The sequence below is a fragment of the Duganella sp. Root198D2 genome (genome assembly GCF_001428585.1).
In the GTDB taxonomy this organism is placed as follows: Bacteria; Pseudomonadota; Gammaproteobacteria; order Burkholderiales; family Burkholderiaceae_D; genus Rugamonas.
Genome location: NZ_LMIC01000001.1, coordinates 507,211 through 563,598, shown reverse-complemented (window position 1 = coordinate 563,598; position 56,388 = coordinate 507,211). Strand labels below are relative to the sequence as shown.

Genomic DNA, 56,388 nt, shown 5'->3' with positions numbered 1-56,388 from the left:
GCCGCCTCCCTGTCTTCGAGCGCGGAATACAGGTAGGAGCGGTCGAGCAAGCTGTTGGCGATGATCGTCTCGTCATCCAGTTGATGGCCGATGCGCTCTTCTTCGGCCACTGCCTGCAGCGACAGCGCGCGGTCGGAGCTGCGGGTGACTTTGCTCAGGATGGAGTAGTACGCCGCCTGGTCGCGCTGCGGCCACTGGCCGACCTGCGGTTTCAGTTTTTGCAATTCGGCCAGGGTGCCGTAGGTGGCGAGGTAGGAAAATTCCCGCAATTGCCCCAGGCGCAGCGACGCGTCCTGGCCCCGGGCGGGCAACTGGATCAGCGCGGCAGCCAGGAGAGGCATGCCCAGCATGCGCGGAATATTGCAAAACATACAGCTTTCGATTTGATAGGAAGTAAATATATTTTACTGCCCGGCAAACAGATCGTGGGAATTCAAGATCGCAAAAGCGATTTCCGGGTGCCGATCCAGGCATTTCCGTATCGCAGCCGGTACAGCTTGGCGCGTCTTGCGGCACAAACCGGGCCGCTCGCCCAACTCGATCTGGAAGCCGCGCACCGTCCGCACTTCGTTCGGGCCGGGGGCAATGCGCACCGAGACGCCGAGCTGCTCTTGCAGCCGCTGGCCAACGCGCATCAGCTCAGCATAGGTGGCAATGGCTTCAATGCGCTCGATCAGGCGCTTCTCTTCCTCCTTGGTCAGGCGCAGGATGCGCGTGTCCGCCTGCGGGTCCGCCAGCAGCGAATCGCGGTCGCAGTCGCAGGCGCCCGGCGGGCATTCCTTGCGGATGGGGAAAGGCGGCGTCGTCATCGTCCCAGTATCCGTTGCTTGCATCGTGCTGTCAAACGCGGCCGGGACGGCGTTTGACCAGGACGCCTGTGCGCGCCGTACAAGTTTCGTACAGTGCAGAATTGCTAAAACACAGTTAGAGAAACGCGTGACGATCAAACCGGAAAGCTTGCAATTCCTTGCTTCCCCTGGCGCGCTAGGCCAGCAGATTGCGGCCTTCGACTGGTCGTCCACGCCGCTCGGCCCGCTTGAAGCCTGGCCGCAAAGCGCCCTTCCACCGACACCACGGATACGCGCCTGAATGCGCGCCGCCTGGCCGCGCTCTCGACCCTGTCGGCCAGCGCCCTGCGCGAACAGGACCTGGCAGGCGAGGCCTGCGACCTGGCGCTGTGGCGAGCTGGTGGCGGGGCAATTGTCGGCCGCCGTGCAAAATGCCGGCGCCGCGGCGGAGCAGCGCCAGCGCGCCGAAGCACTGGCGGAACTGGACCGCGTCAAGACCGCCTTTTTCAGCAATGTGAGCCACGAATTCCGCACGCCGCTGACGCTGATGCCGGGCCCTATCGAAGAAGCGCTGAACGACGGTGCCAGCCGCCTGCCTGCCGCGCACCACGCGCGTTTGCAGCTGGCCCAGCGCAATGCCCTGCGCCTGCAAAAGCTGGTCAACACCCTGCTCGATTTTTCGCGCGTGCAGGCCGGCCGCGTGCACGCCGGCTATGCCCGGGTCGACCTGGCCGCCCTCACCCGCGACCTGGCCAGCGGTTTCCGCTCGGTGATCGAGAGCGCAGACATGCTGCCGCAGCTGTTCGACACATTTGGTGGCCTTGTCCGGCTACGGCCCACCGGCCGACCAGGCGCGTTCGCGCGCGGCCGGTTTCCCGGTCCATCTTATCAAGCCGATTACACCGGCCCAGCTCTACTCCGTGCTGCGCGACTAAATGCGCGATAACGTTGCAAAGCTGCCACGATAGTTGCTCCTAGGTAAATTAAATTGCACGCAACCGTGCTACACTCGTTTCCCCTATGCGCCCCCCTCTACCGACCAGCATTCCTGCGCCTGGCTGCCCTTGTATGGCTGGCCTGCGCCTGCAGCCATGCCCTGGCCGATGAGCGGCGCGTGCTGGTGCTGTATTCGCTCGGCGCCGATTCCTCCTCGGCCTGGCAAAGGCTGGTGCACAAGGGCCTGTACCAAGAACTGGAACGCAGCAACCAGGGTGGCACGCCGGCCATTTTCGAAGAGCGCTTCGACGCCAACCGCGTCGGCGAAGATAAATCGCAGGAGGGTATGGCGCCCTACCTCGCCACCAAGTACGCCGACGTCAAGTTCGACGCCATCGTGACGGAGAACTTCGTGGCGGCGCGCTTCCTGGCGAGCCATCCGGAACTGTTTGCCGGCGTGCCGCGCCATTACGTCAACCACGGGCGCGAGCGATGGCAGCCGCGCGATGGCCTGGCTTATGAGGTGACGTCCGATTTCGAGCGGGCCATCGGCGTGATTCCGCTGGTGGCGCCGGAAGTACGGCATATCGCCATCGTCGGCGACAAGACTGCGCGCTGCCGGCTCTGGCTCGACCGCATCCGCAGCATCACGCCGCGCTTCCCCAGGATCCGCTTTGAAATCTGGGACGATGGCGACGTCAATGAGCTGCGCCTGCGCGCCGCGCGGCTGGACCGCAGCAGCGCGATCTTCATGCTGGCAGCGCTGCGCGGCGAAGGCAGTGCGCGCATCCAGCCGCGCGAACTGGCGTTGCAGATTTCGGCAGCGAGCAAGGCGCCGCTGTTCACGCATTCCGAATCGCTGGTGATGCCGGGCGTGGTGGGCGGCTATGTGGTGAGCGGCGAGGCGGTGGGACGCATGATGGCGCGCCTGCTGCTTGGACAGCCGGCCATGACCAGCCAGGTGGAAGGCTACTATTTCGACTACCCGACGGCGCGCCGGGCCGGCTTGCGCAATATCCCGCCAGAGGCGGTGATACTGAATCGCCCGCACAATGTGTGGGAGCTGTACCGCTGGCAGATCCTCACGGCCGGCGCGCTGATTGTCCTGCAAGGCATGCTGATTACGGCGCTGGTGCTGTCGCTGCGCTCGCGGCGGCGGGCGATGTCCGAGCTGGCGTGCGAGCGCAGCAGCCTGGAGGACCGCATCCTGCAGCGCACGCTGGAACTGCTGCAGGCCAATCGCAAGCTGGAGGCGCTGGCCACGACCGATCCGCTGACCGGCATCGCCAACCGGCGCAAGATGACCGAGCAGATCGCGCAGGAGCTGGAGCGCGCGCGGCGCTTCCACCACCCGCTGGCGCTGTTGATGGTCGATATCGACCACTTCAAGCGCATCAACGATAGCTACGGCCACGAAGTGGGCGACCAGGCGATCATCCAGACCGCGACCTTGCTGACGGCCAGCCTGCGGGCGGTGGATATGGTGGCGCGCTTCGGCGGCGAGGAATTCGTATTGCTGATGCCGGAAACGCATATCGCCGTTGCCACGCATGCGGCGGAACGCCTGCGCGAACAGGCCGCCGGCCTGCGCCTGTGCACCGAGTCGGGGGTGGAGGTGCAGCTGACCATCAGTATCGGCGTAGCGGCGGCCGATCCGCATGGCGCGCCCGATACGCCTTCCTCGCTGCTGGTGCGCTCCGACAAGGCGCTGTACCGGGCCAAGAAGGAAGGGCGCAACCGCGTCGTGCAGTTCTGAGTTCTGAGTTCTGAGCTGCGAGTTCTGATTACTCGGCGTCCGGCTGGGCGGACGGATGCGCGGCCTTGAACGCCGGCAGGCCGGCGCAATTGGCGGCAATGCGCGCCACGCTGGGGTATGGCGCCAGGTCGATATCAAAGCGCTGCGCGTTGTACACCTGCGGCACCAGGCAGCAGTCGGCGATGGTCGGCGTATCGCCGTAGCAGAATCGCCCCATGTCGCCGTCGCGCTCCAGGTGGGCTTCCAGCGCTTTCATGCCCTCGCCCATCCAGTGGTAGTACCAATCCATCTTCTGTTCTTCGCCCAGGCCCATCGGGCCCTTGAGGTGCTTGAGCACGCGCAGGTTCATCAGCGGATGGGTGTCGCAAGCCACGGTCTGCGCCAGGGCGCGCACGCGGGCGCGGCCCACGGCATCTTGCGGCAGCAGCGGCACCATCGGGTGCACCTCTTCCAGGTACTCCATGATGGCCAGCGATTGCGTCACCACGATGCCGTTGTCTTCCAGCGCCGGCACCAGGCCGGCCGGGTTCACCTCCCGGTAAGCCGGCGCGAGCTGCTCGCCGCCGTCGCGCAGCAAATGCACCGGCACTGCTTCATACGCCAGGCCTTTCAGGTTCAGCGCGATGCGCACGCGGTAGGCGGCCGAGCTGCGGAAGTAGGTGTAGAGCTTCATTCACGTTCCCCGTAATTGCGCACGGTCTGGTCGATGGCGCCGAAGATGGTCTTGCCCTGCGCATCATGCATCTCGATGCGCACGGTATCGCCAAATTGCAGGAAGCCGGTTTGCGCCTTGCCGCTTTCGATGGTCTCGTACATGCGCACTTCGGCCAGGCAGCAATAGCCCACGCCGCCGTTGGCGATGCTCGAGCCGTGCAGGTTGCCCTGCTTGTTCGATACGGTACCGGAGCCGATGATGGTGCCGGCGCACAGTTCGCGCGTCCTGGCGGCGTGCGCCACCAGCTGGGCGAAGTTGAATGTCATGTCCTCGCCGGCGTTCGGCTTGCCGAAGGGCTGGCGGTTGATCTGCACCAGCAGCGGCAGGTGCAGCTTGTTGTCCTGCCAGGACTTGCCCAGTTCTTCCGGCGTAACCGCTACCGGCGAGAACGCGCTGGCCGGCTTGGAGTTGAAGAAGCCGAAGCCCTTGGCCAGTTCGTTTGGAATCAGGTTGCGCAGCGAGACGTCGTTGACCAGCATGACCAGGCGAATGGCCTTGGCCGCCTCTTCATCGCCGGCGCCCATCTTCACGTCGCCGGTGATCACCGCCACTTCCGCTTCCAGGTCGATGCCCCAGGCTTCGTCCAGCGCAAACACCGGGTCGCGCGGACCGACGAAGCTGTCGGAGCCGCCCTGGTACATCAGCGGATCGCTGTAGAACGACGCCGGCACTTCGGCATTGCGCGCCTTGCGCACCAGTTCCACGTGGTTGATGTAGGCGGAACCGTCGGCCCACTGGTAGGCGCGCGGCAGCGGCGAGTGGCACAGGCTTTCGTCGAAAGGCTGGGCACCGGAGGCGCTGCCCTGGTTCAGCAAGGCGTAGATCTGCTTGAGCTGCGGCGCGGCGACGTCCCAGTTGTCCAGCGCATCCTGCATGGTGGCGGCGATGTTCGGTACCGGCTGGCAGAATTTCAGGTCGCGGCTGACGACCACCAGGCGGCCGTCGCGGCTGCCGTCTTTCAGGGAGGCGAGTTTCATGTATTTCCTTCGCTTTTAATCTTTATTCTTGTGGCGCGTGCATCCAGGCTGCGTGCTTGGGCGCCTTTTTCGTTTTAGACCATTCTTCCAGCATTTCCCATTTCACTTCGTCCAGCTTCCGCATCATTTCAGGAGTGCCGGTGTTGGCCGCCAGTTCCAGGCGGTGGCCGTTCGGGTCGAAGAAGTAGATCGACTTGAAGATGGTGTGATTGACAGGGCCCAGCACTTCAACGCCGCCGGCAACCAGGCGCTCCTTGGCGGCCAGCAGCTCGTCCATCGAAGCCACTTCCAGCGCCAGATGCTGCACCCAGGCCGGGGTATTTTCGTCGCGGCCCATGTCCTTCTGGGTCGGCAGCTCGAAAAAGGCCAGGATGTTGCCCTGGCCGGCATCCAGGAACACGTGCATGTACGGGTCGGGGGCCTTGGTCGACGGCACTTCATCCTCCGCAATGGCCAGCACGAAATTCATGTTCAGGTGCTTGACGTACCACTCGACGGTTTCCTTGGCGTCCTTGCAGCGGTAGGCAACGTGGTGGATTTGCTTGATTTTCATGGCAGGGCTCCTTTGTATCCCGCCATTAAACGCTTGTTTCAGCTATCATACAAACGATATTTTCACGTCAATTTATTAGTTTTCCTGATGAGTCCAACCGTTCGCCAGATGCGCGCCCTGGTCGCTGTCGCCCGCACCGGCAGCTTCACGGCGGCCGCCGACCTGCTGCATGTCACCCAGTCCGCCCTGTCGGGGCAGATCAAGGAGCTGGAACAGCTGCTGGGCGTGAAAGTGGTTGAGCGCAATACGCGGCGCGTGCAGTTGTCGGAGGTGGGACGCGAGCTGTATCCGCTGTTCGACAAGATGCTGCAGGACCTCGATGGCGCGATGGCCGACATCGCCAGCCGCAAGGCTCTGAAGAAAGGCATCGTGCGCGTTGCTGCGCCGCAGATGATGGCTTGCACCCTGCTGCCGCAGGTGATCGGCGCTTTCCGTTCGAGCTATCCGGACGTGCAGGTGCAGCTGGTCGACTGCCCGGTCGACAATGTGGCGTCCCGCGTGGTGAGCGGCGAGGTGGATGTCGGCATCGGGCCGGAGCGCGACCTGACGGCCGAAGTGGATGCAGCCTTGCTGTTCGAAATGCCGTTCGTGGTGGTGTTCCCGCCGGCGCATCCGCTGGCTGCCCGGCGCACGGTGGCCTGGGCGGAGGTCAACCAGCATCCCTTCATTGCCCTGCAGGGCCAATTCACGCAACGGCTGCTGCGCGACATGACCACGCTGGCGCCCTACAACGAGGTGACCTTCATGACCACCGCGCTGGCCATGGTGGCGGAAGGTCTCGGCATCACCGCCTGCCTGCCCTATGCGGAACCGATGGTACGCCGCTATGGGCTGGAGATGCGCCCCCTGGTGGAACCGGAACTCAAACGCAAGTTCTTCATCTACACCAAGAACTCCCGCACGCCTTCGCCCGCGGCGGAACGCTTCATCAGCGTGCTTGGCGAGTATTCCCTATAATTCGCCGTATGTCGCACAATACGATTGAAGCCAACCAGGCAATGGACAAGTTCGACGGCCGCCATGAGGTGTGGCTGTTCGGTTATGGCTCGCTGATTTACAAGGCGGACTTCCCCTTCATCGAACGCCGGCCGGCGCACATCTTCGGCTGGTCGCGGCGCTTCTGGCAGGGCTCGCATGACCATCGCGGAACGCCCGATGCGCCGGGCCGCGTTGCCACGCTGGTTCCGTCCGAAGGCGCCGTGTGCCACGGCATGGCCTACCTCGTCACGCCGGAAGAATTCGCGCACCTCGACCATCGCGAGAAAAACGGTTACCTGCGGGTGGCGATCGACATTCACTTCGAGGCCGGCAGCGTGGAAGAAGGCCTGATCTATATAGCTGCCGCCGACAACGCCGCCTGGCTGGGCGAGGCGACGGTTGAAGAAATCGCCCGCCATATCGCGTCCGCCTCCGGTCCAAGCGGCCCCAACATCGAATACCTGCTGCGCCTGGCCGCCGCCCTGCGCGCAATGGGCCACCATGATGAGCACGTGCACGCGATAGAAAGCCACCTCGCGCTGCTGTCCTCTGCGCGCCCTCGGTAACTACTACTGAAAGCTACTGAAATTTTTCCCATTAGAGCGCTACCAAGGCCGAAAAGCTCAAATTTCAGTAGTTTCAGTAGTTCTTTCAGTAGCTTTCAGTAGTAGTCCGCGACAGCTGCGCACAGGCCACCCTGTGCGGGTGCCGAAACGCGAACTCGACTTAGAACAGGTCCATCTGACCAGCTTTGGCTGCGGCACGGGCGCGGGCGCCGGAGGCAGGGATGTAGTCGGGGCGCTTGAACTGGGTGCAATCGAGGGAGCGGAATTTGCTGTGGCGGCCGTGGAAGCCGAAGCGGGTGATGCCTTTTTCGATGCGCTGTTGGATCAGGTCAGCCCACACCCCTTCCCCGCGCATGCGTGAGCCGAAATCGGCTTGGTAGTCTTTGCCGCCGCGCATGTCGCGGACGCGGTTCATCACGCGCTCGGCGCGGTCGGGGAAATGCGCTTCCAGCCATTCCTTGAACAGCGGGCTGACTTCCCACGGCAGGCGCAGCACGACGTAGGTTGCCATCACGGCGCCGGCATCGCGCGCGGCGGACATGATTTTTTCGATATCGGGCTCGGTGACGAAGGGGATGATCGGCGCGATGCTGACGCCGACCGGAATGCCGGCCCTGGCCAGCGATTCAATCGTGCGAAGGCGGCGCGCTGGGGCAGCGGCGCGCGGCTCCAGGGTGCGCGAGATCTTGCTGTCGAGCGTAGTAATCGTGATCGATGCGGCGGCCAGGTTACGCTCAGCCATTGGCGCGAGGATATCGATGTCGCGCTCGATCAGCGAGGATTTGGTAATCAGGCCAACCGGATGATTGCACTCGGCCAGCACTTGCAGCACGCGCCGCGTGAGCTGGTATTCGCGCTCGCACGGCTGGTAGGCATCGGTATTCACGCCCAGCGCGAGCGACTCCACTTCGTAGCCCGGCTTGGACAACTCCGCGCGCAGCAATTCCGGCGCATTCACCTTGGCAAACAGCTTGGTCTCGAAATCCAGGCCCGGCGACAGGCCGAGGTAACTGTGCGACGGGCGGGCAAAACAATAGATGCAGCCATGCTCGCAGCCGCGATAAGGGTTCAGCGAAACACTGAACGGAATATCGGGCGACTGGTTGCGCGTGAGGATGGTCTTGGCCGTTTCGGCAGTGACGATGGTGCGCGGCGGACGCAATTCGGCCTCGGCATCGTCCGGATCCGGCGCCCAGCCGTCATCGAACGCTTCGCGCTCTTGCAGCTCGTACCTGCCTTGCATGTTTGATACCGCGCCGCGCCCTTTTTTCGCCTTCAGCGATTGCGGCGGCAGTATCACCTGCCCTTCCAGTTCATGGTCCTGCATGGCGCGCCCCTATACATTACTGTATGTTTGTACAGTATTCTAAACTGCCCGTGCCGCGGCTGCAAGCCAAGCTGGTATCATGCGCACTCCTCCGGGATATCCCCCGACATTCAAAGAGCAATAACATGAGCAAATCGAACAATCTGCCCTCCTTTGGGAGCAGGATTTCCCTCGCCTTTGGCGCCTTTTTCAAAACGCTGGGCGATGCCCAATTCGCCGCACGCGTGCGTGACGACGGCATTGGCCCTGCCGCGCAACCGGCCCCCGTCCCGGCCCCCGTCCCGGCCCCAGCCGCAGCCCCGGCACCGGCCGCCGCGCTCCTGCGCGAAGCCACCCCCGATGCAGCACTGCAGCTCCTGTCGCTGTTCCAGCGCGAAGCACGCCTGATCGACTTCACGCAAGAAGACCTGTCCGGCTATTCGGACGCCGACATTGGCGCTGCTGCGCGCCTGGTGCATGAAGGCTGCGGCAAGGTGCTGCGCGAGCACTTCAGCATCGACGCCGTCCGCAGCGAAGCGGAAGGCAGCCGCGTAACGCTGCCGGAAGGCTTCGACGCCTCCTCCGTGCGCCTGACCGGCAACGTGGTCGGCAAGGCGCCGTTTACCGGCACCCTGAGCCACCGCGGCTGGCGCGCTTCCAGCGTGCGCCTGCCTAAACTGGCGGAAGCGCATGACGCCAACGTGTTGGCACCGGCCGAGGTGGAACTGTGAGCGAGCCGCGTTTTGCCATCGGCATCGACCTTGGCACCACCCACAGCGCGCTGTCCTACGTAGAACTGGCCGGCAGCGATGGCGAAAAAACCCGGCACGGCGTGCTGGGCGTGCCCCAGCTCACCGCGCCCGGCACGGTGGAAGAACTGCCGCTGCTGCCAAGCTTCCTCTACCTGCCGCACCCGGACGAACTGGCTGCCGGGGAACTGGCCCTGCCTTGGGCCACTGCCGATGGACAGGCCGCGGTGACGGGCGAAATGGCGCGCAGCCGCGGCGCCACCACGCCGATCCGCCTGGTATCGAGCGCCAAGAGCTGGCTGTGCCACCCTGGGGTGGACCGCCGCGCCGCCATCCTGCCGCATGACGCGCCGGAAGAGGTGTCGCGCGTGTCGCCGCTGGAAGCATCGACGCGCTACCTGAAGCACCTGCGCGCAGCATGGGACAACGCCCATCCGGACGCACCTTTCACGCAGCAGGCAGTCACGGTCACGATCCCGGCATCGTTCGATCCTGCCGCACGCGAACTCACCGCCGAAGCGGCGCGTGCAGCCGGCTACGACAACGTGACGCTGCTGGAGGAACCACAAGCGGCCCTGTACAGCTGGATCCAGAACAGCGATGGCCGCTGGCGCAAGGACGTCAAGCCGGGCGACATTATCCTGGTAGTGGACGTGGGCGGCGGCACCAGCGACTTTTCGCTGATCGCCATCCTCGAGCGCGACGGCAAGCTGGAGCCGCACCGCGTGGCCGTGGGCGACCATATCCTGCTGGGCGGCGACAATATGGACCTGGCGCTGGCGCACCTGGTGGCGCGCAAGCTGGCCGCCAACGGCAGCCAGCTCGACGCCTGGCAAATGCGCGCGCTCACTTACGGCTGCCGCGCGGCCAAGGAAAACCTGCTGGCCAATGCCCAGGCGGAAACCTGGCCGATCGTGGTGCCAAGCCGCGGTTCGAAGCTGATCGGCGGCTCGATCCGCACCGAGCTGACGCGCGCCGAAGTCACAACCTTCATCACCGATGGCTTCTTCCCGAAAGTGGAAGCGGCCGCGCGCCCGGCCGTGCGCGCGCGCGCCGGCCTGACCCAGCTTGGCCTGCCTTACGCGCAGGATGCGGCAATCACCAGGCACCTGGCAGCGTTCCTGGCGCGCCAGGCTGGCGCTACGGCGCAACTGGAGGGCTTTGCCGTCAACCCGGCGCATACCTTCCTGCACCCGAGCGCGGTGCTGTTCAACGGCGGCGTATTCAAGTCCGAACTGCTGGCCAAGCGCGTGATGGAAACCATCAACGACTGGCTGTACATGGAAGGGGCGCAACCGGCACGCATGCTCGGCGGCGCCGACCTGGACCTGGCAGTGGCACGCGGCGCGGCTTATTACAGCTATGTGCGGCGCGGCGCCGGCGTGCGTATTCGCGGCGGCACGGCCCGCTCCTACTACGTTGCGGTGGAATCGTCGATGCCCGCCATCCCTGGCATGGAGCCGCCGATCCAGGCGCTGTGCGTGGCGCCGTTCGGCATGGAAGAAGGCAGCGAGCTGGAATTGCCAGGCCAGGAGTTCGGCCTGGTGGTGGGCGAGCCGGTGCACTTCCGCTTCTTCGGTTCTTCCGTGCGCCGCCAAGACCAGATCGGCGCCGTGCTCGATTTCTGGGCGCCGGAGGAACTGGTCGAGCTCAACGAAATCCAGGCTACGCTGTCGCCGGAAGGCCGTTCCGTTGGCGAAGCGGTGCAGGTGCGCCTGCATGCCTGCGCCAGCGAATCCGGCACGCTGGAACTGCAGGCAGTGGCGCAGGACGGTCAGCGCTGGAAGGTCGAATTCGACGTGCGCGGCGGTGGCGAGGGCCAATGACGCAGTACCTGGTCAGCATCGACCTGGGCACCACCAATTCGGTGCTCGCTTTTGCCGCGCCGGGCGGCGACGTGCAGCTGTTCGAAGTGGAGCAGCTCACCGCGCCCGGCGAAATTGGCGGCGCCGTGCTGCTGCCCTCGTCCCGCTACCACCCTGGCGCCGGCGAGTTTGCCGATGGCGAGCTGCAGCTGCCCTGGCCGGAACCGGCGGTCGCGGATGCGCCGCCTGGCGCGGTCATTGGCCGCCTGGCCCGCAAGCTGGGCGGGCAGGTGCCGGGCCGCCTGGTGGCCAGCGCCAAGAGCTGGCTGTCGCACGCCGGCGTCGACCGCATGGCGCCGATCCTGCCGTGGGGCGCTGCGCAAGACGTGGCGCGCGTGTCGCCGGTTGCCGCCAGCGCGAGCTATCTTGCGCATTTGCGCGCGGCCTGGGATGCGCGCTTTCCCGGCGCGCCGCTGGAGCAGCAGCAAGTGGTACTGACCATTCCCGCCTCCTTCGACGAGGGCGCGCGGGCGCTCACGCTGGAAGCTGCGCGCATGGCCCGCCTGCCGGCTTTGCGCCTGCTGGAAGAGCCGCAAGCGGCCTTGTATGACTGGCTGTACCGCCACCGCGCTTCGCTGGCGCAGGAACTGGCCGAAGCGCGGCTGGTGCTGGTGGCCGACGTCGGCGGCGGCACCACCGACTTCACGCTGGTCAAGGTGGAGATGGCCGGCGGCGGGCCGCAGCTGACGCGCATCGGCGTCGGCAACCACCTGATCCTCGGCGGCGACAATATGGACCTGGCGCTGGCGCACCTGGTCGAACAGCGCCTCTGCGCCGACAGCGGCAGCAGCGCAGGCACGGCCGCGCCGCAGCGCTTGTCGGCGGGCCGCCTCGCCCAGCTTACCGAACGCTGCCGCGCGGCCAAGGAAGCCCTGCTGGCGGCCGACGCGCCCGAGCAGGTCAGCGTGACCTTGCTTGGCTCCGGCTCGAAACTGATCGGCGCCAGCCGCTCCGTCGCGCTGCGACGGGAAGACGCGGAGCGCATCGTGCTGGACGGCTTCTTTCCGCGCAACGAAGCGCAGCAGCCGGCGCAGGCCAGGCGCGGCGGCATCGTCGAATTCGGCCTGCCCTACGCCGGCGATCCGGCCGTCACGCGCCACCTGGCCGGCTTCCTGCGCCAGCACGCAGCTGCTGCGCGCGAGGCATTGGGGCTGCCGGACGACGGCAAGCTGCCCGTTCCCGATACGCTGCTGCTGAACGGCGGCGTGTTCCGCGCAGCCAGGCTGGCCGAGCGGCTGAGCAGCACGCTGGCGGCATGGCGCGGCCAGCCAGTACGCGTGCTGCGCAACGAAGACCCGGATGTCGCCGTGGCACGCGGCGGCGTAGCTTACGCGCTGGGCCGGCAAGGCCTGGCGCCCACCATCGCCGGCGGCTCACCGCGCAGTTACTGGCTGCTGCTCGATAATGCACGCGCTGCGGGCGTCACGCGCCGCGCTGTTTGCCTGCTGCCGCGCGGCAGCGCAAGCGGCAGCGAAGTACGCCTGGATGCGCGCAGCTTCGCCTTGCGGCTGGGGCGCCCGGTGCGCTTCCACATCGCCACTACCCTGGCCGACGCCGTGCCGCCGCAGGCGGGCGCCGTGGCCGACCTGGCCCCCGACGAGCTGGCCGCGCTGCCGGCCATCGCCACCGTCCTGCGCGACAGCCGGGATGCCGGCGCACGCAAGGAAATCACGGTGCAGCTGGCGGCCTCGCTGACCGAAGTGGGCACGCTGGAAGTGCATTGCGAAGGCAACGGCCAACGCTGGCAGCTCGAATTCCAGCTGCGCGAACATGGCGCGGACGATGCCGGCGGCGAAGGCGCGGATGGCGCAGATGGCCTGGATGGCGCCGCCGCGGCCGCGCTGCCGGCAGGCCTGAGCGAGGCGCTGGAGAAAGTCGAGCGCATCTTCGGCAGCCGCGCGCTGCAAGTCGATGCCCGGGAAGTGCGGCAGCTGCGCGGCCAGCTCGAACACCTGCTTGGCAGCCGCGAACGCTGGGCGACGCCCGTGCTGCGCCGCTTGTTCGACGCCTTGCTGGAACGCGCCAAAGGACGCCGCCGCTCGGCAGAACACGAGCGCGCCTGGATGAACCTGGCCGGCTACTGCCTGCGCCCGGGCTACGGCCACCCGCTGGACGAGTGGCGCATCGAACAGCTCTGGGCAATTTTCGAAGCCGGGGTGCAGTACCACCGGGACAACCAGGTTTGCGCCGAGTGGTGGACGCTGTGGCGCCGCGTCTGCGGCGGCCTGCCGCCGGCAGCGCAATTGCGCCTGCTGGACGACTTCGCCTTCAACCTGCAGGCCGATGCCGCCGAACGCGGGCGCCGTCCCGCTACCCTGGTCAACGGCAGCGAAGAGGACATGCTGCGCCTGGGCGCTTCGCTGGAGCGCATCCCGTCGGCCTACAAGGCCGAAATCGGCAACTGGATGGTGGGCGAACTGCCGAAAGCAAAGAACCTTGCCAGCCAAACCCGCTATCTGTGGGCGCTGGGCCGGGTCGGCGCCCGGCGCCCGTTCCACGGCAGCGCGCACGATGCCGCGCCGCGCGAAACGGTGGAGCAATGGCTGCAGGCCGTGATGCAGCTGGACTGGCGCAAGGTGGAACCGGCAGGCTTCGCGGCGGCGCACCTGGCGCGCATGACGGGCGACCGTTCGCGCGATATCAATCACGCCTTGCGTGCCGAGGTGGTGCAGCGGCTGCTGGCGGCGGGCGCCCCGCCCGGCTGGCCGGCCATGGTGCGCGAAGTGCTCCAGCTGGACCAGGCCAGCGAGCAGCGCATGCTGGGCGAAGCGCTGCCGCCAGGCCTGAAGCTTCTCAGCTAGCGCTGGCGCCGCGCGCGGCCTGCGCCTGCTGCTGCGCGACGAAGCCGTCGAAAGCGGCGATGACGCGCTGGTAGCGCTGCGCGTCGCCCTCCAGCTGCGCCAGCGCGTAGCAGGTCGCCTCCAGCGTCGACAGCTGGTCCGGCGCATGCGCCTTGCGGATCAGGTAATGCGACGGCGGCGTGGCGCGCAGCGGCAGGCGCGGCAAGGCCTGCAGGGCCGGGTTCAGGTACAGCATCTTGCGGCTCTTGCGCCAGGTGGCGTCCAGCACCAGCAGCTGGATGCGGGCCGGCGCCAAGGCCGCGCTGAACGGCGGCGGCGCGGCGATGCCGAGCGAGCGTTCGTCCGGCGTGTCAGGGTACAGCAGTACCGGCTGGCGGCCACCGGCGCCCAGCATGGCGCATAGCGCCGCCTCATCATACTGTTCGCCCACTTCGATCCGGCTGCCTGGCAGGCAAAGGTGCAGCAGGCGCGCGCTGCCCTTGGCGTTGTCCACTTCCATCGGGTGCTGCAGGATCAGGACTTCGACCGTGCTCGCCACCGGCGCCGCCCAATGGCAGATGCAGGTGGCGGCGGGGCGCAGGCAGGTGGCGCATTGGGGTCGCCGCGGCATGGTGTTCATGCCGCGGATCATACACTAGGCCTGCGGCGCGGCGCCGAGCAGCTCGTCCAGCTGCGCGACCTGCGCCGGATCCTTGACCACGGCGCGCAGCCATTCGTGCAGCGCCAGTTCGCCCCAGTTGGCGGCCTTCTCCGCCAGGTAGGCAACAGGGCTGTGCGGCTCCGTGCGGCGGAAGAACTCGGCCACCAGGCGCAGCTGCACCAGGGCGTGCTCGCGCGTCTGCGGCATGGCGGGCTGGCCCGGCGCGCCGGGTCGCGGCGCGCACGCCTTCGCTGCGGCCGCGCCGCCAATGGCGGTGGGCTCCACCGCCCGGCCTGGCGGCGCGGTGCGCTCGGCATCTTCGAGCGCACGCTGCACTGCGTCCCGCGCTAGCCCGAACGCCGGGCCATCCGCACCGAGGCGGGCATCGACCGCCGCCTGCAGCCGCTGTAACCCGGCCAGGCAATGCCGCGCATCCTGCAGGCCGGCTTCGGCATCGTCATCGGCCGCGCAGCCCTGCACCAGCGCCGGCGTGCGCGCCAGCAGCCAGGCCAGGCTGCCGCTGCGCAGCTCGTGCCCGCCGCCGTCGGGCAAGGGATGCAGCTGCTCCCAGAAGCGTTCGCACAAGCCGGCCAGCAGCAGGAAGCCATCGCCCAGGCCGCGCATGCGGTGGGTGTGCGCCCGTGCCTCCGCCAGCCACACGGCCAGGCGCAGGTCCTTGCTGCGCAAGCGCAGCAGCTCGGCACAGCGATTGGCCACCAGCGGCCAGTCGGCGCTATGCAAGGGAACGGCCCACTCGCCCTGCTCCAGCGTCGGGTCGTCTTGCCGCCGAGCGGCCGCAATCGCATCCATGCAGGCGTCGAACGAAACGTCCTCGCCGCACGGCTGGCCGACGCTGACCGGCACCAGCAAGTCCTCAGTGGTGAACATACGCCCTCCTATCTGGTGGTAATCCTAAACTGGCCCTGGCGCGTCACGCCCACCTTCACTTTCGCCACGGGCAGGCCCTCGGCCATGCGCGCCAGGAGCACATCGGCGACGCCCGGCAGCAGGCTGCCATGCAGGATGCTGTCGATATTGCGCGCGCCCGAATCGGTCTCGGTGCAGCGCGCCAGCACCGCCTGCACCAGCGCATCGTCCCAGCAGAATTCAGCATGGTGGTTCTCGCTGATGCGCTGGCCGACCCGGCCCAGCTTCAGCGCAATGACCTGCGCCAGCGCTTCGTCTGAAATCGGGTAGTACGGCAGCACTTGCAGCCGCCCGAGCAAGGCCGGCTTGAAATGCCGCGCCAAGTGCGGCCGCAGCAGCGCGTCCAGTTCCTGCGGCGTCGGCAGCGGCGCTGCGCCGCGGTTCAGGCAGGCCTGCATGATGGCGCCCGAACCCAGGTTGGCGGTAAGGACGATCACCGTGTTGCTGAAGTCGACCATCTGCCCCTCGGCGTCTTCCAGCACGCCGCGATCGAAGACCTGGTAGAACAGTTCCAGCACATCCGGGTGGGCCTTGTCGGCTTCGTCCAGCAGCACCACGCAATAAGGATTGCGCCGCACCGCCTCGGTCAGCACGCCGCCCTCGCCATAGCCAACGTAGCCGGGCGGCGAACCTTTCAGGCCCGCCACGCTGTGCGGCTCCTGGTATTCGCTCATATTGATGGTCACCAGCTTGCGCTCACCGCCATACAGCAGGTCCGCCAGCGCCAGTGCGGTTTCCGTCTTGCCCACGCCGGACGGTCCGGTCAGAAGAAAGATGCCTTTCGGCTGGCGCGGATCATCGAGCCCGGCACGCGCAGTGCGCATGCGCTGCACGATGCTTTCGACGGCGTGCGGCTGCCCCAGCACCCGCGACTCCAGCGCAGGCTTGAGCTGCTGCACTGTGCGTATCTCGTCGCGCAGCATGCGCCCGACCGGAATCCCGGTCCACGCTGCAACCACGCCTGCCACGACGTGGCGATCGACTTCCAGCGGCACCAAAGGCGTCTCGCGCTGCAGCGCCTGCAGTTGCTGCTGCATCTCGGCCGCTGCGCCAGCGTCGTCCTGCTGCCGCAGCGCGAGCACGCGGGCGCACAGGTCGCGCTCGCGCTCGTGTCGCGCCGCCAGCTCCGCATGCCAGGCTTGCAGGCTGCCCCGCTCGTCGCGCAGCGCCGGCAGCGCCGAAGGTCGCGCATCGGCGGCGCCGGCGCCGCAGGACGCGTCCCGTTCCAGCGCCGCGATGCGCGCCGACAGGCGCTCGATCTGGCAGGCTGCATCCTCCAGCAGGGCCGGCAAAGCGCACTGCCCCAGTGCCACGCGGGCGCAAGCCGTATCGAGCACGCCAACCGCCTTGTCGGGCAGCTGGCGGCTGTTGATGTAGCGATGCGCAAGGCGCACCGCGGCCGTCACCGCGTCGTCCCGCACCCGCACGCCGAAGTGCTGCTCCATCAGCGGCACCATCGCGCGCAGCATGCCTGCCGCAGTATCCTCGTCCGGCTCCTCGACCTTGACGACCTGGAAGCGGCGCGCCAGGGCGGCATCTTTCTCGAAAAAGCGCTTGTACTCGCTCCAGGTAGTTGCCGCGATCGTGCGCAACTCGCCGCGCGCCAGGGCTGGTTTCAGGAGGTTGGCGGCGTCGCCCTGCCCTGCCGCACCGCCGGCGCCAATCATCGTATGCGCTTCGTCGATGAAAAGGACAATAGGGTGCGGGCTGCGGCGAACCTCGTCGATCACATTTTTCAGGCGGGCTTCGAACTCTCCGCGCACGCTGGCGCCGGCCTGCAGCAGCGCCAGGTCAAGTGCGTGCAGGGCCACACTGCGCAAGGGCGGCGGCACCTGGCCCGCCGCAATGCGCAAGGCCAGGCCTTCCACCACCGCAGTCTTGCCCACGCCAGCGGCACCGGTCAGTATCGGATTATTCTGGCGCCGGCGCAGCAGGATGTCCATCAACTGGCGCACCTCCGCCGCGCGCCCAATAACCGGGTCGAGCTTGCCCTCGCGCGCCAGCTGGCACAGGTTGACCGTATATTGCGCCAGCGCCGGAGCCGGCGCCGATGCGGCCAGCTGCGCCGCCCCGTCCTGCGTCGCAGCCGGCAGCGCGCATTCCACCGAGCCGGCGACGTACTTTTCCATGCGGTGCTTCAGGCCATCGACCGGGAAGCGCGCGAACAGGCCCGAAATTCGGGCCGCCTGCTGCGACAGCTCCGATTCGGTCAACAAGGCAAGCAGCAGATGGCAGCTGCGCACCTGGTCAGGCTGCGGCAGGGCCAGCGAGGAAATCAGCCAGGCATGCTCGAGCAATAATTGCAGGCGCCGCGCGAATACCGGAACACGGGTCGCGGCAATGCGCACGCCGGCCAGCTCGCGCCGCAAGTCCGCTTCGAGTGCGCTCATGCTGACGTCGCTGCGCCGCGCTATCGCCTGCAGGTCGCATTCCGGCTGTTCCAGCAGCGCAAGCAGCAGGTGCTCCACATCCACTTCGCCGTGCCCCATGCCGATAGCGATATTTGCGGCGCGGGTGGCACCGGTGCGGCAGGTGTCGTTCAGTTTTCCAATCAGGGTTTTCAGTTGAATGCTCATGCAATGGCTCCGCGCTTGATGGAATAATGCAGCGATGACGGCTGCAAGGCGGCGCTGAAGCTGACGGCTTCGTTTGCGCCATGCACCCGCAGCATGCCGGCAATGACGATATCGATGCGGTTGACAGTACCGTTGCGCTCGGCCAGCGTCACCTGCACATTGCATAGCCGCGGTTCATGCCTTTCGACGGCCTGGCGAATGCTGCTGCAGATGCGCAGCCTGTCTTCGCTGCTGCTATGCGACAGGCCTGCGAAATCGGCCAGCCCGAAATTCAGGATCGACCCTGCACATTCCGGGTACGCCTGCAGCAGCTGCCTTGGCAGCGCCGTGCGCGTGTTCAGCAGCGCTTCGAGGTCGCGCGCCACGCTTTCCTTCACCTGCTCCGGCGACAGGAAACGCGCGCCGGGCTGTGCCCCCAGCAAACGGTCCAGCAATCCCGGCCGGTAGCCGCCCATGCCGCACCTCCGAAAAAAACGGCTGCAGCACTTGCGCGCCGCAGCCGCAACTCCCTCCAAGAATCATGCGACGCGGTTGCTGGCCAGGTCCCAGCCGCCGGACGTATTGCCGCCCATGCCGCCCGAAATGCGCTGCTGCGTGTACTTCCAGCGCACTTTCGAGAACTTGAAGCCCACTTCTTCGGTCAGGATCTCGCCTTCCCCGACCGAAGGGGAAACCGCGCCAATCAGCACGTTATCGAGTTCGATTTCGAAGTACTTGACCCGCTCCCCTTGCGCATCGGCGCGCATGAACTCCAGCTTGGCCTTGGGGATGGTACGGCCGGCGGAGCAGGTTTGCAGCAGGATCGGCGAAGCCAGGTCGGCCAGCTTGGTGATCACCACGTCGCGATGCTCGCAGCGCTCGGCCGTATGGCCGCCGCCGGTGGATGAGGTGGCGGAACGCGGCTGCTCCACCGCCCAACTGACCGATTTGCATTCGATCCAGTCCTTATGGCGCTCATCGGTCGACTCGCCCTTGATGCCTTCGATTTGCAGGTACACGTCAATGGCCATCGCAATACTCCTTCTCAGTGGTTGGTGGTTTGCGGCAGCTCCGCCACGAGGCGAAGGGAAACGGTCAGCTCGTCGAGCTGGAAATGGGGGCGCAGGAAGCTGACGGCGCGAAATACGCCGGGCCGCCCCGGCACTTCGCTGACCTGCACCGAGGCTTCGCGCAGCGGGAACTGGGCCTTCTGTTCCTGGCTGGCGTTATCGTCCAGCAGCACGTACTTCATCAGCCAGCGATTGAGGAAGTCTTCCACGCTGGACGCGGCGGCGAAGCTGCCGATCTTGTCGCGCATCATGGCCTTCATGTAGTGCGCAATGCGCGACACGGCGAAGATGTACTGCAATTGCGACGACAGCACGGCATTGGCGTTGGCTGCGCCGGAGCTGTAGCGCACGGCCTTCTGCGCCGACTGCGCGCCGAAAAATGCTGCATAGGCGGTGTTCTTGCAGTGGACCAGGGAAATGAAGCCGAGCTCACTGAGTTCCTTTTCGCGGCGGTCGGTGATGGCCACCTCGGTCGGGCATTTCAGCGCCACCTCGCCTTCGCCGGTCTTGAAGGTATGCGTCGGCAGGTCGTCCACCAGGCCGCCGCCCTCCACTCCGCGAATGGCGGCACACCAGCCGAATTCCTCGTGCGCCTTGGTCAGGCGCGCCCCGAACGCGTAAGCGGCATTGCACCACAGGTACTTGTGGTGGTCGCGACCATCCACGTCTTCCACGAAATTGAAGCCCTCCACCGTGGTGCCGTCGAGCGGGTTGAACGGCAGGCGGCCCAGGAAGCGCGGCAGCGTCAAGCCTACGTAGCGCGCGTCTTCCGATTCCCGGAAGGCCTTCCACTTGGCGTATTCCACGGTATCGAACACCTTGGCCAGGTCGCGCGGCTTGCCAAGGTCGCCGTAGCTCTCCAGCCCGAACAGTTCGGGCGAGGCGGCGCTGATGAAGGGCGCGTGCGCAGCAGCAGCGAGGTGCGACATCTGCTCGATGAAATAGATGTCCTCGGGCTGGCGCGAGATCTCGAAGTCCCCAAGCAGCGCCGCATACGGTGAACCGCCGAATGTGCCGAATTCCTCCTCGTAGACTTTCTTGAAGATGGTGCTCTGGTCGAAATCCAGCGCGCTCTGGAAGTCGCGAACCAGCTCGCGCTTGGTGGCGTTGAGCAGGCGGATCTTCAGCGCCGGCCCGGTGGCCGTGCTGCGCACCAGGTAATGCAGCCCGGTCCAGCTTTGCTCGAGCTTCTGGAATTGGGGCGCATGCATGATGGCGCTGAGCTGGTCCGAGATCATGCGGTCCAGCTCCGCCAGGCGGGCGTCGATGGTGGCCGACAGGCTATGCGACATATGCACGGTGCCGGTCATCACTTGCCGCGCCAGTTCGCCGATGATGTCGCGCGCCCGTTCATGCTCGCTGCTGGATTTGGCCACCTTGCTTTCCTCGACAATGCGGTCCAGCAGGTCGGCGTCTTCAATCGCGGCCGCCGTTGCAGGCTTCAATTGCGCGCTCATTCAATCCTCCTTGGGCACAATGGCCGCCAGGTTTTCCGTGTTTTGCAGCACCTCGGTCAGCAGGTCTTCCAGCCGGTCGTTGCCTGCCAGCTTGTTGCGCAGGTCGGCCAGCTTGCTGCGCGCTTGCAGCAGCTTCTCCAGCGGGCCGACCTGGCGCACGATGGCCTCCGGCCTGAAGTCCTGCATCGATCCGAAGCGCAGCTCTACCGGAAATTCCCCGTCCCCGCCCAGCCGGTCCGGCACCTGGAAACTCAGCACGGGGTTCACTCCGGCCAGCACTTCGTCGAAGTTGCTGCTGTCGATGTTGACGAAGTTGCGCTCCTTCAGGCGCTTCTGCGGGGAGTCGGGATTGCCGCCAAAGTCGCCCAGCACGCCCACTACAAAGGGCAGCTCCTTGTTTTCCGTGTCGCCGCCGACTTCCACGTCATAGGTCATCTGCACCCGGGGCGGACGGACCTTGGTCAGGCGCTTCTGCACGCTGTCGCGATTGGCCATGGCTGGCTCCTTATTTGAGGGCGCCGAAAGGATCGGCAGCGGTGGATGGGTTAGGCGACGTGCGCGATGCTGGCAGCTTGATCGGCGGCGCAGTCTTTTTCAGCTGGCGCGAGCCGGCTACCGGAACAAGCACCTCCTCGCCGAGCGTGTTGCGCAGCGTGCGCGCCAGTTCCTGCGCTTCGCTGCGCACCGATCCACCAAGGCCGCTTTGCTGGTTCAGATCCGCCAGGCTGCGCGTCGCCAGGCGCAGGCCGCTGACGGCGATGATGCTGAGGGCCTGCTTGTCGGCCGGATCGCGCTGCAGCGCCTCCTGCGCCTGCACAATGGCCTCACTGTAATTGCCACGTTCAAAACGCATCTGCGCCAGTTGCAGCCAGGGCGCCTTTGCGGAAGGGTAGCTTGCGGCAGCGGCCTTCAGCGCCGCCTGCGACTTCTCGTTCTGGCCCGCTGCTGCGGCGCGGTCGGCTTCCGCCAGCATCTTCTCCAGCGTCTGGCGGCCGGCCCGTTCGCTGCCTTGCAGCGGCACCTCTACGGCGCATCCGGCCAGCGTGGCCGCGCCAATCAGTCCTGCGGTCAATAGTTTGCGCATCGCTCTCTCCTTCCGCAAAGTGAAGGCCATTATTGAATCGATGCGCGAGCTCGCCATTGCGTTGTCTCAAAGGCCGCCGACATCGCCGCGCCGCAGTTTGCGCCCGCGCAAACGCCTGCTGCACGGCGCCGGTTTTAATGGATACTTCAACCAAGGAGGCCGGCATGACTTTACCTGCGAAGATCCTTTGGAGCGAAGGCCTGTTCCTGCGTCCGCAACACTTCCAGCAGCAGGACCGCTATCACGAGGCGCGCATGCACGCGACCGTGCTGGCGGCCCAGCCAATGCTGTGGGGCGTGCAATCTGTCGAGTGGGATACGGCAGCGCTGGCAAACGGCAAACTGCGCGTACTCGCCTTGCGCGCAATTTTTCGCGAAGGCGAGTTGTTCGACGCGCCCGCCAGCGACCCGCTGCCGACGGCCATCGACCTCACCACTTTGCCGGCGGAGGTACAGGAAATCTGCTATCACGCCGCGCTGCCGTCGCAGGAATCGGACCGCTTCCAGCAGGCGCAGCGCGAGACGGAAGACTTGTTCAGCGACGCCTTGCCGGCCGGTCTGACCTACCTGCGCAAGCAAGTACGCCTGGTATCGGAACTGGAACCGCGCGGCGCTTATGACAGCTTTCCCCTGCTGCGGCTGCGCCGCGTCGTGTCGGGCAGCTTCGAGATCGAGCCCTCGTTCATGCCGCCTTCCCTTTCCATCAGCGCTACGCCACGCCTCAAGCTCCTGCTGGACCAGCTGATGGATGCGCTGCAGGCCAAGATCAACGCTTTGCAAGGCCATATGCGCGAGCCAAGCCGCAACGTCATCGAATTCCGCGGCGGCGACGTCTCCTCATTCTGGCTGCTGCACACGGTCTCCACTTCGGCAGCGACCTTGCTGCACCTGCTGCGCCATCCCGCGCTTCATCCGGAGCGCCTGTACCAGGCCATGCTCGGCCTGGCGGGTGGCCTGATGACGTATTCGCGCCTGGCCCACCTCGGCAACCTGCCCTGCTACGACCACGCGGCCCCCGGCCCGGCCTTCCTGCAGCTCGATGGCTTGATCCGCGAACTCCTCGATACCGTGATTTCGGCGCGCTATTTCGCCGTCTCCCTGCGCGAAGAAAAACCCGGCTATCACATTGGCAAGCTCGATTCAGGCAAGATCGGCGCCGGCGCCAACCTTTACCTTGCCATCGCTGCGGCCATACCGGTGCTGGAATTGGTCGAAGCAGTGCCCTTGCGCGTCAAGGCCGGCGCACCGGACGACGTCGAGCAATGCGTGCTGTCGGCCATGCCAGGCGTGAAGCTGGTGCACGCCCCGCAGGTGCCTTCCGCCATCCCGGTGCGCCCGGACACCTGCTACTTCACGCTTGAGAACCGTGGCGTACTTTATGAGCAGATGCTCAAGGCGCAATCCATTTCCATTTATGTTCCAGCAGGGCTCAAGGAATTGAGGCTGGAATTGCTGGTGGTGGCCGCATGAACCATTTCATCGAGCGGCGCGCCGCGCCGCCGCAACAACGCGTCCCGGCACTGGTGGACTTGATGCACGAAGGCTTCCACATGCTTTCCCTGCTGCGCCATGGCGGTGCGCCTCCAGGTGAAGCGCAATTCGCCGGCGCCATCCGCAGCTTCCTGGAAGATTTGGGCAGCCAGGCGCGCGACCTGCACATCGCAGCCGATGATATCGAGAGCGCCAAGTACGCCTTCTGCGCCGCCCTGGACGAAACCATACTCGCATCCACTTTTCCCTTGCGCGATGCCTGGGAGCGACGTCCATTGCAATTGCTCCTGTTTGGCGACCAGCTGGCGGGCGAACACTTCTTCGACAAGCTTGAGCAGCTACGCCTGAAGGGCAGCGCCAGGCTGCAGGCGCTGCAGGTATTCCATATGTGCCTGCTGCTCGGCTTCAAGGGACGCTATGCATTGGATGATGCCGACCGTCTTTCCTGCCTCACTGCGCGCCTGGGCGAGGAGATAGCCCACCTGCGCGGCAAAGACCACGGCTTTGCCCCGCGCTCAGCGCGGCCTGACAATATCTCGCACAAGCTGCAAAGCAACGCGCCACTGTGGATCAGCGGCGGCGTGTTCGCGCTGACGGCGCTGGCCTCGTTCGGCGCCATGCGCTATTCGCTCGCCAGTTCGACCAGCGCCACGCTGGCAGCCTACCAGGACGTGGTCAAGCAGCCCCCGCGTCCAGCCACCTTGACAATGACGCTGCCCTAGTCCGCGACCCGGAATTCGATGCGCCGGTTGCGGGCGCGCCCCTCGGCGCTGGCGTTATCTGCCAACGGCTGGTCCGGGCCCGCACCCGCCACCGCAATGCTGGCGGCGGCAATGCCTTTGGCCGCAAGATAGCTGCGCACTGCGCCGGCGCGAGCCAGGCTGAGCGCCAGGTTGGCTTCGCGCGTGCCGGTGTTGTCGGTATGGCCGATTACTTCCACCTTGCGCCCGCCAATCTGTCCCAGCGCTGCCGCCATTTCATCCAGGATCAGCATCCCCGAAGGACGCAGCACCGCCTGCCCGCTTTCGAACTCGATGATGCGACGCGCCAGCACGGTGTCGAGCACCTTTTGCGCCGGGGCGTTGACGCGCAAGCCGTTGCTGATGGTGTAAGTGGGATTGAGGCTGTTTGCCAGTTCGCTGGCCACCTGCTGCCGCAGCGCCTCGTTCGCAACATCGCCGCGGATCCCCACCCGGTTGCCTTCGACCGTCAACTGGCCCTGGGTCACCTGCATCAGCGGCTCCGCCAGCAGCTTTTGCATATGCGCGCTCCAGTTGGGCGGCGCCACCACGCTGCCGATCGCCATCTGGTCTACCACGCGGGCGGCGCCATACAAGGCGCGCGCCCGTTGCAGGATGGCGGCCTTGGTCGCTTCGTCCGGCACCGTGCCGGCCACGACGACCGGTGCAGTCTGCGCGGCAGGCGGCATCCAGGCCAGGTAGAAAACCAGGGCCAGCTTATGCATGGCAGCCTCCTTTGTCAGCAGAAAGTCTCATGGAACAGTTGAACGGCCGTCGGCAGGCCAAGCTGCCCCTGCTCCAGGCAAGCCGCCAGGCGCTGCAACGGTGCGTCGCCATGCACTGCGCCTTCCGCCCAGGCGCAGTCGCCAAGGGCCACCATGCCTTCCCGGGCAGCATCGGGGTCGATTACAGAGAACAGGCTGGCCGGGTTCGCGCCGTCCAGTCCCAGTACCAGCGAAGGCTGTCCGGCGAGCGTCGCATGGAACATGGCAATCTCCAGGTCCTGGCATGCCAGCAGCGGCGCCGCGAGCGACATCCAGAAAGCCGCAACCGGCGCCCTCAGGACCGCTTCGCGCGGCAATGGCAAGGCCAGGCAGCGCGAGGTGACCGGAACGCGTTCGCGCAGCGGCGACAATAGCAGTCCCAGTGCCAGCAGCAGGTGCCGCGCCGATGTGCTCCCGCACGGCCCGGCCAGCGAGCCTTGCAGGCTGGCCAGGCAGGAGCCGGCCATGTAGTCCGCCAGGGCCGCCGCCGCCAGCCCGGCGCCGCTTAGAGGCACCGGGCGCAGTCCATCGACCGGCCGCACAGCGGCAGTTGCCGCGCCTGCCGCGCTAGCCAGGCCTTCCCAGGCCGGCGCCAGCGCCAGCGGACTCAATGGAAGGAACTCACGCGCTTGCGCGACGTGGTGCACGGCCATGCAGGTGAACGGGAAGCGGCGAGCCGACTGATCCCGGCTCGCCAGCAGGTGCCCGCAGACCACCTGGCGCGAACGCGTGCCGATAAACGCGAAGTCCAGCGGCGGGCAAGCGTCGTAATGCTGGCGCCAGCGCGGATTGGCGGCAAGGCGCTGCATGACGGCCGCCAGCCATTGGTCCATCAATTCCACCAACACCTGGTCGCCTGGCGAGCGCACGAAATCACCGCATCCCGGCAGCTTGCCGAAATAGGCGATGCGCTGCGACGGGGCGTTCATGGCGCGCTCCCTTTGCCGGCCACGGTCTCAGGTAAGCGCATGCCGCGAAAACCGCCGTCGCCCTGGGCGCTCCCCGGCGCGCTGGTGATGCGCAGGTCCACCGACACCGCGACAGCGCCACTGCTCCAGCGCAGTTCATGCACGCCCTCCTCTTTGCGCGTACGGGAGGCGGAATCGATCATCTTGCGCAGCCCCGCTGCCCCGCTCTCGCCGAACAGCTCCACGACCTTGCCTTCCGGCGTGACGCCACTGATTCGCACGCCGCTGCTGCCCTGCGGTCCCGGGTAGACCATGTTCACCCATTGCGGCGCGCTGTTGCGAAAGCGCAGCAGCTGGCCGTCGATCTCAATCGAGTACTCCGCCAGGCCGCTGGCGGCATGCGGCAGGAGCTGGAATAAGGTCTGCGTAGCCGATGCCACGCCGCCCGCCGCCAATGGCGCCATCCAGGCCGGAAAGCGCTGCAAGGTCTGCGGCGAGAGGCCGATGCCGATATCGGCCCAGGTCCTGGGCGCCAGCACATCGCCGCGCCGCACTACCAGCGCCCCCAGGGAGTTGCCGACAAACTTCGCAATCGCTCCCTCCGGCCCGAATACCTGGCCAATCTCCGCCTGGCTTGCTTCCGCGCTGCCAGCCGGCGCAAACGGGAACTTGCCAGCGAGCGTGCGGTTGAAAGGCTGGTAGACTTGCGCCTGCCAGGTCTTGTTGATCTCGGCCTCCGCCGGCGCCAGCAGCCCGGCAAAGACCTGGATCAACGGTCGTACCAGAAGCGGCCGGATAGCCTGCTTTTGCGCATCGTCCAGCCCCGCCATCATCTGTTCGTCGACGTGGCGCAGAGCCTCGGACAGCTCGGAACCCTGGCCTTCGAGAGTTTGCTGCATCAGTTGCCGGGCACCTGGACCGGGGTCGCCCTGGTTGCCGATGCCGTTCAGGCGCGCGCGCAGCCGCGAAAGGTGCTCGAGGTAAGTCCGCATCAGCGATCCATCCTTGTCGCGCGCTGCCAGCAATCCAGCCACCGGAGCGAACTCGCGCCCCAGCGCCCCGGCTTGCGGCAGCGCAGCCGCCACGGCTCCCGCCGCCGGCGCGCGCTCGAACAGCCGCGCCTTGAACCAGTGCGCCAATCCCTGCTCCGCCTGTTGCACGCCGGCCGCCGCAAGCCCCGGGCTGTCCCAGCTGGTTTGCGCCGCCACCGTGTTCCACACTTTCAGCAGCGGGGAAATGGCCGGGTCGCCCAGGCGGTTCATGGCCTCGACCGTGTGCGGAAAGTCGGGCATGCGCGCAATCACGACGCCCTGCAGGAATGCTTGCCACTCCTTTGCATATTCGGACTTATAGCTTTCGGTCAGCGCCTTCTGCACCTGCTCGGGACTGCCCTCCAGCGTCAGGTCGGTGCGCTCCGCTGTTTTCAGCACCCAATCGCTCGACTGCAGCGCGCTGTTGGCCGCCTCGCGGATCGCAGGCCGGACATAACCCTCCCACGCTTCGCGTGTAAACGCGCCAGATACGGCGTGGCTGCCCTGCACCAGCTCCCGATCCTGTGCGCCGACTATGCGTGCCACCGTCATCGCGGGATAGCGGGTACTGGCGCGCGCCTTGATTTCGGCATAGACGCGCTCGCGGGCGGTCATGCCGCGCACTACTTGCCGCAACTGGCCGCGCGCCGTATCGACCATCGCCAGCCGGGCTTCAATGCGCGGCCAGGCCGGATCGTTCAACTGCGACAGGTAAAATGCCAGCAAGCCTTCCGCGCTGCGCAACAACTGTTCGCGCGGCATGGCGCCACGATTGGTCTCCAGCCAGCTGCGCCAATGGCGCGTAAGCTGGTCGCCCAGGTGGCCAGTTTCCGCATGCGACTTATCCGCCAGCATCAGGTAGGTTTTCAGCGCATTATAGGAATCCTCGACGTTGCCCGCCTCGCGCTGGCCCAGGGCGAACAATTGCGTTTCCAGGCTGGCCGCAACAGGCTTGAGCAGGATCTCACCCATACCTTTGAAATACTCGCTGCGCAGCTTGCGGCCCAGCGCATCGCCCTGGTACAGCCCCATACCCAGCAGCCAGGGCGATTCGCGCTCCAGCGTATCCAGTTGCTCGATGCGGTCCTGCAGCAGCTGCAGCGCTTCCAGGCGCGATTGCAGGTCCGGGCTCTGCGCCTGCATCTTGACGGCCTTGTCCAGGTCGGCCGCCGCATTGGCGACCAGTTGCGCATTGCCCGAATACGACCAGGTCCAGGCGCCCAGGGCTGCACCGAGAAGCAGGATCGCAGCTGTAAAGCCGCCATTGCGCAGCAGCCGCTGCTTGCGTGTCGCATATTGGGAAACCAGATCCTTGTCGGCGAAGATCACTTCACGGAAAAGCCGTGGCAGGAAATATCCCGCCCCGCTCCCAGTGCGCGGCGCAGCATCTGCCGGCAGCGCCAGGCCGAAGCGCTGGGCCACCCGCAGCGACTGCGCGCACAGCGGCTGTCCTTCCTGCAGGGCACTGGTGAAGTAATAGCCGCGGAACAAAGGGCGGAACTGGAAGGGGTTGTCCTCGAACAGCGTGGCCAGGAAAGCCATCAACGGCGCACGCAGGGCTGCGAACTCCAGCGGGAAGGTATGCACGCCAGCGGGCACCAGTTCGCGCCGCCGCTGGGTCATGCTGGCGATTCCCATCTCGCGCAACCCTTGGCACAACTCATCGAAGCTCTGTTCGAAGAACGCCAGCATGTCGCCGCAGCCGACCTTCTGCTTGAACGGCATGGTGGCGCCCCAGGGCCGTTCGCGTTCCGGCGCGTCCGCATCCGCGAAAAAATCGGCAAAGCCGGCTACCAGGTCGGCTTTGGTGAACATGACATACACTGGCGCGAAGACTTCCAGCTTTTCGATCAGGTCCTGCACCCGCTGGCGCAGGCTGCGCGCAAGCTGCAGTACCGGCTCGGTCTCGTCGCCGCGCAACTCGGCGATGCTGACCGCGATGACGATGCCGTTGATCGGCGCCCGTGGCCGGTGCTTCTTCAGCAATTCCAGGAAACCATGCCACTCCTCCCGGTCAACCGCTTGCACCGCGTAGCGGCCGGCAGTATCGAGCAGGATGCCTTGCGCAGTAAAGAACCAGTCGCAGTGGCGCGTGCCGCCAACGCCCTGGATGGCTTTCTGGTCGGCGAACGGGAACTGCAAGCCGGACTGCGTGATCGCGCTGCTTTTTCCCGCGGCCGGATTACCGATCACCATATACCAGGGCAATTCGTACAAGGCGCGCGCGCCGCTTGCGTGACCGAGGCGCGAGTTCCTGATCGTGCCGAGCGCCTCCAGCAATGCGCTGCGAACCGCTTCGAGGTCGGCCTCGGCACGCGCCTCCGCCGGCGGCGCCGGCTCTGTTTCACGCCGCCGTGCAAGATAACGGCGGACGCCGCAAACCGTCAGCGCCAGCACCGCCAATGCCGCGACGCCGGCCAGCGCCCACACCAGGGCCAGCTGCAGAAGTCCGGCGCCGACGAAGAGTAGCCCCGCCACCACAGCAAAGGCCAGTATGTTCAGGGTGCGCCGGTCGGTGAGCAAGTACCAGGTTCGTTGCAGCATGATGGGCCGGAAAAGGGGGGCAGGTTGGCCGATGTTGCCATCAAGCGCTGCTCTCCTTCTTGAGCCTCCTCAAGCCCTGGTGCCGCGTGTGCGCAATTCGGTGTGGCCAAAGTCCATCATGGTCCAGCGCCCGCCCCATATCATGCCCGCCGCTTCCGCGGCCTCGCCGTACAACCGGTAGCCGCGCATCGCCCAGGGATCGCGTTCGCTGATGACCAGCTTTCCCTCGCGGATAAAGGCGCAATCGGCGGCCAGCCCGAACTGGTGGAAGCTTTGGAATGCCCGGGCGTTGCTGACATGGCTGCCGGCCGCGGCCAGCCTGTCCTGCCGTTCGGGGCTGCGGTAGCCTTCAAGCAGGACCATCTCGTAGCCATGGCGATCGCGCATCACGCCGAACACCAGTAGAAGGCGCCGCGCGAAATCCTGGTCCAGGCGCTGCCAGTCGCGGTCAGCCTGCGACAGCATGGGGCGCTGCAGCTCCACTTCCGCAGTGGCGAAAGCCAGCGGCGGCAACGGTGGTGGCGGCACCAGTTGCTCGCCTTGCAGCAATGCCGTGATCTGCCGGTCGGCCGGGCGGGCGCTGTCGTCGAAAGCCGGCACCATCTGGCGTGGCCGCAGCAAGCGCACCAGCAGCGGCGGAGCCAGGGCCAACAGCGCAGTTCCGGCGCCGATCAACAGCATGCGACGCTGGCGTGGGCTGGGACGGCGTTTTGGAGGGAACAGGACCAGCCAGCCGGCAGTGCTGGCCGCTACGAAAATGCCCGCGACGATAAATGGCAACATGGTGCGATCCATCAATACGAAAGCGCATGCAGCGCGCGACACTTCAATCCTATGCCGTCCCGCAATTGGACGGCTCGAGCGAGATCAAGCTTTGGGAGGACTCATGCGGCCCGACTTGTTTGCAGGCCCCGCGCTGCGGGATGATCGCCATCGCATCCTGGCGCGGCTGGCGAACGGCGGCAGCGTGCCGGCCCCGGTACGCCGGTGGATCCGGTGGGATGCACCGCAGCGCGCGCACCTTGCCGCAGTGGCGACGCTGCTGGCAACGTGCGCTGCGGCCTGGGCTTGGCTGCAGGGCCATGGAACGGCACCTGAACGGCAGCCGGAATTGCCGGCATACCGAGCGCCGCCCGCGGCTTTCACGCCGCCCGCACCCTCAACGGCGGCCGCGCAGCAGGCCGCGACCATCGTGAACGCGGCAATGCCGCATCGCGAGCTTGCAGCCGCGCCGCCGGCAGGGGCAAAGCCGGCAGGATCAATAACGGTACACCCGCGCCCTGCGAAGGCAGCTGGCGCACCGCACAAGCTGCAGGCCCCTGCTGCGGCGCCCGAAAGCGATGAAGATGTCGACTTGCTGGCGGCAATGCTCAAGCACGCAAAGCCGCAGAAGCCTTCGCCTGGCTTGCCAAAGGATTGATGAACGCGGCCATGGCCTGCAAAGTGGCCCCTGGCTGCTCGATATGGGGACTGTGGCCGCAGCCTGGCAGCAGCAACTGGCGGGCACCGGGCGTTCCCCGCTCGATGGCATCCAGTTGCGCGCCGGAGCCGTAATGGTCGTCGCTGCCCTGCATTGCCAGCAAAGGACATGCGATCGCCGGCAGCAGGTATTCGATATTCCACTGCCTGAACCAGGGCGCCAGCCAGGTATCGGCCCAGGAAGCAAACACCTGCTCCGCCTTGTCGCCGTGATAGCGAGCCAAGGCGCGCATCTTGCCGGCAGTGTGGGCAGCCAGCACGGTCCGGATGCCCTCGATCGTCATGTCTTCGACAAACACGTGTGCAGCAGCGCTGATTACGCCGCACAAGCCAGGTGGCCGACCCGCCGCATAGATCAGCGCAATGCTGCCGCCATCCGAGTGGCCCACCACGATATGCTCGCGGCCAGGCGCCAGGCGCTCCATCACTGCCGGCAGTTCGGCCAGCGCAAACTGGTGCAGGTAGTGCACGCCGCGCGGCGCAAGCTGCGCTGAGGACCGGCCATAACCCTGCCGCTCATACACCAGGCCTGCGCAACCGGTGGCAGCGCAAAGCCGTTCCGGAAACTCCTTCCACATCCGGATGCACCCAAGACCCTCATGCAGGAACACCAGTAACGGCTGGCACGGATCGCCTTCGATCAGCTCATAGTGCAGTTGCGCGCTACCCAGTTCCAGCATCGGCATACATGGCTCCTAGTGCAAGGCAAACTCTACGCGGGCAGCCGCGCCGGCCTTGGGCGCAACCAGGAAGATGCGCTCCGGCGCCACCTTGCCCTGTCCCACCAGCCAGTCCTTGGCTGCTTGCGCGCGCCGGTTGCCGAGGGTGATGAAATCGTCCTGGTCAGGGTTGATATTGGCCAGCATCAGCTTTTCCATTTCCTCCGCAGGCAGCGATTTGGCGAAACCCAGCGCATTGCGCGGCTTAATGAATTTTTCTTCTTTGTAGGCACGCTCCAGCAAGGCCGCGCGCTCCTCGCCGGTCACCACAACCCCGCCTTCCGGCAGCGCGCCGCCGCGTGCCTGCAGCTCGCGCGTCTTGAGCTGGCGCAGTTTGCGCTCCAGCGCCACGTGTTTGAGCGCCTCCAGTTCCGCAGCATCATCGAAGCGGCCGGTAATATCGAGCTTCAAGGCGGGGCGCTCGGTCAGCGCCTTGGCCAGCGATTTCAGCTTGCCTTCAGATGCCGGCAGCAATGCCGCACGGCCCTGGTCGAACTCCAGCATCGACAATTCCTCGCCGCCGCCAAACAGGGAACCGATCAGGGCAAATGGCGAAGTGACAGTCTTCATGATGGCGTTGCCGATCACCTTGAGGATGATGCCGCCCAGCGAGAATTGCGGGTCGTCCAGCGAGCCGCCAATCGGTACGTTAATGTCGATCACGCCATTGCGGTCGCTAAGCAGTGCCACCGCCAGGTTCACCGGCAGCTTGGTGGCGTCCGGATTGGTGCTCTCCTTGCCGAAGGTGAGCTGGTCAAGCACCAGGCGGTTTTCCGCCTTCAGCTGGCGGTTTTCCAGCGCATACGAAACTTCGAAAGTCATCTTGCCTTTTTCGATGCCGTAGCCGACGTATTTATCGGCATAAGCCGAGAGCTGCGACAGCTCCATGCCGCGCACTTCGGCGCGCAGGTCTAGCGAAAGCTCGTGCTTCAGCGGATGCACCCGGCCGGCGATCAGCAATGGCGCCCCGCTGACGTTGCCGCGCAAGTCGACATTCGCACTGTGCGCCGGATCCGACGACAGGCCACTCACAGTGCCGCCCAGTTCCTTCAGGTTGGCCGTGTAGTTCGGCTTGATGAAGTTGTCGGTAAAGCGCACGCGCCCGCCGGAAAGCTGCACCTTGCCGATACGGATCGGCGGCAGCGATTCCGCAGGCTTCGCAGGAGCCGCCTTTGGCGCCGGGGCTGGTGTCGCGGCGGCAGGCGGCGCTGCTGCCTGCGCCACATCATTCGCCTTTGCCTTGGCATCCTTGACTGCCTGCGCACGGGCGCCAGCCTCGGTCAGGCTCTTGCCCTCCTCGCCTTCCTTGCGCGTCACGTCCTGCACGTTCAGGCGACCGTTCGGGTCAATGATCACGCGCGCGAAGAAGTCGTCCAGCGCAACGCGTTCAATGTTCAGGGTGAACGGCTTGAAGTTCACATCCATGCCGCCAAATGCCAGCGACTTCCAGCTCAGGAAATCATTCGAACTGGACTTGTCGACCGTAGAAAGACGATTCACGCTGACATCGCCTTTGAAGCCGCCAGCCACCGCACCGTCCTTGCCCGTTTCAAGGCGCAGCCGCGCCTTGCTGGAAACGGCCGCCTGCAACAGGCGCAGGTTCACGTAATCGGTGACGTAAGGCTGCAAAGGCAGCAGGTCGAAATTCTTCAGCTCCAGCGCCAGTTCCGCATTCAGCGGCGAAGGCGCCAACTGGCCCTTGAGTTCCAGTTCGCCTTTATTGACGGCGGTTTTCAGCGCCACCTCGGCAGACGCACCAGGCACATTCGAGTAGCCTTCGACGGTCAGCGCCAGCGGCGACAGCTTGAAGACAGTCGGCTCTGCACGCAGGTCTTCACGCAGCTTTGCGTTCCACTCGCTGATTTCCAGCTTGCCCACCTTGACCTGCATCGGCTCTTCGCCAGCCGCTTTGGCCGCCGTCTTGTCGCCGCCAGCCTTTTCCGCCAGCTTGCCCTGGTGGACGTCGATTTCCGCACTCCCGGACGTGACGGATGCAATATCCAGCGTGTGCTTGCCGCCATCGAAGGCGATGTCCTGCACCACCAGCCCGAATTTCGCCAGGTCGGCGCGCAGGTTGCCTTGCGGCGTTTCATCGGCGTAGCGCAAGGCCGCGCCGTTGACAGCCAATTCCTTCAGCAGCACGACCGGACCAGCGCCGGCCGGCTTGGCCGCAGGCGCCGCTGCCGGCGCAGCATCCGGGGCTGCGGCTGGAACCAGCTGGGCCAGGTTCAGCACTCCCTCCTTGCTGCGTTTGACATCCAGTTCCAGCCCATCGATATCCACCCTGGCGACCTCGAAACGCTGCGCCAGCAGGTCCAGTTTGCCCAGCTTGACCTTCAGCGCAGCCAGCTTGGCCACCTGCGTGCCATCAAGCTGCTGCAACTGCGCACCCGACAGCATAGCCGCCCCGCCCAGCACCAGCGATGCCGGTTTTTCCTTCGGCTGCACCACGGTCAGGTTAAGCTGCGCCTCCAGGTGAGCCGACGGCAGCTTGAAGCCCGGTTTGAACGGCAGGTAGCCGAGGTAGTTGGTCAGGTCGACCTTATCGAGTTTCAGTTCAAGCGCATAGTCCTTCGGCTCCGCGAACGGACGCGCCTTACCCTTCAAGAGCAGCGGTGCACCGTTGATATTGGCGCTGAACAGCGGCTCGACGAAAATCGTCACGTCGGCCGGCAAGGAAGAGACAAATGGCAGGCCCAGTTTCAGGTCCTGCACCTTGTGTGTCACGCCGGCCGGCTTGTCCTCAAAAGACAGGCTGCCCTCTTCAAGCTGGATGTTATTGACCGAGAAGCGCGCAGGTTCCGGCGACGGCGGCTGACTAGCGATCAGTTTCAGGATATCGTCGATGTTGTAGCGGTTATCGGCATTGCGCGCCAGGTGCACATACGGCTTGCTCAGGCGGACTTCCTGCACGACTGGCGCCATCTTGCTGACGGACTGCCACGACAGGTCCGCACCCAGGCGATCAAAGCTGGCAAAGACCGTGCTGCCGTCCGGCTCCATCATTTTCAGGCCGCGCACCGAAGCGGCCAGCGTGAAGGGGTTGAACGAGACTTCCTCAATGCTGAGCTGGCGATGCAGTTTTTCCGAGGCCTGGCTGGCCGCCTGCGACTTGACGATTGCCGGTACGGCGAGAAAGCCGATGCCGGTATAGGCAAGCAACAGCCCGGCCAAAGTGCCCGGGACAAGGTATTTCAATGGTGGGATCTTCATAACCCGCTATTGTAATCGCACACGCCCTGCGGGAAAATGCGGGACAACCATGCCTTTTGTGCATCATTGAAGCTCACCGCAGGCCCGTAAGTTCCGTCAGTATAGGCCTTCTCCAGTGTCTTGAGCTTGCATTGGAAGGTGTCGCCCCGGATTGATTCGCCCGCCACCATGCGCGGGCTGCTGTGGATCGGGAACGCCTGCGTGCATGCGCCAGGCCTGACGCCATCGAGGATGCCGCCCCACGCATCGGGGCCGGAAGCGAGCACACTGCCGGCGCTGTCCACGCAGCGGTCGGCAAACTCCACCGGCGCGCTGCCGGCGGTGAGGTATTTGTCCAGCACCTCCACTGCCTTCATCACCTGCCCCGGCAAATCGGTATCCGGCTGTGCAAACCAGATAACCTGGCGCTTTGCCTCCACCGCGTTGGCCGCCAGCAGCCGTGCACGGACCGAGAAAGCCTGCCGTGCATTGTGCATGTCCAGTTCCGCCTCGCGATACGGGCGCAGGTCAATGACAGGAATGCCAAGCCGCTTGCCGGTGAATACATGGCCTGACTCGAATGCCGCACGTATTGCCCCTTGGTCGCCCTTGCGCCGCAATGCCGGCGTACCGGCCGGCTCGCGGCAAGTCGCGCTGCGATGCATATTGGCCGAGTCGAAAGGATCGTCGTCCGGCTTGTACGGCACGAAATCGCGCTGCTCCTTCCAGCTGCCGGCGCAGGCGTTCAGCCGCAGGAATTCATCGGCATCCAGCTTCCCGGCGGCCAGCGCCGCAAGGCCATATTGAACACCCACATTATCGAGCGGGATTGGTGCGAAGCCTTCGGCATCCGTGCCATAGAATTCTTCCAGGTCGTTCCAATGCGTCCACTTCACCTTGGCGAAGGCTTGCGGCGCATAGCCATAGAAGGCAATCGCCTTGTCGAATTTACTGTCGCGGAATTGCGGATTCAGCACCGTCGGCATCGCAAAGCGCCAGCCATTGATGCACTCGGTGGTGCCGGGCTTGCCGGTAAAGGGGTTTTTCGCGGTGTCGCTGGCATTCATGCCCTGCACCAGGGACTGGCGGCTCCAGATCGCCCAGGGCGAGTTCGGGTCGCGCGCCACCTCCTCGCGGAAGTACTGGCCAAGCAAAGGACAATCGGAAATCGGAATCGATTGCGTCACCATGTCCGGATACGACTGCACCGGAATTCCCGCATCGATCAGGCCGGGACGATTTTGCGCAAACATATACTGCTGCACCGCCCCGCCCGAACCGCCGATGCCGATGGTATACACCGGCTTGCCGTAGGTTGCGCTGAAGTAGGCTTTGGTCTGCGCCGCCGTTTCCTCGGCCAGCCGCATATTGTAATGAACCCCGCTCTCGTTGCCGGACGAATTGGCAATCGCATAGCCCTGCGCCAGCAGCTTCGGCATCAACTGCTTCTCCGAGCCGTTCAGCGCACCGTTGAGCCACAGGGCCGTCCCCTGCTGGTGGCCGATGCCGACGCCACCGCGCATCCAGTAGACCAGCTTGCGATTCCAGGGCGCGCGCTCCAGCATCGCAATCGTGTAGATGAAGCGGTTGATGGTGCCGGCCTCCACCCGCACCACAAAAGGAAGCGACGCCCCGTTTACGTCAACCATCTTCATGTCGGACGGCGGCGTCTTGTACCCATTCTCGATATCGAACGGTTTGAAGCCAGCACCGGTGAAGTAGAAATACTGGATGCGCGGCTTGATCGCGCACTGGCTGCTATAGCCAAGCACCTTGCCCGCGTCGTCGCGCACCGGGTGCCCGATGCCCTGCTGGTTGTCGACCAGCGGCTGGCCAAGGCCGGATTCCAGCGTGCGGCAAATGAAAGGCTGTTGCTGGTGCTGTTGCTCATGGTGCTGCGGGGTGCTGCAACCTGCCAGGGTGATAGCCGCTAAAGCGGCCAGAATCCAAGCTTTCATGGCGCCTCCTCCTTGGCAGCCAGTGTAACGCGGCTATTGCAATTGTGCCTATCGCTTGCCCGCCAATTCCTGCGGCCGATACCACAGCTCGCTGCGCCCCAATGGCGTTTGCGGCGGCAAGTCGGGGTTAGGAATGCGGAACAGGCGGCGCCGCGCCAGGCCGGAGCGCTTGATCAGCGACCCCTTGTGCGCCATGAACAGCGCTTGCAGCGAGCCGTCCTGCACCATCGCCTCCAGTCCCGCCTCGAGCCGGGTCGCCAGCGCCTCCCCTTCCGCATCGCGCCGCGTAAAGAAGTAGCGCGCCAGAGGGTAGTAAAGCGCGATTCCCGGTTCCACCTCAAAGCCGAAGCGCTTGTGCCATCCATCGTATTCGCTCAAAGCCTCATCGACAGAGCGCGACAGGGCATCAAAGCGTTTGACTTCCAGCATCGAGAACAAACCGTCGTAATTATTCCCCTCCACCACCTTGAATCCGCCGGCCTGCAAGATGCCCACATCGACCCAGCCCTTGCCCTGGCCAATGCTAAAGCGGCGCAACTGCTCGAGGGATTCGACCTCCGCAAAACGGGGCAAGTCTTCGTGGCGTACCAAGAGCAAGCGATAGCCTATCAGGCCGCGGTCAACCGGAATGCGCACCGGACGAAACTGCAGCTCCAATTGCGCCGATGTGGCGCGCACGAAAAGATTGATGGAGCCAGCACCGGCTGCTTCGGCGCTTACCCGCGCCGGCGACATGTATTGGCTGGCCTGGCGCAACTCGTACGGACCAAACCTGGCGCGGGTCTTTTCGAGCGCCGTGCGCAGCACCTCCCAATCGTACAGGTAGCGGCTGTCATGCTCGGACTCCGGTCGTGGATAGACAATCTGCTGTGATGCCTTTGCGGGACTTGCTACAGCCGGCTGCATTATCAACAGGGCCAGGAATAGCAGGCTGAAAAACATGGTGCGATCCTTAACGTGGCGCACTTAAGCTGCGCGCAATCGCGTCCCGCAATGCAAACAAATGCCGGTTGCCGTCGAACTCCGCGCGCGGCCCGTTACCGGTATGGACAATCACGACCCGCGCAACCGGATCGACAAAAATGTTCTGGCCGTTTACACCCCAGAACATGGCCCGGCCCCCGGCAGCCTGCGGTATCCAGATATGCAAACCATAATATGGCGGATGCGAAGGTTGTGGCCTGTCGGTCCGCAGCTCGGTCATCTTCGCAATCCAGTCGGCGGGAACCACCTCTTTTCCATTGACACGGCCCTGGTTCATCACGAGATATCCGAGCCGCGCAAAATCGTGCAGGGTTGCTGCGAACTGGCCTTGCACGCCCTCTTCGTCGTGGTAGTTCTTGATCCAGTACCCTTTGGCTTCCGCCCCCATCGGAATCCACAGCTTCTCTTGAAGGTAGCTCGTGAGGTTCTTCCCACCCACGCGCTGGGCCAGGGCGGCGCCCAGCAGAGCGGTTTGTGCGCCGTTGTATTTGAACACTGTCCCTGGCGCCGCGGCGCGCTCCTTTTTCCTGCCCAAATATTCGCGTATATCCTGCCGCGGGTAGATCAGCGGATTGACCGCCCGGTTATCCGAATCAGCGCCCGGCTCAAAGGAATTAAACAGCGCCGCCCCGGAAGACATGCGTAGCAAGTCTTCCACCGTGTCGTCGGCGAAGGCGCCCTCCTTGAAATCGGGCAGCACCGCCGAAATGTGTTCATCCAGCGCCAGCTTGCCCTCCTTGACCGCGATGCCCATCAGCAAGGCGAATATGGTCTTCGACATCGAGGCAGACAACAGGCTGTCGCCTGGCTTGCGGCCCTGCAGGTAGCGCTCGAAGACGATCTGGTCTTCTTTGAGCACGAGGAAACCAGTGGTACAGAATTTCGCCAGGTACTGCTCGAGCGTGTAAGTGTTGGGATCGTCGCGCAGCTTGTAACTCACCTCGCCCAGCGCCAGGCCTTGCTTCAGCGGGAATGGTACCGGCGCGGCATTTGCGGTGTTGTGTGGATTGCCGTTCTGCGGATTGAGAAAGCCCTCGGAACAGTCATTTCTTGCCCACGCCTGTGAACTCAAGGCAAGGCCGGTTACCAGGACCAGCGTGCCAAGGGAGGTGCCTCTAGTCTTTTTCATGCCGATGAGCTTAACCCGAAACGAAGAAACTTGACTAGAATAAAATTCTAGAACAGTATTCTAGCCATGACCCAAGTCGACCGAAAATCTGCCATCCTGTCCGCCTCCCTCGCCGTGTTCTGCGAAAAAGGGATCGAGGCCGCGTCGATAGAAGACATCCGCCAGCGCAGCCAGGCTTCGGTGGGGAGCATCTATCACCACTTCGGCAACAAGGAAGGCATCGCAGCTGCCCTGTTTACACAAGGACTGGATAATTATTGGCAGCAGATCAAGACCAACGTGGCCCAGGCCAGCAACGCCGAATTCGCCATCCATGCCATCGTCAGCACCCACCTGCAATGGATCGTCGAACAGCCCGACATGGCGCGCTTCCTGTTTGCACGCCGCCAGGCCGTCAGCGCCGAGCATGACGATGCGATCCGCCAGCGTACCGCGGGTCATTTCAAGGAAGTATTCGAAAAACTGAAACCCTGGTTCAAACAGGGCGTGTTGCGCCGCTTGCCGATCGAACTGTATGGTCCCCTGCTGCTCGGTCCCTCGCAGGAATTGGCGCGCAACTGGCTAGGTGGGCGTATTGGCTTCAATCCGCTGGATGCCATTGATGAATTGAGCAGCGCCGCCTGGCGTACGCTGGCCACCAACCCGGCCCATACCGGCACCTCTTACGGAGCACCGAAACGATGAGCGCCACCCGCCTCACGCTGCAAACCCAGGACGGCCAGCAACTGGCAGCCTACCGCCATGATCCATCGCATGCGCCGCGCGCACAAGTAGTAATCGCGCCCGGCATGGCGATTCCCCAAGGCTTCTACGCCACCTTCGCCGCATTCCTGGCGGGATTGGGGTACCGGGTGTGGACTTTTGACTACCGCGGCATGGGCGAGTCGCGCGAAGGCCCGCTGCGCCGCTGCAAGGCGGACATCACCACCTGGATTGCGCTCGACCTGGAGTCCGTCGTGCAGCACGCTCAAAACCAGGACGCCGCACTTCCCCTATTCCTGCTTGGCCACAGCCTGGGAGGCCAGACAGCGCCACTGCTGCCGTCCATCGGCAAGGTGGCGGGATTGATCAACATCGCCGTAGGCAGCGGCGCCACGCGCCACAACCAGCCGCGTATCCAGCGTACTGCACCGCTGCTGTGGTACGTGCTGACGCCACTGTTATGCAGGCTGCTCGGTTATTTTCCCGGCAAGCGCCTCGGCATCCTCGGCGACATTCCGCGCGGCGCAATGATGCAATGGCGCCGCTGGTGCCTCACGCCGGACTACCTGCTCACCGGCGAACCCGGTGCACGCGAAGCGTATGCCAGCGCCAGCTTCCCTGTTCTCGGCCTCACCTTCAGCGACGATGAACTGCTGCGCGAATCAGGCTCGCGCATGCTGCATGAGGCATACACCAGCGCCAAAGTTGACTACCGCGTACTCAGCCCCGGCGCATTCAACCAGGAACGCATCGGCCATTTCGGCTTCTTCCGCTCGCACCAGGAAAAAGTACTGTGGCCGCTGGTCGGCGAGTGGCTCGAGCAGCATTGCTGATTACTGCGCCAGCACACCCGGCAGAATTGCTTCCATCGCGTATTCAAGCGCCGTACGGACATTCTTGACTTTGTCCGCCCCCGTCATTTTGTTGAAGGTATCCATGCCGGAAGAATCGGCTGATGGGCGCGCCAAGATGAAAGACTGCTTCGCGGTACCTTCGCCAATCACGTTCAGGGAGTCCGCCTCCAACAGGCGGACGCGCACATAAGCGAAAGGCGCAACCATGCCGCGCGACCGGGTATCGTCACGGCGGTTGAGGGTATCGATCATGTCGTCTACATAGAAGCCCAGGCCCTCAAGTGCGCCGCTTCCCACTGTCGCGTCGAGCAGCTTGATCGCAGCGACGCTACGGAATTTGCTGATGACGATCGCATGGCTCACTCCCTGCTCTTTCAACAGGGTTTTCAAGTAATCGCGATCCTCCACATGCTGCTCTGGATGCTCGAACAACTCGTTCTGGGCACCGTACAAGCCCTTGTCCTGCGTCGTCATCAGATCCAGCTTTACATTGGGCAGCAGTTTAAGCAGCAACGAGCGGGCCGCGATAATCGCGGCCTGGTCAAACACCTGGTCTTCCATCGGTCGCACTTCGACCGGTGAACTCTCTGTCCGGCTTCCAACCTGATGGCGCTGCACATGCAGGGCCAGGCTGTTGCCGGCCAATGAAAGCACGGCAACGCTACGGATTGGAGCAGTTTCAGCCCGTACGCCCACGCTCACGAATGCCAGCAGGACGGAGAAGAAAACTTTGGCAGCGGACATTCCTGGAATCCTCATTAATTTCAACTAATGCAACATTATAGGTGCTGCCATTAGGCATCATGGTTGCAATGAACCCACACTCCTAACAAGAACGAAACAGTTATCAATTTGGTAAAATTAAACGCATGAATATCACTGCCATCACCTACGCGGTTGAAGCCGGCGTCAGCGTCGACGAGTTCCGCAACCTTCTGGTCACATCAGGCCTGGGCCGGCGCCGTCCGGTGGACGACGCCGCACGCCTGGAGGCCATGCTCGCAAACGCCAACCTGGTTTTAACGGCACGCATGGACGGGAAACTTGTCGGTATCGCGCGTGCGATAACGGACTTCTCGTTTGCCTGCTACCTGTCCGACCTTGCAGTCAGCGACGAGGCGCAAGGACAAGGTATCGGCGCACGCCTGATCGAAGAAATGCGCACCCATCTCGGGCCTACCGTCAGCCTCATACTCAGCGCAGTGCCGGAAGCAGTGCCCTTTTACCAGCGCATCGGCATGGCCCCGCTGCCCGACTGTTTTTGGCACCGGCGCGAGTTCTAGTACTTGTTCCGTTCAAATGAAAACGGCCCCGAAATTTCCGATCGACTCTTTCCAACTGCTGCCGATAGTGTTTCTGGCGCACACGCCGCTAGCATTTGCCTGCGCCATGCAAAGGCTGTGGAAAGACGATGCGTGGCAAAGGCTCCGCCAAACATGAAACCATCATCACGGCACTGGCCACTCCCAGCGCACCACTTGAGAATTGAGACAGTGTCTGAAAATGACTGTCAGATGGGTTAGAGTCCTGCTTGACGCGCAAACGGCCAATATCGACGTTAGCTTACCTAGGAGAGTTTAATTGTCCTTTGACCAAAATCCATACGCCCCAGGTAGCGCGCTAGCGCAGAGGGAGCGGGTTTCTGGGGAACCTGCTTCAGCCACTCGCCGCTTTTGGACTTTTGTGGCCGACACGATCGCCATACGTATAGGGTTTCTGGCTCTGGAGATCGTATACGGTGTGTGCTATGGCCTGGAGGCGCTTGGGGAACTAAATGGCGTCAAGTGGTGGGGCGTCTACATAATTTTTTATGTCGCCTACTACGTTGCACTTGAGGTACTTTTCGGCAGGACGGTAGGAAAGCTTTTGACCGGCACGCGCGTTGTGACCAGTGAAGGGCAAGCGCTATCTATACCTACCGCACTGCTGCGTACGTTTTGCCGCTTAATTCCACTCGAGCCGATGTCGTTTTCATTGGGTGAGACGTGGTGGCATGATTCACTCAGTCGGACGCAGGTCGTGCGTACGCGAGGCACAAGCTAATCCAAGCCGACACCCCTTCCCGGTGCGGCAATTCTTAAAGCAGAGTACAAGCTCGCGTTGCTCCGGCACCGAGCGTCGCTGACATCGAGCCGAGAACGGTCAAACGCTGATAATCTTGGTGGCGTATTCGTGCGCACCAGACTTTTTCCTGGCGGCCCATGCCACGGCTTCCTGCGCCTGCGCCATCGTCAGGATTGATGCCTTTTCCTTGTTCTTGATGAAGGAGACGCCCTCAAACACGCCCTCCTTGCTGCGCATGACGCGTGCAAAGACCGGCGGCTTCTCCGGCTCACTGAGTTTGTTCTGTTGAATCATGTAGTGCTGTTCGTTGTTTTCCATTTTCATTCCTCGTAATGCAAAAAACCAAGCTGTGAAGGCTGGCCTTCTTATTGTATTGGCTCCCCGACCTGGACTTGAACCAAGGACCTGCGGATTAACAGTCAACAGATCCGCATTCCAATTCAGAACGGGGAAAACACCTTGACGACCTTACCGACTACATGGTCTGCCGGTACGAATCCCCATAGCCGGCTGTCGGCGCTGTTATTGCGATTGTCGCCGAGGACGAAATAATGCCCATCGGGCACGCGGCACTCTATGCTGTTTTCCGTAAAGTGGCACTGGTCCCTGGAGGGGAAAGTACGTTCCTGCCAGTAGGGAAAGCCCGCGCCTTGTGCCAGAATCGTATATCGCACATCCTGCAACTGCTCTTCGACCAGGCCCGAGTCATCAAGCTGTTTATTGGGCGAAGGCACACCGTTCAGCGTTACCTGCGTGCCTTCCACTTTAACTATATCGCCCGGCAAGCCAATCACGCGCTTGACATAGGTCGTTGCCGGCTTCAGGGGGAAGTCGAAAACCACCAGGTCGCCGTGTGCCAGATTTGCAGAACTGCCGCGCCCCAAATTGAGCCCATAGGCGCTGTAATGCCCATACCCGGCTTTTTTCGCCAACAGGATTGCCCCTTGCGGCAAGGTAGGCTCCATGGCGACCGACGGCACGCGGAATGGCTCGTACAGGAAAATTCGAACTGCCATGATCGGGACCACGAAAGCGGCAGCGATCGCCAGCATTCCTTTCGCCCGCGAATACCATGGACGTACCTGCAGCACGACGCGGCGAACCACGAAAAACATGAATACCGGCAGCACCAGCGACATCGCAGTGGCCACGTACATCAACGCCGCAAGGCCAGGAAAGATGGTGCCAACTACAGCGCACGCCAAGACAAGAATGGAGAAGCCGATAGCCCACCGCACCTTGCCGATATAGAGTAGCCCAAGCGGGCTCGAAAACAGCGACAGTACGACTGCCACCCATCGCTTGGGTTTCCATTCCATTTGTAATCTCCAATGCAAAAAGGCCATGTCGTGAAACATGGCCTTTTAAAATTCTGGCTCCCCGACCTGGACTCGAACCAGGGACCTGCGGATTAACAGTCCGTCGCTCTACCGACTGAGCTATCAGGGAAAAGAGGCCGCATTATATCGACCCAATTCAGGTTTGCCTAGTCCCCTGGAATTTTTTTTCGCGGGCAGGCGCAACTGCGGGACTTTTCGCCATCTCACGGTCGCAAACTTCAGGTTTCCATGAATCCGGCCACAGATGTTCGACAATATTGTCGCCCAGCTCTCGCCTTAACTTTGCGTAGGTGGCGCGGTCATTCGCACGACATGCAAAGGCAGCGAACTTGTTCTTGTTGTAGATCTGATCCGGATAACGCTGCAACAGGTCCTCAAAGCCAGCCTTCATGGTTTTCCAATCGGGATCGCCCGGCCGTCCGAAAGAGAGCGCGTCGTCGCAATTGCAGTCTCTGGACCAGAACAGGCGTGCATAGAGCCCGTCCCCCTCTTCACGCTGCGAGAGTTTGACTGCCTGGCGCGCAAAGCGCTCGAAATCACCAGGATTCGCGCCCCACTTGACCTCCATCGAGCGGCCCATCGCGAAATGCACTTGCTGCGATGCCGGGAACGCCTTCACCGCCTCGGCGTAGGCCGAGTTGATCTTGGTGCGTGACGCCCCGCTGTTGATCAGTGTCGAAATATTCAAGCTGTGCCACACCGGACAGTTGCCCGCCATCGCTTTGCTCTCTTCCAAGCGGGCCGAGGCCTTTGCCAATCGCTCGCGGAACAACTCCCATGCCGCCTCTGGAACGCTGCTCGCGTATCCGCCGCCGCGTCCATACCAGGCATAACTATCCCAATACATGACCTCAACGATTGCTTGCGCTGCCGAATCAGGCGATTCGCTACGCCATTTTTTCAGTTTTGCGCCCACGCGATCCCAGTCCCTCCAGGCGTCGAACATCGGATAAAAAGCCGAAACGAAGACCAGCAATTCTGGCTGCCCATCAGGCAAGCGCGAATCTGCCGCGCATAACGCTTGCAGTTGCTGGTCCAGTTCCTGGAAGCGATCCATGCGCCAGCTTTCATGCACGCTCATGCCGCGAGTGCTGATGATGCTTCGTATCTCACAATGTTTAGTGACCACGCCATCTGCGCACGGCAGACCGAAAGGAATCGGAGGCAGCTGGGACGTAGTAATGGGAGGGGCAGCGCGGCAGGTCAAACTGGCAGCACCCAATATGGCAAGGGATAGCAGGCGGGTTAGCAAACGCATTTGATGACTCTTCTCAAAATCAAAACACGCATTATGCTAAACATTTCCATATGGAAATATATTCAATTGTCACCAAAAATGAAAAAGCGGCCCGAAGGCCGCTTGCGATGGCGAAGCCGCACACTCATGCGGCGGCTTCAGCCCGGGATCAGAACGAACCTTTGAACTGCACGCCAAACTGACGTGGCTCGTTGATGAAGCCGGTCAGGTTGTTGAAGTCGATGGCGCCGGTGATGCGGCGCTGGTCGGTAATGTTGCGTGCGAAGGCTGCGACTTCGTACTTGCCGCCATCCCAGTTGTAGCCAACGCGCAGGCCGCCTTCGGTCAGCGGAGCGCCGGTGAATTCAACTGCTTCATACAGGAAGAAGTTCACCTTCGAACGGTAGGACCAGTCGGTCACCACGAACAGGTTGCCTTCGGCCAGCGGGTAGTTGTAGCGGGCGTTCAGGTTGATGATCCACTTCGGCGCCTGTGGCAGCGCATTGCCGTCGATGAGCACGCGGCCGGACGCATTGATCGGATCCAGCACGGTGCACTGCGCGCACTTGTTCAGGGACAGCGAAGGATCGCGGATCTCGGTGAAGTTGTACGACGCGCTGGCGGACATCTTGAAGTCGTTGGTGATGAAGCCTTCGATCTCGCCTTCGATGCCGCGGCCCTTGGTCTTGGCAGCGTTGATCAGCTTGGTGACGTTGGAGTTGCCGCCGACCACGGTCAGCTGCTGGTTCTTGACGTCGTAGTCGTACACGCTCAGGGAGGCGCGTGCGCGGCGGTTCCACAGGTCGGCTTTTACACCGGCTTCGATCGACGTGATGGTTTCGGCGTCAGCCACGGTGATCGGCACCGAAGTCGAAGCAGCAGCGATCGATGGTGCGCGGAAGCCGGTGGCGTAGCGTGCGTACAGGCTGACGTCGTTGTTCAGCTTATAGGTACCGCTCAGGTCCCAGTTGAACTTGTCCTTGGACTCCGAAACCGACTTAGGACCAACCAGGGTGGTACCGGTGGTTTCCAGGGTGTCGAAATCCTTCTTGTCTTCAGTGTAGCGCAGGCCGCCGCGCACGGTGAACGCGTCGTTCACGGCATAGTTCACGGAGCCGAACAGCGCCCAGGCTTCGTTCTTCTGCTGCGATTTCACGCGCGAAGTCTGGGTGCCGGCAACGTTGAAGTTGTCCTGGCCTGCCACTGCCTTCTCGTCGAAGTAGTACACGCCTGCCTGCCAGTTCATCGGGCCGGTGTACTTGGACTCTACGCGGAACTCTTGCGAGTACTGCTTGATGTCAGGTACGAAAGCGCCGGTGGCAACCTGGAACGGCACGGCAGGTGCATCGCCTGGATTGCCGCCGTCGATGTCGCCGCGCGAGTTGTAGCGGGCCACGGCTTCATAACCAGTGATCGAGTACAGCTTGTGCGCGCCCAGGTCCCAGCTCATGCGCACATTGGCGCCCTGGGTTTTCAGTTCCTGGTCTTCGCGGCCGTTGATGGCGATGCGCTCAGGATCGAAGCCGTCGACGAAGGTATTGGAACCCTTCTTGATGATGTTGGCGCGGAACAGGCGCGAGCTGCCGGTGGTCTGGCGCTGGTGCACGTTGAACAGGGCATTGAACACGCCGTTCGGCTGGTACAGCACCTGCACGCGCTCTGCGTGCTCGTTGTAGCCTTCCAGCGCATCAGGCTGGCCGGTGAAGGTGTTGCTGACGAAGTCGTCGCGGTGCTGGCGCAGAGTCGATACGCGCAGGGCCCACTCTTTCGACAGCGGCACGTTGGCGGCTGCTTCCAGGTTGACGGTAGCATCGCTTGCGTAGGAGACGTTGTAGAAGCCTTCCACGCCGCGCAGGCTTGGCTTGGCCGATTCGAACTTGACCACGCCGGCCGGGGTGTTACGGCCGAACAGGGTGCCTTGCGGGCCACGCAGCACTTCCACGTTGGCCAGGTCGAACATCGGGTAACCCTTCAGGATCGGGTTTTCCTGCACCACGTCGTCGTAAATCAGCGAAACCGGCTGCGAGGCGAACACGGCGAAGTCGGCGTTACCGTAGCCGCGGATGTAGAAGCGCGGGAATACACGGCCGGTCGACGATTCGACGTTCAGCGACGGCGTCTTGCCCGCCAGGACGCGAATATCCTGTCCGCCGGACAGCAGGATGTCCAGCTTTTCGGCCTTGAACGAAGATACGGACACCGGCACGTCGCGGATATTCTCGGCGCGGCGCTGTGCGGTAACGGTCACTACTTCCATTTGGCCGGCTGGGGCCTGGGCTGCTTCCTGGGCCATGGCGGCCATCTGCACAGTGGCCAGGCTCACCAGCACGTGCATCTTGGACAACTTCATCATGTTCTTTCCTTGTGGGCGGTTTGATGGATGTCCCCTATTCTCCCCACAGGTTGCGGTCTGTCGCCGCAAAATAGCGCGCATTATATACCCACTATAAGTTTCAAGCACTATTCCTTGACCGTCAGTGTGCTACCCACAGCTCCCGCATAGAACACCAGCAGCTTGACTGGCCCCTTGCCCACATTGCGGCCGTTATGCAAGGTATTCACCACTTCGGCCAGTGCCTGTCCGGCCACCACCCGCTTGACGGTCCCGTCTTTCAGGCTCACTTCCAGTTCGCCTTCCAGCACGTAGCCGAACGACGGCACAGGATGCAGGTGCCAGCCGGTTTCGCCGCCAGGGGCGATTTCAACCAGCAGCGCCGTGACTTCCGCCTGTCCGCCCGGATAGGCCAGCGCCGCGCCATTCCAGCTGGACGGCGACTGCAGCAATCTGGTGACCTTGATGGCAGCGGACTGCTCCAGCGCCAAAGCAGGCTGGGCAGCGAAGATGGCGAACACGGCAACGACAGAAGCGAAGTTTTTCATGGCTGTCTCCGGTTGGTATATGCCGCATGATAGACGCAGGTCAAAGCCCGATCAAATAGCCCTCTTAGACTGGTTTGATCCCCGCAACAAAAGGGGATTCCCGAACTCGCCAGGAGACATCATGAAGAATTTTCCGCAAGAAATGAGCCATGCCTCGGGCGCCACGCTGGCGCTCGATACCACCCGCCTTCTCGTCGCACTCAAACAGCCGAAAGAGCGTGGCGCCGTCGAACAATGCCTGCACAGCGTGGACCTGTTCCTGGAAGACGAAGCGGATGAAGGCATGGTGCCGGGTGAACGCGTCAACCATACCAAGACCCGCTACTTCGTGCAGTCGCGCCGCCCGCTGGATGACGGGCGCCTCGCCAGGATCGAAGAGGCCGGCGCCCAACTGGGGATCGACTGGATCGGACCGGTTTACCGCCAGGCCGGCCAGCGCGGCCGCCGCGCCCTGATGGCGCCCCTGCCGCACGTAGCCCTGGTCAAGCTGCGCCAGCGCGATGCAGGCTTCAAGCTGCCGGAAGGACTGGGCGCTAAAGGCGCGGCCGAACCGGCGATCCAGGAGGTCGTGGAAAAATCGCGCTACCTGAATGGCCACCATTATCTACAGATCAGCAATATCAAGGAGATCAACGCCTACCAGCTGCGCGAACGCCTGCGCCAGGTTCCCAACGCGCCGATTTCCGACTTCCAGTTCGAGACCATGCCGCTGCTGACGCCGACCTCGATCGCTCCCAACGACACGCTGTTCCCGCAGCAGTGGGACATGACGCGCATTGAAGCGGGCGGCCCCGGCACCACCGGCTGGGACATCACCACCGGCGCCGCCACCACCGTGGTCTGCGTGCTCGATGAAGGCTGCGACCTGACCCACCCCGACCTGCGCTTCGCCGCCCCCGGCATCAACCTCGGCACCATGAGCGGCGACGGTTCACCTACCGGCAACCACGGCACCGCCTGCGCCGGCATCGTGGCCGCCACCTACAACAACGGTACCGGCGTCACCGGCGTCGCCGGCGATGCGCGGATCCTGCCGGTCGCCTTTGACGCCTGGACCGACGTCGAAGTCGCCGCCGGCATCAACTACGCCTCCGCCAATGGCGCCAGCATCATCAGCATGAGCTTCGGCTGGAACGGCTGGAGCCCGGCCATCATCGATCCCGCCATCCAGAGCGCCTTCAATAACGACCTGGTGATGTGCGTTGCCACCCACAACTACAATGGTCCGATCACCTATCCCGCCACCAATCCGCTGGTGATCGCCGTCGGCGCCTCGGACGAAGTCGACAACCGCAAAACGCCGGGCAGCCCGGACGGCGAACCCTGGGGCTCCAACTTCGGCCCGCAGATCTCGGTGGTATCGCCCGGCGTGCACATCCCGACCACCGACCGGCAGGGCGCGGCGGGGTACAACGCCACCGACTATGACCTGGTATTCAACGGCACCTCCTCCGCCACGCCGCATGTGGCCGGCCTGGCGGCCCTGATCCGCAGCGTCTACCCGACCCTGGACAATATGCAGGTGCGCGGCCACATCGAACGCACCGCACAGAAAGTTGGCGCCGTGGCGTATGCCGACACTGCAGGCAAGTCGAACGGCAGCTGGAACCAGGAGATGGGCTACGGCCGCATCAACGTCTTCCGCGCCCTCGATGAAGCGGATGTGATGATCAAGGATGCCCCGTCCGACAGCGGCAGCGAGCCTTTCAGCGGCGGCAATTTCTGGGACTTCTCCGACATCGTGGTGCGCATCAACGACGACAACGTCTTTGTACCCAGCGACCCGCTGCAATCGAAGAACGTGGAACGCGGCCAGGCCAACTACATCTACGTGCGCGTCACCAACAAGGGCGCCCGCGACGCGCGCAATGTTTCGGTCAGCACCCGCATTACGCCGTACGTCGGGCTGCAGTTCGTCTATCCGCCCGACTGGAGCCAGGTCGACGCCATGCACGTCAGCCCCACCGGGATCACCACCAGCTTTGCCAACGTACCGGCCGGCGGCACGGTCATGGCCAAGTTCCGCATCGAAGCGGCGCAAACGGAAGACCTGTATGGCTGGCAGGCCAACCACCCATGGCACCCTTGCCTGCTGGCCGTCGTCAACTCCGACAACGACTACGCCTTTGCCACCGCGCCGCTGACCGGGGACCCGATCAGCGCGCGCCGCAACAACCTCGCGCAGCGCAACCTGTCGGTGATCGACGTGCTGGCCGGCGCCGGCGCAGCCTTCCCCTTCGTGGCGGGTAGCCGCTACAACCGTGAAGCGCGCATGACGCTGGTGATCGACCGCAGCCACCTGCCAGAAACCATGCCGCTCACGCTATCGCTGGATGAAGATGGTTCAGCCTTCCCTGCCATCGATTTCGACAACCAGGTCGACCCGGTGCCGGGCCAGACCCACGGCGATGAAGACATGAAAAAGGACTGCGGCCTGGTCTTCCTGCAAGACACCCGCGTCAAGACCCGTTTCGCCTGCTGTTGCGGCATTTTGACGCTGGCGAAAGGCTCGCACTTCGACTGCCTGCCGCATCGCACACTCGGCAATGTGGCTGTGGAAGGCGGCGACGTGGTGCTACGCAATGGCAAGCGTTATGTCGAAATCCGCCAGTCGGTGGTCAGGGTCACCATGGAAAAAGACGCAGCCATGATGTATCCGCTGGCGCTCCAGACCAGCGTCCCAGCCGCCTCCGCGCCAGGAAGCCAGTACCAGATCAACGTGGCCCAGCTCAACGATCAAGGGACGCCGGTGGGCGGTGCTTCCATGGTCTACCACGTCGCCTGACGGCGCGGCTTGTCCGCAAACCCGCAACAGTCGCCTCCTGGCACTGTTTGCGGGCCTGACAATTCGCAAGCAACTACCGATTAAACCTTTCGCTTTGACCGAAAAACAACTATTACCACACAAATAATTGCTTATCTGACACTAAATCCTATCAAAAGATTACACCCTCGTGCGATAGTGGCGCCCATATCACAACCTAATAAGTGATAGCAACAAGCCACTGGTAATCAATAGTAAAACCGATAGGGAGAAATGTTTTGACCAAGCAACTCGCACTGAAACAAGGCGCGTTGGCTGTACTGCTGGCATTCGGCGGTGCTGACTACGCACTGGCGCAACAAGCAGCCAGCCCAGCGCCGACCACCGTGTACGTCACGGGCTCCAACCTGAAGCGTACCGCCAAGGAAAGCACCAACGTTGTACAAGTCCTGACCGCGCAAGACATCAAGAACACTGGCGCGCAGTCCGTCCAGGAACTGATGAAAACCATCCCAGCGGTGGGCTCCGACAACAACTTCGACGTGACCGACGGCGGCTTCTCGCGCGGCGCGGCGACTGTTTCGCTGCGCAACCTGAGCTCGACCTCGACCTTGGTGCTGCTGAATGGCCGCCGCGTCGTGATCGGCGCTTACGCCGACCCGAACGACGGTAACTCGTCGCTGTACGACTTGAACAGCATCCCGGTCTCGGCGCTGGAACGCGTGGAAATCCTGAAGGAAGGCGCATCGGCAATTTACGGCTCCGACGCCGTTGCAGGCGTTATCAACTTCATCACCAAGACCAATTACCAGGGCGTGGAAGTCTCCGCCCGCGCCGGCGTCAATGACGACGGCAAGTTCGGCCGCCAGGGTATGAACCTGGTCGTCGGTAAAGGCGACCTGGCCACCGACGGCTACAACATCTTCGCCACCCTGGACGTAGCGCACCGCGACCGCACCCGCCGCGACGAAGCACGCGACATCGAATGGGACACCTACCGGACCCTGAACAACCGCTACGCCACCCAGTTCGGCAGCACTGTTTCGGCTTCTCCAGTGTTCTATCGCGAATCCGCACCGGGCTCGAAGAACTTCGGCGTGACCCAGGCCAACCGCGACCAGCGCCTGAATATTACGCTGAACTGCGATCCTTCCCAGCAGATCACTGGCACTCCTGCCACGGGGCTGCCTAGCACCTCCGTGTTCATGAACCGCAAGTTCTGTAACTACGACCTGCTGAAATACCTGGAAGCACAGTCGGCCGGCAAAGACACCAACCTGATGAGCCGCGGCGAAATCCGCATCAACGACAACTGGTCCGCATTCGCTGAGGTAGCCTTCAGCCGCTCCGAGCGTACCTATACCGGCACCAGCGGTCCGCGTGTCCTGGGCCAGTCCCAGACCACCAACTTCACCCAGATTGGCACCACCGACCCATTCCAGGCAATCCTGGAAATCGGCCATCCGGACAATCCATTCCCGAACGCTCGCGCTTCGGTGGGTTATCGCTTTGAAAACCTGCCAGCCGGTAACAACAACCGCAATGACTACCTGCGCGCCCTGGCCGGCGTACGTGGTTCGGCCATGGGTTGGGACATCGAATCCGCATTGCTGTGGAACGAAGCCCGCCGCAAGGACACCTCCCTGGGCCAACTGTACCTGCCAACCCTGCGCAAGCTGAACACCGGCACCACCCTGGCGCAACTGGCGGCCGACCCAACCCTGAGCCGTGACGTAACCTCCAACAACTCCTCGTCCTTCACCCAGATCGACCTGCGCGCCAACCGCGAATTCGGCCCGGAACTGCCTGGCGGCAAAATGGCTGTGGCGCTCGGCGGCGAATACCGCAAGGAGAAGATGGACCTGAATCCGGATGAACTGCTGGCAACCGGCAACATCCTGGGCCTGTCCAACACTGTGCTGCACGGCCAGCGCGACGTCAAATCGTTCTATACGGAATTCCGTGCACCTGTGCTGAAAACGCTGGAATTGAGCGCTGCCGGCCGTATCGACAAGTTCGAGAAACTGGAAACCAGCCGCGTGCCGCAGTTCGGCATCAAGTGGACCCCGGTCGAACAATTCGCCGTACGCGGTGCATACAGCCGTGGCTTCCGCGCTCCTGCGCTGAACCAGGTCACCCCGGGCGGTTCGCAGTTCTTCCTGCGTAACCTGTTTGATCCGAAGCGCTGCGAAGTCGACGAGAAAACCCCGAAACCAAATGCAACCCCACTCGATTGCGGCAAATCCGCAGCCGGCACCGGTGGTTTCAATCCGGACCTGAAGCCAGAGAAATCCAAGTCTTACACCCTGGGCCTGATCCTGGCTCCGCTGTCCAACGTCGGCATCACCATCGACTACTTCCGCATCCGCAAGGAAGGCGAAGTGATCCTGGGCTCCGCGTCCGAAGCCCTGAAGCACGAAGATCGCAATCCGGACAACATCGTACGTGACACCAACCCGGTTAACTTTGTGACTGACGCCAACGGCAACCCGATCCCGGGTACCGGCCCGCTGCTGATGGTCAAAGAGCCATGGCTGAACCAGGGCGCGAAAGATATCAAAGGTATCGACTTCGACGCGACCATCACCAACAAGCTCGGCTCGTGGGGCAACCTGCTGACCAAGTTCTCCGGTACCTACACGCACTCGTACAAGATCGCCCAGAATGCAGGCGACATCGAGCACAATGTGGTTGGCAAGGACCCAGGCCTGTGGGACTGGAACCTGAGCAACAACACCCGCGTGCCGCGCTTCAAAGGCTACCTGTCGACCACCTGGCGCTTCGCTGATGTTCACTCGGTCAACGCTTCGATCCAGTACGTCGGTCCAATCTCGCTGATGCGCCAGTACGACGCAGATACCACGTACGCTGCGCCGTTCTGCCACTACGGTACCAAGAAGCCGACCGATGCAGCGCCGAACCGCGACCCGAACGTGCCGCTGTATGAAGCCTACTTCCCGAAATGCCAGATCAACAGCTGGACTACCGTCGGCCTGGGCTACACCTACACCGGTATCCAGAACCTGACCCTGTCGGTGAACATCAAGAACCTGTTCGACGAAAAGGCGCCATACGTTCCGAACTCGGGTATCGACACCACCAGCTTCTACCCGCTGGGCGGCTACTCCGAGCAGCTGCACAGCAATCAGGGCCGTTACTTCAACGTAAGCGCAACCTACCGCTTCTAATTGAAGGTGCTGCCGCCCTCACGGGCGGCACAAAGCAAAAAGGCTTTGCGAGCGATCGCAAAGCCTTTTTTTTTCAGCGCCTGTCCGGTTCAGGCCAGCGCTTCCTTTGCCGCCTCTTCCGGCGTCAGTCCGTCATAGAACAGGTCGGTGAACCATTCAACTTGTTCTTCGATATGGTCTTGGGCCTGCTCCACCGTGGCGCCGCCTTTGACCAGGAATCCTTCCACCTCGATACACCACTGGATCAGTTCCAGGGTTTCCGGATCGAGCTCCTCTTTCTTTTTTGCCATGACATCCTCCCGCGCAAAGCAAAAAGCCCAACCGAATGGTTGGGCTTTCAGTACCGCGGTATTTTACTGCTTTTTCAGGCCAGCCGGCGGGCGAAGCGCCGCCGCAACTCAATTGCCCGGCAACAAGCTGTAGATCACCCTCGAATCCGAGCGTCGATAAAAGGCTTTTCTGTGCTCTGGCTCCCCGACCCGGACTCGAACCAGGGACCTGCGGATTAACAGTTCGGTGATCCCTCAAGGCCTTCTGGAAAATTGCAAAATTATTAATTTCGTGTTGTAATTCATTGTGATTTCTCCAACCTGAGGCCGTAAATATGAAGACACCCGCGTCGCTACTCTTCGCCACCATTGCGCTGGCGGCCCCGCTGGCATCCCAAGCCGCCGGCATCGATCTGAAACAGCTCGTCAAGGACGGCGTCAAAGCTGGTTCGCAGCAGCAGGCGTCCACGTCCACCCCGGACAACGGCAACAACGCCAACCAGGCGATGCTCGAACCTGGCCAACCCGGCAATTATGCCGTTCCCAAAGTGCTGGAAACGATGGGCGTGAAAATCGGCGACACCCGTCAGCAGGTCGACAAAGTGCTGACCAGCCAGGGATACAAGCTGGACGGAACCCACAATCATTTACTCGGTAATCATCTCCCGGGAATCTTGTTGAGCACAATGTACATAAAAAAATCGGGGCAGAATTCGCCATATTAGTCCGACCCGATGATCGATGTACGCTATGGTCCGCAATCGGGCAAGGTGCTGTCCATCCGGCGCAAGGAACGTTTCAACAATCCTGTGGTGAGCGAGGAAATCAAAAAGGCGCTGACGGAAAAATATGGCGCACCGACCAGCCAGTATTCGGGTGACATGAACTGGGTCGCTTACCGGCCAGGCTATGCGTACGGAAGCAAGAATTCGGATCTGGACGAGTGCAAGGCGCGCGGCAATGTCAATCTCACCGGATCGCTTGGCACCCCGCGCTTCCAGAACTGCCGGGTTGCTGTCAGTGTCGCGCTCGGTGATTCCAACAACAACGGGAAGGAATACCTAAGCATTGAAGTGATGATCACCGACTTCGCGACCAGTGAACCCGAGTTGTTAGCAGCACATGCAACCATGAAGCGCAAAGAAGCCGAGGAAATCGAAGCGCATAGAAAGGCACCAGTGCCGAAGCTGTAGCAGAAGGTAAGTTTAGACTTCGCTGGCGATCGGGTTCGTTCTGCTGACGGCCCACGCCATGCGAAGGCGCTTTGGACCTGATCTTAGTGCCCGCCCCACTCAACGACGCCGCAAAGCAAAAAGCCCAACCGGTTAAGGCTGGCTTCTCTGAATTCTGGCTCCCCGACCTGGACTCGAACCAGGGACCTGCGGATTAACAGTCCGTCGCTCTACCGACTGAGCTATCAGGGAAAAGAGGCAATATTATAACTGCCGTTACGGCTTTTGCAAAGCCTATTTTAAATCACATGCCGAGCGACTTCAAAAGTTCGTCTGCATCATCTGCCGCGACGGCAGCAGCCGCAGCAGGTGCGGCAGCCGCTTGCGCAGCCTGTTCGCGTTCCAGCAGTGTATCCGGATCTTCGACTTCGGTCTTCTCGAAGTCGTGCAGCTTAATAAACTCGGTACGGTCAATGGCCAACTCGAGGTAGAAGATATTGTTACGCTCGGTGAAGAAGGAGACGCGGCGCATTTCCGGACGGTCCAGCGGCGTATCCACGCTCAGCGTCACCTGCTTGTTCAGCACCAGCATCTTCGGCTGGTTCTGGGTAATGTTGGTATGCAGCTCGCCGCGCACCTTGCCGGTGAAGTCGCCGACGATCTGGTTCATCAGCTCGCCCATGATGTTCGCCACTTCGTCAGAAGTGAAGGAACTGGCCAGCTCCGACTTCGGCATTCCCATGCTGAGCATGTAGCGCTCGTAAATCTCCATCGCCGCCTCGGCCGAGAAGTTCAGCACGACCAGGCCGGTAAAGCCGCCATCGAACAATACGAAGCAGCCGATATCAGGTTTCAGGCCGACCTTGGTGATACGCTGCACCATGGCCGAGTAGGTAATCCGGCTTTGCGAAGCCAGGTTCAGGACGCGGGTGACCGATGAGCACAGGGTAGTCAGCAGGTCCTCGGTACCGTACACCACCCGTTCTTCTTTTGTAATCATTCTTCAAATGCTCCGGATTAAATCTAATAGATAACTTGAAGAATAACTGATTCCACCCCAAAAGCAAAAAAGTTGCCGCCGCAACGTGCGGCGGCACCTGTTTTACTGGGCCAGGTTGGTACGCGCCCCGGCAGTGGCAATTGCCTTGGCTTTCACGTTGGCCCCGGCAAGCGGGGTATAGGAATAGCCGGTCGGGCCATACGACTGGGTACTGCCCCAGCTGGTGGCATTGACTGCACCGCTCGGGGAATCCCAGG

The 56,388-nt window shown here is 63.3% G+C and carries 51 protein-coding genes and 3 tRNA genes (2 of these 54 cut by a window edge); 19 read left to right on the top strand and 35 right to left on the bottom strand.

The genetic code is table 11. The annotated features are described in order from the left end of the window. Both ASE26_RS02580 and ASE26_RS02575 read right to left on the bottom strand, forming a co-directional pair. Positions 1 to 371, bottom strand: partial view of a hypothetical protein gene (locus ASE26_RS02580; RefSeq protein ID WP_055935500.1) — the beginning only. 970 nt of this gene lie to the left of the window's left edge; only the first 371 of its 1,341 coding nucleotides appear in the window; its start codon is at positions 369 to 371; its stop codon lies beyond the left edge, outside the window. 33 nt (positions 372 to 404) lie between these two features. Beyond that, complete coding sequence (locus tag ASE26_RS02575; protein ID WP_055935498.1) at positions 405 to 809, bottom strand: hypothetical protein; 405 nt, start codon at positions 807 to 809, stop codon at positions 405 to 407. A 127-nt stretch (positions 810 to 936) separates the two neighbouring features. Here ASE26_RS02575 and ASE26_RS30415 point away from each other — a divergent pair, with 127 nt between their 5' ends. The 3 genes from ASE26_RS30415 (at position 937) to ASE26_RS02565 (ending at position 3,480) form a co-directional block, all read left to right on the top strand. After that, on the top strand, positions 937 to 1,089 hold the full coding sequence (locus ASE26_RS30415; RefSeq protein WP_156398149.1) for a hypothetical protein: 153 nt from the start codon (positions 937 to 939) through the stop codon (positions 1,087 to 1,089). A gap of 99 nt (positions 1,090 to 1,188) precedes the next feature. Further along, entirely contained in the window at positions 1,189 to 1,734 is a 546-nt protein-coding gene (locus ASE26_RS02570) for a sensor histidine kinase KdpD (protein ID WP_229208104.1), read from the top strand. 54 nt (positions 1,735 to 1,788) lie between these two features. After that, positions 1,789 to 3,480, top strand: a complete 1,692-nt coding sequence (locus ASE26_RS02565; protein WP_229208103.1) for a GGDEF domain-containing protein — start codon at positions 1,789 to 1,791, stop codon at positions 3,478 to 3,480. Between the two features lie 28 nt (positions 3,481 to 3,508). Here the strand turns inward: ASE26_RS02565 and maiA are convergent, their stop codons facing one another. The 3 genes from maiA to ASE26_RS02550 are packed head-to-tail and all read right to left on the bottom strand — an operon-like array spanning position 3,509 to position 5,725. Then, positions 3,509 to 4,153: a maleylacetoacetate isomerase gene (maiA, locus tag ASE26_RS02560; RefSeq protein ID WP_055935494.1), complete on the bottom strand. Its 645-nt coding sequence runs from the start codon at positions 4,151 to 4,153 to the stop codon at positions 3,509 to 3,511. Continuing rightward, positions 4,150 to 5,172 (bottom strand): fumarylacetoacetate hydrolase family protein, encoded by a 1,023-nt coding sequence (locus ASE26_RS02555; protein ID WP_055935491.1) that lies wholly within the window; start codon positions 5,170 to 5,172, stop codon positions 4,150 to 4,152. The genes maiA and ASE26_RS02555 overlap by 4 nt, the downstream gene beginning before the upstream one ends. A gap of 22 nt (positions 5,173 to 5,194) precedes the next feature. Next, complete coding sequence (locus ASE26_RS02550; RefSeq protein ID WP_057245539.1) at positions 5,195 to 5,725, bottom strand: VOC family protein; 531 nt, start codon at positions 5,723 to 5,725, stop codon at positions 5,195 to 5,197. An 87-nt stretch (positions 5,726 to 5,812) separates the two neighbouring features. Here ASE26_RS02550 and ASE26_RS02545 point away from each other — a divergent pair, with 87 nt between their 5' ends. Beyond that, positions 5,813 to 6,682: a LysR family transcriptional regulator gene (locus tag ASE26_RS02545; RefSeq protein WP_055935487.1), complete on the top strand. Its 870-nt coding sequence runs from the start codon at positions 5,813 to 5,815 to the stop codon at positions 6,680 to 6,682. Positions 6,683 to 6,690: 8 nt separating this feature from the next. After that, positions 6,691 to 7,269 (top strand): gamma-glutamylcyclotransferase, encoded by a 579-nt coding sequence (locus ASE26_RS02540; protein WP_057245538.1) that lies wholly within the window; start codon positions 6,691 to 6,693, stop codon positions 7,267 to 7,269. A 160-nt stretch (positions 7,270 to 7,429) separates the two neighbouring features. Here the strand turns inward: ASE26_RS02540 and ASE26_RS02535 are convergent, their stop codons facing one another. Continuing rightward, a complete protein-coding gene (locus ASE26_RS02535; protein ID WP_057245537.1) occupies positions 7,430 to 8,596 on the bottom strand; it encodes a PA0069 family radical SAM protein in 1,167 nt (388 codons plus the stop codon). 125 nt (positions 8,597 to 8,721) lie between these two features. Here ASE26_RS02535 and ASE26_RS02530 point away from each other — a divergent pair, with 125 nt between their 5' ends. The 3 genes from ASE26_RS02530 to ASE26_RS02520 are packed head-to-tail and all read left to right on the top strand — an operon-like array spanning position 8,722 to position 13,990. Then, on the top strand, positions 8,722 to 9,306 hold the full coding sequence (locus tag ASE26_RS02530) for a DUF2760 domain-containing protein (RefSeq protein ID WP_057245536.1): 585 nt from the start codon (positions 8,722 to 8,724) through the stop codon (positions 9,304 to 9,306). Continuing rightward, positions 9,303 to 11,150 (top strand): Hsp70 family protein, encoded by a 1,848-nt coding sequence (locus ASE26_RS02525; protein ID WP_055935479.1) that lies wholly within the window; start codon positions 9,303 to 9,305, stop codon positions 11,148 to 11,150. Before ASE26_RS02530 ends, ASE26_RS02525 begins: the two co-directional genes overlap by 4 nt. Then, on the top strand, positions 11,147 to 13,990 hold the full coding sequence (locus tag ASE26_RS02520) for an Hsp70 family protein (protein WP_057245535.1): 2,844 nt from the start codon (positions 11,147 to 11,149) through the stop codon (positions 13,988 to 13,990). Before ASE26_RS02525 ends, ASE26_RS02520 begins: the two co-directional genes overlap by 4 nt. On the opposite strand, the gene ASE26_RS02515 is transcribed toward ASE26_RS02520, so the two are convergent. From ASE26_RS02515 to ASE26_RS02480, 8 genes are all read right to left on the bottom strand, one after another. Then, positions 13,983 to 14,609: a tRNA-uridine aminocarboxypropyltransferase gene (locus ASE26_RS02515; RefSeq protein WP_229207259.1), complete on the bottom strand. Its 627-nt coding sequence runs from the start codon at positions 14,607 to 14,609 to the stop codon at positions 13,983 to 13,985. The two genes, ASE26_RS02520 and ASE26_RS02515, sit on opposite strands and share 8 nt — an antisense overlap. A 15-nt stretch (positions 14,610 to 14,624) precedes the next feature. Then, the gene (locus tag ASE26_RS02510) at positions 14,625 to 15,518 is read right to left on the bottom strand and encodes a type VI secretion system ImpA family N-terminal domain-containing protein (RefSeq protein ID WP_057245534.1); all 894 of its coding nucleotides are present in this window, start codon (positions 15,516 to 15,518) and stop codon (positions 14,625 to 14,627) included. An 8-nt stretch (positions 15,519 to 15,526) separates the two neighbouring features. Then, positions 15,527 to 18,133, bottom strand: coding sequence for a type VI secretion system ATPase TssH (gene tssH / locus ASE26_RS02505; protein WP_057245533.1), 2,607 nt, complete (start codon positions 18,131 to 18,133; stop codon positions 15,527 to 15,529). Then, a complete protein-coding gene (tssE, locus tag ASE26_RS02500) occupies positions 18,130 to 18,588 on the bottom strand; it encodes a type VI secretion system baseplate subunit TssE (protein ID WP_055935469.1) in 459 nt (152 codons plus the stop codon). The genes tssH and tssE overlap by 4 nt, the downstream gene beginning before the upstream one ends. 63 nt (positions 18,589 to 18,651) lie before the next feature. Further along, a complete protein-coding gene (locus ASE26_RS02495; protein ID WP_055935467.1) occupies positions 18,652 to 19,143 on the bottom strand; it encodes a type VI secretion system tube protein Hcp in 492 nt (163 codons plus the stop codon). Positions 19,144 to 19,157: 14 nt separating this feature from the next. Continuing rightward, entirely contained in the window at positions 19,158 to 20,639 is a 1,482-nt protein-coding gene (gene tssC, locus ASE26_RS02490; protein ID WP_057245532.1) for a type VI secretion system contractile sheath large subunit, read from the bottom strand. After that, entirely contained in the window at positions 20,640 to 21,134 is a 495-nt protein-coding gene (gene tssB / locus ASE26_RS02485; protein WP_055935464.1) for a type VI secretion system contractile sheath small subunit, read from the bottom strand. Between the two features lie 10 nt (positions 21,135 to 21,144). Beyond that, on the bottom strand, positions 21,145 to 21,723 hold the full coding sequence (locus tag ASE26_RS02480; protein WP_055935462.1) for a M48 family metallopeptidase: 579 nt from the start codon (positions 21,721 to 21,723) through the stop codon (positions 21,145 to 21,147). 164 nt (positions 21,724 to 21,887) lie between these two features. Here ASE26_RS02480 and tssK point away from each other — a divergent pair, with 164 nt between their 5' ends. Next, entirely contained in the window at positions 21,888 to 23,192 is a 1,305-nt protein-coding gene (gene tssK, locus ASE26_RS02475) for a type VI secretion system baseplate subunit TssK (RefSeq protein WP_057245562.1), read from the top strand. Then, positions 23,189 to 23,935, top strand: coding sequence for a type IVB secretion system protein IcmH/DotU (gene icmH / locus ASE26_RS02470; protein ID WP_055935460.1), 747 nt, complete (start codon positions 23,189 to 23,191; stop codon positions 23,933 to 23,935). The genes tssK and icmH overlap by 4 nt, the downstream gene beginning before the upstream one ends. On the opposite strand, the gene ASE26_RS02465 is transcribed toward icmH, so the two are convergent. The 4 genes from ASE26_RS02465 to ASE26_RS02450 all read right to left on the bottom strand — a co-directional run bounded on the left by ASE26_RS02465 (position 23,932) and on the right by ASE26_RS02450 (position 29,983). Further along, complete coding sequence (locus tag ASE26_RS02465; RefSeq protein ID WP_082507523.1) at positions 23,932 to 24,678, bottom strand: OmpA family protein; 747 nt, start codon at positions 24,676 to 24,678, stop codon at positions 23,932 to 23,934. The two genes, icmH and ASE26_RS02465, sit on opposite strands and share 4 nt — an antisense overlap. A gap of 14 nt (positions 24,679 to 24,692) precedes the next feature. Next, on the bottom strand, positions 24,693 to 25,646 hold the full coding sequence (tagF, locus tag ASE26_RS02460) for a type VI secretion system-associated protein TagF (protein ID WP_055935459.1): 954 nt from the start codon (positions 25,644 to 25,646) through the stop codon (positions 24,693 to 24,695). Then, entirely contained in the window at positions 25,643 to 29,200 is a 3,558-nt protein-coding gene (gene tssM, locus ASE26_RS02455; RefSeq protein ID WP_057245531.1) for a type VI secretion system membrane subunit TssM, read from the bottom strand. The genes tagF and tssM overlap by 4 nt, the downstream gene beginning before the upstream one ends. 69 nt (positions 29,201 to 29,269) lie before the next feature. Next, entirely contained in the window at positions 29,270 to 29,983 is a 714-nt protein-coding gene (locus tag ASE26_RS02450) for a M15 family metallopeptidase (RefSeq protein ID WP_055936376.1), read from the bottom strand. A gap of 103 nt (positions 29,984 to 30,086) precedes the next feature. On the opposite strand from ASE26_RS02450, the gene ASE26_RS02445 reads away from it, so the two are divergent. Beyond that, positions 30,087 to 30,620: a hypothetical protein gene (locus ASE26_RS02445; RefSeq protein ID WP_057245530.1), complete on the top strand. Its 534-nt coding sequence runs from the start codon at positions 30,087 to 30,089 to the stop codon at positions 30,618 to 30,620. On the opposite strand, the gene ASE26_RS02440 is transcribed toward ASE26_RS02445, so the two are convergent. From ASE26_RS02440 to ASE26_RS02420, 5 genes are read right to left on the bottom strand one after another with little or no spacing between them, the layout of a single operon-like run. Then, entirely contained in the window at positions 30,571 to 31,365 is a 795-nt protein-coding gene (locus ASE26_RS02440; RefSeq protein WP_057245529.1) for an alpha/beta fold hydrolase, read from the bottom strand. The two genes, ASE26_RS02445 and ASE26_RS02440, sit on opposite strands and share 50 nt — an antisense overlap. 9 nt (positions 31,366 to 31,374) lie before the next feature. After that, positions 31,375 to 34,596, bottom strand: a complete 3,222-nt coding sequence (locus ASE26_RS02435) for a DUF748 domain-containing protein (protein ID WP_162259158.1) — start codon at positions 34,594 to 34,596, stop codon at positions 31,375 to 31,377. Between the two features lie 11 nt (positions 34,597 to 34,607). Continuing rightward, positions 34,608 to 36,548 carry a DUF6351 family protein gene (locus ASE26_RS02430; RefSeq protein ID WP_057245527.1) on the bottom strand — a complete coding sequence of 647 codons (1,941 nt, stop codon included), beginning with the start codon at positions 36,546 to 36,548 and terminating at the stop codon, positions 34,608 to 34,610. Positions 36,549 to 36,596: 48 nt separating this feature from the next. Then, entirely contained in the window at positions 36,597 to 37,490 is an 894-nt protein-coding gene (locus ASE26_RS02425; RefSeq protein ID WP_057245526.1) for an ABC transporter substrate-binding protein, read from the bottom strand. 10 nt (positions 37,491 to 37,500) lie between these two features. Next, positions 37,501 to 38,661, bottom strand: coding sequence for a serine hydrolase (locus tag ASE26_RS02420; RefSeq protein ID WP_057245525.1), 1,161 nt, complete (start codon positions 38,659 to 38,661; stop codon positions 37,501 to 37,503). A gap of 66 nt (positions 38,662 to 38,727) precedes the next feature. Here ASE26_RS02420 and ASE26_RS02415 point away from each other — a divergent pair, with 66 nt between their 5' ends. Further along, positions 38,728 to 39,345, top strand: coding sequence for a TetR/AcrR family transcriptional regulator (locus ASE26_RS02415; protein WP_057245524.1), 618 nt, complete (start codon positions 38,728 to 38,730; stop codon positions 39,343 to 39,345). Next, a complete protein-coding gene (locus ASE26_RS02410) occupies positions 39,342 to 40,196 on the top strand; it encodes an alpha/beta fold hydrolase (RefSeq protein ID WP_055935441.1) in 855 nt (284 codons plus the stop codon). Before ASE26_RS02415 ends, ASE26_RS02410 begins: the two co-directional genes overlap by 4 nt. On the opposite strand, the gene ASE26_RS02405 is transcribed toward ASE26_RS02410, so the two are convergent. Then, positions 40,197 to 40,961, bottom strand: a complete 765-nt coding sequence (locus ASE26_RS02405) for a hypothetical protein (protein ID WP_057245523.1) — start codon at positions 40,959 to 40,961, stop codon at positions 40,197 to 40,199. It lies immediately after the preceding gene. A gap of 125 nt (positions 40,962 to 41,086) precedes the next feature. Here ASE26_RS02405 and ASE26_RS02400 point away from each other — a divergent pair, with 125 nt between their 5' ends. Together ASE26_RS02400 and ASE26_RS32025 are read left to right on the top strand one after the other, a co-directional pair. Continuing rightward, positions 41,087 to 41,500: a GNAT family N-acetyltransferase gene (locus tag ASE26_RS02400; RefSeq protein ID WP_057245522.1), complete on the top strand. Its 414-nt coding sequence runs from the start codon at positions 41,087 to 41,089 to the stop codon at positions 41,498 to 41,500. Between the two features lie 298 nt (positions 41,501 to 41,798). Then, entirely contained in the window at positions 41,799 to 42,260 is a 462-nt protein-coding gene (locus tag ASE26_RS32025) for an RDD family protein (protein WP_055935436.1), read from the top strand. A gap of 99 nt (positions 42,261 to 42,359) precedes the next feature. Here ASE26_RS32025 and ASE26_RS02390 read toward each other — a convergent pair whose 3' ends face one another. The 7 genes from ASE26_RS02390 to ASE26_RS02365 form a co-directional block, all read right to left on the bottom strand. Continuing rightward, entirely contained in the window at positions 42,360 to 42,599 is a 240-nt protein-coding gene (locus ASE26_RS02390; RefSeq protein ID WP_055936373.1) for a hypothetical protein, read from the bottom strand. Between the two features lie 56 nt (positions 42,600 to 42,655). Then, positions 42,656 to 42,733 (bottom strand) — tRNA-Leu (locus tag ASE26_RS30410). Beyond that, a complete protein-coding gene (gene lepB / locus ASE26_RS02385; RefSeq protein WP_057245520.1) occupies positions 42,722 to 43,600 on the bottom strand; it encodes a signal peptidase I in 879 nt (292 codons plus the stop codon). The genes ASE26_RS30410 and lepB overlap by 12 nt, the downstream gene beginning before the upstream one ends. 54 nt (positions 43,601 to 43,654) lie before the next feature. Then, positions 43,655 to 43,730, bottom strand: a tRNA-Asn gene (locus ASE26_RS02380). Positions 43,731 to 43,757: 27 nt separating this feature from the next. Beyond that, positions 43,758 to 44,702 carry a DUF4034 domain-containing protein gene (locus tag ASE26_RS02375; protein WP_055935433.1) on the bottom strand — a complete coding sequence of 315 codons (945 nt, stop codon included), beginning with the start codon at positions 44,700 to 44,702 and terminating at the stop codon, positions 43,758 to 43,760. A 325-nt stretch (positions 44,703 to 45,027) separates the two neighbouring features. Beyond that, entirely contained in the window at positions 45,028 to 47,211 is a 2,184-nt protein-coding gene (locus ASE26_RS02370) for a TonB-dependent receptor (RefSeq protein WP_055935431.1), read from the bottom strand. Positions 47,212 to 47,318: 107 nt separating this feature from the next. Next, the gene (locus ASE26_RS02365; protein ID WP_055935429.1) at positions 47,319 to 47,738 is read right to left on the bottom strand and encodes a cupin domain-containing protein; all 420 of its coding nucleotides are present in this window, start codon (positions 47,736 to 47,738) and stop codon (positions 47,319 to 47,321) included. Between the two features lie 121 nt (positions 47,739 to 47,859). Between ASE26_RS02365 and ASE26_RS02360 the strand changes: the two genes are divergently transcribed. Together ASE26_RS02360 and ASE26_RS02355 are read left to right on the top strand one after the other, a co-directional pair. Continuing rightward, a complete protein-coding gene (locus ASE26_RS02360) occupies positions 47,860 to 50,523 on the top strand; it encodes a S8 family serine peptidase (protein WP_055935427.1) in 2,664 nt (887 codons plus the stop codon). Between the two features lie 257 nt (positions 50,524 to 50,780). Further along, positions 50,781 to 53,690, top strand: a complete 2,910-nt coding sequence (locus ASE26_RS02355) for a TonB-dependent receptor domain-containing protein (protein ID WP_057245519.1) — start codon at positions 50,781 to 50,783, stop codon at positions 53,688 to 53,690. A gap of 89 nt (positions 53,691 to 53,779) precedes the next feature. Here the strand turns inward: ASE26_RS02355 and ASE26_RS02350 are convergent, their stop codons facing one another. Next, a complete protein-coding gene (locus tag ASE26_RS02350) occupies positions 53,780 to 53,980 on the bottom strand; it encodes a hypothetical protein (protein ID WP_028104412.1) in 201 nt (66 codons plus the stop codon). Between the two features lie 314 nt (positions 53,981 to 54,294). Between ASE26_RS02350 and ASE26_RS02345 the strand changes: the two genes are divergently transcribed. Both ASE26_RS02345 and ASE26_RS02340 read left to right on the top strand, forming a co-directional pair. Then, positions 54,295 to 54,684: a hypothetical protein gene (locus ASE26_RS02345; RefSeq protein ID WP_057245518.1), complete on the top strand. Its 390-nt coding sequence runs from the start codon at positions 54,295 to 54,297 to the stop codon at positions 54,682 to 54,684. Positions 54,685 to 54,693: 9 nt separating this feature from the next. Beyond that, the gene (locus tag ASE26_RS02340) at positions 54,694 to 55,152 is read left to right on the top strand and encodes a hypothetical protein (protein WP_057245517.1); all 459 of its coding nucleotides are present in this window, start codon (positions 54,694 to 54,696) and stop codon (positions 55,150 to 55,152) included. A 155-nt stretch (positions 55,153 to 55,307) separates the two neighbouring features. Here ASE26_RS02340 and ASE26_RS02335 read toward each other — a convergent pair. From ASE26_RS02335 to ASE26_RS02325, 3 genes are all read right to left on the bottom strand, one after another. Continuing rightward, positions 55,308 to 55,383: transfer RNA gene (locus ASE26_RS02335), tRNA-Asn, on the bottom strand. Between the two features lie 52 nt (positions 55,384 to 55,435). Then, on the bottom strand, positions 55,436 to 56,131 hold the full coding sequence (locus tag ASE26_RS02330) for a DUF3334 family protein (RefSeq protein ID WP_055931701.1): 696 nt from the start codon (positions 56,129 to 56,131) through the stop codon (positions 55,436 to 55,438). A gap of 102 nt (positions 56,132 to 56,233) precedes the next feature. Continuing rightward, a protein-coding gene (locus ASE26_RS02325; protein ID WP_057245516.1) for a polysaccharide lyase family 1 protein crosses the window boundary here: on the bottom strand, positions 56,234 to 56,388 show its end. The gene runs 895 nt beyond the window's last position; only the last 155 of its 1,050 coding nucleotides appear in the window; the start codon falls outside the window, past its right edge — the gene reads right to left on this strand; the stop codon is at positions 56,234 to 56,236.

What these genes read in the sequence shown, in the direction of transcription:
- ASE26_RS02575 (WP_055935498.1), bottom strand. Translation starts at nt 809, where the DNA reads ATGACGACGCCGCCTTTCCCCATCCGCAAGGAATGCCCGCCGGGCGCC.
- maiA (WP_055935494.1), bottom strand. Translation starts at nt 4,153, where the DNA reads ATGAAGCTCTACACCTACTTCCGCAGCTCGGCCGCCTACCGCGTGCGC.
- ASE26_RS02555 (WP_055935491.1), bottom strand. Translation starts at nt 5,172, where the DNA reads ATGAAACTCGCCTCCCTGAAAGACGGCAGCCGCGACGGCCGCCTGGTG.
- ASE26_RS02550 (WP_057245539.1), bottom strand. Translation starts at nt 5,725, where the DNA reads ATGAAAATCAAGCAAATCCACCACGTTGCCTACCGCTGCAAGGACGCC.
- ASE26_RS02545 (WP_055935487.1), top strand. Translation starts at nt 5,813, where the DNA reads ATGAGTCCAACCGTTCGCCAGATGCGCGCCCTGGTCGCTGTCGCCCGC.
- ASE26_RS02540 (WP_057245538.1), top strand. Translation starts at nt 6,691, where the DNA reads ATGTCGCACAATACGATTGAAGCCAACCAGGCAATGGACAAGTTCGAC.
- ASE26_RS02535 (WP_057245537.1), bottom strand. Translation starts at nt 8,596, where the DNA reads ATGCAGGACCATGAACTGGAAGGGCAGGTGATACTGCCGCCGCAATCG.
- ASE26_RS02530 (WP_057245536.1), top strand. Translation starts at nt 8,722, where the DNA reads ATGAGCAAATCGAACAATCTGCCCTCCTTTGGGAGCAGGATTTCCCTC.
- ASE26_RS02520 (WP_057245535.1), top strand. Translation starts at nt 11,147, where the DNA reads ATGACGCAGTACCTGGTCAGCATCGACCTGGGCACCACCAATTCGGTG.
- ASE26_RS02515 (WP_229207259.1), bottom strand. Translation starts at nt 14,609, where the DNA reads ATGAACACCATGCCGCGGCGACCCCAATGCGCCACCTGCCTGCGCCCC.
- ASE26_RS02510 (WP_057245534.1), bottom strand. Translation starts at nt 15,518, where the DNA reads ATGTTCACCACTGAGGACTTGCTGGTGCCGGTCAGCGTCGGCCAGCCG.
- tssH (WP_057245533.1), bottom strand. Translation starts at nt 18,133, where the DNA reads ATGAGCATTCAACTGAAAACCCTGATTGGAAAACTGAACGACACCTGC.
- tssE (WP_055935469.1), bottom strand. Translation starts at nt 18,588, where the DNA reads ATGGGCGGCTACCGGCCGGGATTGCTGGACCGTTTGCTGGGGGCACAG.
- ASE26_RS02495 (WP_055935467.1), bottom strand. Translation starts at nt 19,143, where the DNA reads ATGGCCATTGACGTGTACCTGCAAATCGAAGGCATCAAGGGCGAGTCG.
- tssC (WP_057245532.1), bottom strand. Translation starts at nt 20,639, where the DNA reads ATGAGCGCGCAATTGAAGCCTGCAACGGCGGCCGCGATTGAAGACGCC.
- tssB (WP_055935464.1), bottom strand. Translation starts at nt 21,134, where the DNA reads ATGGCCAATCGCGACAGCGTGCAGAAGCGCCTGACCAAGGTCCGTCCG.
- ASE26_RS02480 (WP_055935462.1), bottom strand. Translation starts at nt 21,723, where the DNA reads ATGCGCAAACTATTGACCGCAGGACTGATTGGCGCGGCCACGCTGGCC.
- tssK (WP_057245562.1), top strand. Translation starts at nt 21,888, where the DNA reads ATGACTTTACCTGCGAAGATCCTTTGGAGCGAAGGCCTGTTCCTGCGT.
- icmH (WP_055935460.1), top strand. Translation starts at nt 23,189, where the DNA reads ATGAACCATTTCATCGAGCGGCGCGCCGCGCCGCCGCAACAACGCGTC.
- ASE26_RS02465 (WP_082507523.1), bottom strand. Translation starts at nt 24,678, where the DNA reads ATGCATAAGCTGGCCCTGGTTTTCTACCTGGCCTGGATGCCGCCTGCC.
- tagF (WP_055935459.1), bottom strand. Translation starts at nt 25,646, where the DNA reads ATGAACGCCCCGTCGCAGCGCATCGCCTATTTCGGCAAGCTGCCGGGA.
- tssM (WP_057245531.1), bottom strand. Translation starts at nt 29,200, where the DNA reads ATGCTGCAACGAACCTGGTACTTGCTCACCGACCGGCGCACCCTGAAC.
- ASE26_RS02450 (WP_055936376.1), bottom strand. Translation starts at nt 29,983, where the DNA reads ATGTTGCCATTTATCGTCGCGGGCATTTTCGTAGCGGCCAGCACTGCC.
- ASE26_RS02445 (WP_057245530.1), top strand. Translation starts at nt 30,087, where the DNA reads ATGCGGCCCGACTTGTTTGCAGGCCCCGCGCTGCGGGATGATCGCCAT.
- ASE26_RS02440 (WP_057245529.1), bottom strand. Translation starts at nt 31,365, where the DNA reads ATGCCGATGCTGGAACTGGGTAGCGCGCAACTGCACTATGAGCTGATC.
- ASE26_RS02430 (WP_057245527.1), bottom strand. Translation starts at nt 36,548, where the DNA reads ATGAAAGCTTGGATTCTGGCCGCTTTAGCGGCTATCACCCTGGCAGGT.
- ASE26_RS02425 (WP_057245526.1), bottom strand. Translation starts at nt 37,490, where the DNA reads ATGTTTTTCAGCCTGCTATTCCTGGCCCTGTTGATAATGCAGCCGGCT.
- ASE26_RS02420 (WP_057245525.1), bottom strand. Translation starts at nt 38,661, where the DNA reads ATGAAAAAGACTAGAGGCACCTCCCTTGGCACGCTGGTCCTGGTAACC.
- ASE26_RS02415 (WP_057245524.1), top strand. Translation starts at nt 38,728, where the DNA reads ATGACCCAAGTCGACCGAAAATCTGCCATCCTGTCCGCCTCCCTCGCC.
- ASE26_RS02410 (WP_055935441.1), top strand. Translation starts at nt 39,342, where the DNA reads ATGAGCGCCACCCGCCTCACGCTGCAAACCCAGGACGGCCAGCAACTG.
- ASE26_RS02405 (WP_057245523.1), bottom strand. Translation starts at nt 40,961, where the DNA reads ATGTCCGCTGCCAAAGTTTTCTTCTCCGTCCTGCTGGCATTCGTGAGC.
- ASE26_RS02400 (WP_057245522.1), top strand. Translation starts at nt 41,087, where the DNA reads ATGAATATCACTGCCATCACCTACGCGGTTGAAGCCGGCGTCAGCGTC.
- ASE26_RS02390 (WP_055936373.1), bottom strand. Translation starts at nt 42,599, where the DNA reads ATGGAAAACAACGAACAGCACTACATGATTCAACAGAACAAACTCAGT.
- lepB (WP_057245520.1), bottom strand. Translation starts at nt 43,600, where the DNA reads ATGGAATGGAAACCCAAGCGATGGGTGGCAGTCGTACTGTCGCTGTTT.
- ASE26_RS02375 (WP_055935433.1), bottom strand. Translation starts at nt 44,702, where the DNA reads ATGAGCGTGCATGAAAGCTGGCGCATGGATCGCTTCCAGGAACTGGAC.
- ASE26_RS02370 (WP_055935431.1), bottom strand. Translation starts at nt 47,211, where the DNA reads ATGATGAAGTTGTCCAAGATGCACGTGCTGGTGAGCCTGGCCACTGTG.
- ASE26_RS02365 (WP_055935429.1), bottom strand. Translation starts at nt 47,738, where the DNA reads ATGAAAAACTTCGCTTCTGTCGTTGCCGTGTTCGCCATCTTCGCTGCC.
- ASE26_RS02360 (WP_055935427.1), top strand. Translation starts at nt 47,860, where the DNA reads ATGAAGAATTTTCCGCAAGAAATGAGCCATGCCTCGGGCGCCACGCTG.
- ASE26_RS02350 (WP_028104412.1), bottom strand. Translation starts at nt 53,980, where the DNA reads ATGGCAAAAAAGAAAGAGGAGCTCGATCCGGAAACCCTGGAACTGATC.
- ASE26_RS02345 (WP_057245518.1), top strand. Translation starts at nt 54,295, where the DNA reads ATGAAGACACCCGCGTCGCTACTCTTCGCCACCATTGCGCTGGCGGCC.
- ASE26_RS02340 (WP_057245517.1), top strand. Translation starts at nt 54,694, where the DNA reads ATGATCGATGTACGCTATGGTCCGCAATCGGGCAAGGTGCTGTCCATC.
- ASE26_RS02330 (WP_055931701.1), bottom strand. Translation starts at nt 56,131, where the DNA reads ATGATTACAAAAGAAGAACGGGTGGTGTACGGTACCGAGGACCTGCTG.